53 protein-coding genes (2 of these 53 running past the window's edge) are annotated in these 55,907 nt (G+C 70.4%); 14 read left to right on the top strand and 39 right to left on the bottom strand.

Annotation, left to right across the window (positions count from 1 at the left end; all coding sequences use genetic code 11):
- Positions 1-190 carry the end of a fumarylacetoacetate hydrolase family protein gene (locus tag ASG48_RS00935; protein ID WP_055843938.1) on the top strand. It extends 653 nt beyond the left edge of the window, so the window shows 190 of its 843 coding nt (coding positions 654-843); its start codon lies beyond the left edge, outside the window; it ends in the stop codon at positions 188-190.
- 132 nt (positions 191-322) lie between these two features.
- Here ASG48_RS00935 and ASG48_RS00930 read toward each other — a convergent pair whose 3' ends face one another.
- The 4 genes from ASG48_RS00930 to purD form a co-directional block, all read right to left on the bottom strand.
- Positions 323-2,425, bottom strand: a complete 2,103-nt coding sequence (locus ASG48_RS00930) for a 3-hydroxyacyl-CoA dehydrogenase NAD-binding domain-containing protein (protein WP_055843933.1) — start codon at positions 2,423-2,425, stop codon at positions 323-325.
- Positions 2,426-2,463: 38 nt separating this feature from the next.
- Positions 2,464-3,747 carry an acetyl-CoA C-acetyltransferase gene (locus tag ASG48_RS00925; protein WP_055843931.1) on the bottom strand — a complete coding sequence of 428 codons (1,284 nt, stop codon included), beginning with the start codon at positions 3,745-3,747 and terminating at the stop codon, positions 2,464-2,466.
- A 28-nt stretch (positions 3,748-3,775) separates the two neighbouring features.
- Positions 3,776-6,070 (bottom strand): acyl-CoA dehydrogenase, encoded by a 2,295-nt coding sequence (locus tag ASG48_RS00920; RefSeq protein WP_055843929.1) that lies wholly within the window; start codon positions 6,068-6,070, stop codon positions 3,776-3,778.
- Positions 6,071-6,345: 275 nt separating this feature from the next.
- Positions 6,346-7,614, bottom strand: a complete 1,269-nt coding sequence (gene purD, locus ASG48_RS00915; RefSeq protein WP_055843927.1) for a phosphoribosylamine--glycine ligase — start codon at positions 7,612-7,614, stop codon at positions 6,346-6,348.
- A gap of 164 nt (positions 7,615-7,778) precedes the next feature.
- Here purD and ubiA point away from each other — a divergent pair, with 164 nt between their 5' ends.
- Complete coding sequence (gene ubiA / locus ASG48_RS00910) at positions 7,779-8,786, top strand: 4-hydroxybenzoate octaprenyltransferase (RefSeq protein ID WP_055843925.1); 1,008 nt, start codon at positions 7,779-7,781, stop codon at positions 8,784-8,786.
- 33 nt (positions 8,787-8,819) lie between these two features.
- On the opposite strand, the gene ASG48_RS00905 is transcribed toward ubiA, so the two are convergent.
- The 5 genes from ASG48_RS00905 to glyS form a co-directional block, all read right to left on the bottom strand.
- Positions 8,820-9,392, bottom strand: coding sequence for a DUF6101 family protein (locus ASG48_RS00905; protein WP_055843924.1), 573 nt, complete (start codon positions 9,390-9,392; stop codon positions 8,820-8,822).
- Between the two features lie 173 nt (positions 9,393-9,565).
- Positions 9,566-10,999, bottom strand: a complete 1,434-nt coding sequence (locus tag ASG48_RS00900; RefSeq protein ID WP_055843922.1) for an FAD-binding oxidoreductase — start codon at positions 10,997-10,999, stop codon at positions 9,566-9,568.
- Positions 11,000-11,073: 74 nt separating this feature from the next.
- Entirely contained in the window at positions 11,074-12,039 is a 966-nt protein-coding gene (locus ASG48_RS00895; RefSeq protein WP_055845304.1) for an L-threonylcarbamoyladenylate synthase, read from the bottom strand.
- 247 nt (positions 12,040-12,286) lie between these two features.
- A complete protein-coding gene (locus ASG48_RS18635; protein WP_244486677.1) occupies positions 12,287-13,774 on the bottom strand; it encodes a glycoside hydrolase family 25 protein in 1,488 nt (495 codons plus the stop codon).
- A 462-nt stretch (positions 13,775-14,236) separates the two neighbouring features.
- Complete coding sequence (gene glyS / locus ASG48_RS00885; RefSeq protein ID WP_055843918.1) at positions 14,237-16,360, bottom strand: glycine--tRNA ligase subunit beta; 2,124 nt, start codon at positions 16,358-16,360, stop codon at positions 14,237-14,239.
- A 206-nt stretch (positions 16,361-16,566) separates the two neighbouring features.
- Here glyS and ASG48_RS00880 point away from each other — a divergent pair, with 206 nt between their 5' ends.
- Positions 16,567-17,235, top strand: coding sequence for a hypothetical protein (locus tag ASG48_RS00880; protein ID WP_055843916.1), 669 nt, complete (start codon positions 16,567-16,569; stop codon positions 17,233-17,235).
- Positions 17,236-17,312: 77 nt separating this feature from the next.
- Here ASG48_RS00880 and ASG48_RS00875 read toward each other — a convergent pair whose 3' ends face one another.
- Together ASG48_RS00875 and ASG48_RS00870 are read right to left on the bottom strand one after the other, a co-directional pair.
- On the bottom strand, positions 17,313-17,633 hold the full coding sequence (locus ASG48_RS00875; RefSeq protein ID WP_055843915.1) for a hypothetical protein: 321 nt from the start codon (positions 17,631-17,633) through the stop codon (positions 17,313-17,315).
- A gap of 168 nt (positions 17,634-17,801) precedes the next feature.
- Entirely contained in the window at positions 17,802-18,689 is an 888-nt protein-coding gene (locus ASG48_RS00870) for a neutral zinc metallopeptidase (RefSeq protein ID WP_055843913.1), read from the bottom strand.
- 143 nt (positions 18,690-18,832) lie between these two features.
- Here ASG48_RS00870 and ASG48_RS00865 point away from each other — a divergent pair, with 143 nt between their 5' ends.
- Positions 18,833-19,090, top strand: coding sequence for a DUF433 domain-containing protein (locus ASG48_RS00865; RefSeq protein ID WP_055843911.1), 258 nt, complete (start codon positions 18,833-18,835; stop codon positions 19,088-19,090).
- A 324-nt stretch (positions 19,091-19,414) separates the two neighbouring features.
- On the opposite strand, the gene ASG48_RS00860 is transcribed toward ASG48_RS00865, so the two are convergent.
- From ASG48_RS00860 to ASG48_RS00840, 6 genes are all read right to left on the bottom strand, one after another.
- Entirely contained in the window at positions 19,415-20,365 is a 951-nt protein-coding gene (locus tag ASG48_RS00860; protein WP_082529151.1) for a glycine--tRNA ligase subunit alpha, read from the bottom strand.
- 115 nt (positions 20,366-20,480) lie between these two features.
- Complete coding sequence (locus tag ASG48_RS00855; protein ID WP_055843906.1) at positions 20,481-20,675, bottom strand: hypothetical protein; 195 nt, start codon at positions 20,673-20,675, stop codon at positions 20,481-20,483.
- A 79-nt stretch (positions 20,676-20,754) separates the two neighbouring features.
- Positions 20,755-21,627 carry a S49 family peptidase gene (locus tag ASG48_RS00850; RefSeq protein ID WP_055843905.1) on the bottom strand — a complete coding sequence of 291 codons (873 nt, stop codon included), beginning with the start codon at positions 21,625-21,627 and terminating at the stop codon, positions 20,755-20,757.
- Between the two features lie 95 nt (positions 21,628-21,722).
- Positions 21,723-21,917, bottom strand: a complete 195-nt coding sequence (locus ASG48_RS17765) for a hypothetical protein (RefSeq protein WP_156381389.1) — start codon at positions 21,915-21,917, stop codon at positions 21,723-21,725.
- A gap of 197 nt (positions 21,918-22,114) precedes the next feature.
- Positions 22,115-22,936: a methyltransferase gene (locus tag ASG48_RS00845; RefSeq protein WP_055843902.1), complete on the bottom strand. Its 822-nt coding sequence runs from the start codon at positions 22,934-22,936 to the stop codon at positions 22,115-22,117.
- Complete coding sequence (locus ASG48_RS00840) at positions 22,923-23,141, bottom strand: DUF2007 domain-containing protein (RefSeq protein ID WP_055843901.1); 219 nt, start codon at positions 23,139-23,141, stop codon at positions 22,923-22,925. Before ASG48_RS00840 ends, ASG48_RS00845 begins: the two co-directional genes overlap by 14 nt.
- Positions 23,142-23,381: 240 nt before the next feature.
- Here ASG48_RS00840 and ASG48_RS00835 point away from each other — a divergent pair, with 240 nt between their 5' ends.
- The 5 genes from ASG48_RS00835 (at position 23,382) to ASG48_RS00815 (ending at position 28,968) form a co-directional block, all read left to right on the top strand.
- The gene (locus ASG48_RS00835) at positions 23,382-24,398 is read left to right on the top strand and encodes a polyprenyl synthetase family protein (protein ID WP_055843899.1); all 1,017 of its coding nucleotides are present in this window, start codon (positions 23,382-23,384) and stop codon (positions 24,396-24,398) included.
- 206 nt (positions 24,399-24,604) lie between these two features.
- Positions 24,605-26,452, top strand: a complete 1,848-nt coding sequence (locus tag ASG48_RS00830) for a tetratricopeptide repeat protein (RefSeq protein ID WP_244486676.1) — start codon at positions 24,605-24,607, stop codon at positions 26,450-26,452.
- Positions 26,453-26,459: 7 nt separating this feature from the next.
- Positions 26,460-27,374, top strand: a complete 915-nt coding sequence (locus tag ASG48_RS00825; RefSeq protein WP_055843897.1) for a 4-(cytidine 5'-diphospho)-2-C-methyl-D-erythritol kinase — start codon at positions 26,460-26,462, stop codon at positions 27,372-27,374.
- A complete protein-coding gene (moaB, locus tag ASG48_RS00820; RefSeq protein ID WP_055843895.1) occupies positions 27,371-27,916 on the top strand; it encodes a molybdenum cofactor biosynthesis protein B in 546 nt (181 codons plus the stop codon). Before ASG48_RS00825 ends, moaB begins: the two co-directional genes overlap by 4 nt.
- Positions 27,917-27,942: 26 nt before the next feature.
- Positions 27,943-28,968 carry a hypothetical protein gene (locus ASG48_RS00815; RefSeq protein ID WP_055843894.1) on the top strand — a complete coding sequence of 342 codons (1,026 nt, stop codon included), beginning with the start codon at positions 27,943-27,945 and terminating at the stop codon, positions 28,966-28,968.
- Positions 28,969-29,034: 66 nt separating this feature from the next.
- Here the strand turns inward: ASG48_RS00815 and ASG48_RS00810 are convergent, their stop codons facing one another.
- The gene (locus ASG48_RS00810) at positions 29,035-29,556 is read right to left on the bottom strand and encodes a hypothetical protein (RefSeq protein WP_055843892.1); all 522 of its coding nucleotides are present in this window, start codon (positions 29,554-29,556) and stop codon (positions 29,035-29,037) included.
- Between the two features lie 132 nt (positions 29,557-29,688).
- On the opposite strand from ASG48_RS00810, the gene ASG48_RS00805 reads away from it, so the two are divergent.
- Together ASG48_RS00805 and ASG48_RS00800 are read left to right on the top strand one after the other, a co-directional pair.
- A complete protein-coding gene (locus tag ASG48_RS00805) occupies positions 29,689-30,846 on the top strand; it encodes a PA0069 family radical SAM protein (protein ID WP_055843891.1) in 1,158 nt (385 codons plus the stop codon).
- Positions 30,847-31,068: 222 nt separating this feature from the next.
- Positions 31,069-31,761 carry a ribonuclease HII gene (locus tag ASG48_RS00800; protein WP_244486675.1) on the top strand — a complete coding sequence of 231 codons (693 nt, stop codon included), beginning with the start codon at positions 31,069-31,071 and terminating at the stop codon, positions 31,759-31,761.
- Positions 31,762-31,909: 148 nt separating this feature from the next.
- Here ASG48_RS00800 and ASG48_RS00795 read toward each other — a convergent pair whose 3' ends face one another.
- The 17 genes from ASG48_RS00795 to ASG48_RS00715 form a co-directional block, all read right to left on the bottom strand.
- The gene (locus tag ASG48_RS00795) at positions 31,910-32,389 is read right to left on the bottom strand and encodes a F0F1 ATP synthase subunit B (RefSeq protein WP_055843889.1); all 480 of its coding nucleotides are present in this window, start codon (positions 32,387-32,389) and stop codon (positions 31,910-31,912) included.
- A 10-nt stretch (positions 32,390-32,399) separates the two neighbouring features.
- On the bottom strand, positions 32,400-33,014 hold the full coding sequence (locus ASG48_RS00790) for a F0F1 ATP synthase subunit B (protein ID WP_244486673.1): 615 nt from the start codon (positions 33,012-33,014) through the stop codon (positions 32,400-32,402).
- Between the two features lie 77 nt (positions 33,015-33,091).
- On the bottom strand, positions 33,092-33,316 hold the full coding sequence (locus tag ASG48_RS00785; RefSeq protein WP_055843887.1) for a F0F1 ATP synthase subunit C: 225 nt from the start codon (positions 33,314-33,316) through the stop codon (positions 33,092-33,094).
- 70 nt (positions 33,317-33,386) lie between these two features.
- Positions 33,387-34,145, bottom strand: a complete 759-nt coding sequence (locus ASG48_RS00780; protein ID WP_055843885.1) for a F0F1 ATP synthase subunit A — start codon at positions 34,143-34,145, stop codon at positions 33,387-33,389.
- Between the two features lie 119 nt (positions 34,146-34,264).
- Complete coding sequence (locus tag ASG48_RS00775; protein WP_055843882.1) at positions 34,265-34,651, bottom strand: AtpZ/AtpI family protein; 387 nt, start codon at positions 34,649-34,651, stop codon at positions 34,265-34,267.
- Between the two features lie 31 nt (positions 34,652-34,682).
- A complete protein-coding gene (locus ASG48_RS00770) occupies positions 34,683-35,750 on the bottom strand; it encodes a TerC family protein (RefSeq protein ID WP_244486672.1) in 1,068 nt (355 codons plus the stop codon).
- 523 nt (positions 35,751-36,273) lie between these two features.
- Positions 36,274-37,134, bottom strand: a complete 861-nt coding sequence (gene mmsB / locus ASG48_RS00765) for a 3-hydroxyisobutyrate dehydrogenase (protein ID WP_055843880.1) — start codon at positions 37,132-37,134, stop codon at positions 36,274-36,276.
- Positions 37,131-38,177 (bottom strand): enoyl-CoA hydratase/isomerase family protein, encoded by a 1,047-nt coding sequence (locus tag ASG48_RS00760; protein ID WP_055843879.1) that lies wholly within the window; start codon positions 38,175-38,177, stop codon positions 37,131-37,133. Before ASG48_RS00760 ends, mmsB begins: the two co-directional genes overlap by 4 nt.
- Before the next feature lie 344 nt (positions 38,178-38,521).
- Positions 38,522-39,208: a ribulose-phosphate 3-epimerase gene (gene rpe / locus ASG48_RS00755; RefSeq protein WP_055843877.1), complete on the bottom strand. Its 687-nt coding sequence runs from the start codon at positions 39,206-39,208 to the stop codon at positions 38,522-38,524.
- Positions 39,209-39,216: 8 nt separating this feature from the next.
- Positions 39,217-40,152, bottom strand: coding sequence for a CbbX protein (gene cbbX / locus ASG48_RS00750; protein ID WP_055843875.1), 936 nt, complete (start codon positions 40,150-40,152; stop codon positions 39,217-39,219).
- Between the two features lie 163 nt (positions 40,153-40,315).
- Complete coding sequence (locus tag ASG48_RS00745; protein ID WP_055843873.1) at positions 40,316-40,738, bottom strand: ribulose bisphosphate carboxylase small subunit; 423 nt, start codon at positions 40,736-40,738, stop codon at positions 40,316-40,318.
- Between the two features lie 101 nt (positions 40,739-40,839).
- On the bottom strand, positions 40,840-42,300 hold the full coding sequence (locus tag ASG48_RS00740; RefSeq protein ID WP_055843871.1) for a form I ribulose bisphosphate carboxylase large subunit: 1,461 nt from the start codon (positions 42,298-42,300) through the stop codon (positions 40,840-40,842).
- 47 nt (positions 42,301-42,347) lie between these two features.
- Positions 42,348-43,430 carry a class II fructose-bisphosphate aldolase gene (fba, locus tag ASG48_RS00735; protein WP_055843869.1) on the bottom strand — a complete coding sequence of 361 codons (1,083 nt, stop codon included), beginning with the start codon at positions 43,428-43,430 and terminating at the stop codon, positions 42,348-42,350.
- Between the two features lie 47 nt (positions 43,431-43,477).
- Positions 43,478-44,683: a phosphoglycerate kinase gene (locus tag ASG48_RS00730; protein ID WP_055843867.1), complete on the bottom strand. Its 1,206-nt coding sequence runs from the start codon at positions 44,681-44,683 to the stop codon at positions 43,478-43,480.
- A gap of 1 nt (position 44,684) precedes the next feature.
- Positions 44,685-46,634, bottom strand: coding sequence for a transketolase (gene tkt, locus ASG48_RS00725; RefSeq protein WP_244486719.1), 1,950 nt, complete (start codon positions 46,632-46,634; stop codon positions 44,685-44,687).
- Between the two features lie 106 nt (positions 46,635-46,740).
- Positions 46,741-47,616 carry a phosphoribulokinase gene (locus tag ASG48_RS00720; RefSeq protein WP_055843865.1) on the bottom strand — a complete coding sequence of 292 codons (876 nt, stop codon included), beginning with the start codon at positions 47,614-47,616 and terminating at the stop codon, positions 46,741-46,743.
- Between the two features lie 86 nt (positions 47,617-47,702).
- Entirely contained in the window at positions 47,703-48,746 is a 1,044-nt protein-coding gene (locus ASG48_RS00715; protein ID WP_055843863.1) for a class 1 fructose-bisphosphatase, read from the bottom strand.
- A 133-nt stretch (positions 48,747-48,879) separates the two neighbouring features.
- Between ASG48_RS00715 and ASG48_RS00710 the strand changes: the two genes are divergently transcribed.
- Positions 48,880-49,815: a LysR family transcriptional regulator gene (locus ASG48_RS00710; RefSeq protein ID WP_055843861.1), complete on the top strand. Its 936-nt coding sequence runs from the start codon at positions 48,880-48,882 to the stop codon at positions 49,813-49,815.
- Positions 49,816-49,838: 23 nt separating this feature from the next.
- Here the strand turns inward: ASG48_RS00710 and fni are convergent, their stop codons facing one another.
- Positions 49,839-50,888, bottom strand: a complete 1,050-nt coding sequence (gene fni, locus ASG48_RS00705) for a type 2 isopentenyl-diphosphate Delta-isomerase (RefSeq protein ID WP_200939551.1) — start codon at positions 50,886-50,888, stop codon at positions 49,839-49,841.
- A 151-nt stretch (positions 50,889-51,039) separates the two neighbouring features.
- On the opposite strand from fni, the gene ASG48_RS00700 reads away from it, so the two are divergent.
- Together ASG48_RS00700 and ASG48_RS00695 are read left to right on the top strand one after the other, a co-directional pair.
- Positions 51,040-51,981: a polyprenyl synthetase family protein gene (locus ASG48_RS00700; RefSeq protein ID WP_244486671.1), complete on the top strand. Its 942-nt coding sequence runs from the start codon at positions 51,040-51,042 to the stop codon at positions 51,979-51,981.
- Positions 51,978-52,502 (top strand): sterol desaturase family protein, encoded by a 525-nt coding sequence (locus tag ASG48_RS00695; RefSeq protein ID WP_055843859.1) that lies wholly within the window; start codon positions 51,978-51,980, stop codon positions 52,500-52,502. The genes ASG48_RS00700 and ASG48_RS00695 overlap by 4 nt, the downstream gene beginning before the upstream one ends.
- A 43-nt stretch (positions 52,503-52,545) precedes the next feature.
- On the opposite strand, the gene ASG48_RS00690 is transcribed toward ASG48_RS00695, so the two are convergent.
- The 3 genes in view from ASG48_RS00690 to crtY are tightly spaced (each overlapping or abutting the next) and all read right to left on the bottom strand, a layout consistent with a single transcriptional unit that may run on beyond the window.
- Positions 52,546-53,532: a phytoene/squalene synthase family protein gene (locus ASG48_RS00690; protein ID WP_244486669.1), complete on the bottom strand. Its 987-nt coding sequence runs from the start codon at positions 53,530-53,532 to the stop codon at positions 52,546-52,548.
- The gene (locus ASG48_RS00685) at positions 53,529-55,040 is read right to left on the bottom strand and encodes a phytoene desaturase (RefSeq protein ID WP_200939550.1); all 1,512 of its coding nucleotides are present in this window, start codon (positions 55,038-55,040) and stop codon (positions 53,529-53,531) included. The genes ASG48_RS00690 and ASG48_RS00685 overlap by 4 nt, the downstream gene beginning before the upstream one ends.
- Positions 55,037-55,907 carry the 3' portion of a lycopene beta-cyclase CrtY gene (gene crtY / locus ASG48_RS00680; RefSeq protein ID WP_055843855.1) on the bottom strand. 302 nt of this gene lie beyond the right edge of the window, so only the last 871 of its 1,173 coding nucleotides appear in the window; its start codon lies beyond the right edge, outside the window — the gene reads right to left on this strand; it ends in the stop codon at positions 55,037-55,039. Before crtY ends, ASG48_RS00685 begins: the two co-directional genes overlap by 4 nt.

The following is a 55,907-nucleotide window of genomic DNA, read 5'->3' as shown; positions in this document are numbered from 1 at the left end:
CAAGATCCCCTATCTCATCTCCTACATCTCGCGCTTCGCACGGCTGGAGCCCGGCGACGTCGTCATGACCGGCACCGTCCCGGGCGTCGGCCTCTCCTACGACCCGCCGCGCTTCCTCAAGCCCGGCGACCGGGTGACGCTCGGCGCGGACGGGCTCGGGACGCAGGACTGCACCTGCGTGGGCCTGTAGGGACGGCGTCGCAACAGTCAGATCCGGCTTCCGGGGCCGACGCGTTGCGCGCCATCGCCGGGTGGCCCTTCCCTCGAAGGAGAGAAGAATGAGACCCGGAGACGGCAACCTCGCGCCAAAGAGAAACTGCCGTCAGGGCCGGGACAGAGCGGCCCAGCCGGCGTCGGGGTGGAATCGGGTTCCGAGGCGGGATTCGAGGCGCGTCATGGCGGCGGTGACGGTCTCGATGCCGCGGGCCCTCGCATAGGCGAGCGGGCCGCCGCGGAAGGGGGCGAAGCCCGTGCCGAAGATCATGGCGCCGTCGGCGATCTCCTCGCTCTCCACCACGCCCTCGCGCAGGCAGGCGACGACGGCGTCGAGCATCGGCAGGATCAGGCGGTCGGTGAGGTCGGCGTCGCCGGGCGCGCCGTCCGGCAGGGCGTCGAGCTTGCGCTTCGCGGGCTTGCCGTCCCCGTCATAGTCGTAGAGACCCTTGCCGGCCTTGGCGCCGAGCCGGCCGGCGGCGACCATCTCGGTCAGCCAGGCGGGGCTTTCCGGGTACTTGTCGGCGCCGAGCGCGCGACGCAGCGAGGCGCCGACCTCGACGGCGATGTCGAGGCCGACCCGGTCGGCGAGTTCCACCGGGCCCATCGGCATGCCGAAGGCTTCGGCCGCCGCGTCGATGCGCTCCTTCGGGATGCCCTCCCCCACCATGATGAGCGCCTCGGCCATGTAGGGCGTCAGCGCACGGTTCACGAGGAAGCCCGGCGCCGATTTCACGGGCGCCGGCAGACGGCCGATCTCGACGGCGAACGCCGTGGCGCGGCGCAGCGTCTCGTCGGACGCGCGCGCGTGGCGCACGATCTCGACGAGCTGCATGCGCGAGACGGGGTTGAAGAAATGCAGGCCGACGAAGCGCGCGGGATCGGCGAGCCCTTCGGCGAGGGTCTCCAGCGGCAGGGCGGAGGTGTTGGTGGCGAGGATCGCCCCGGCCTTCAGGCGCGGCTCGATCTCGGCATAGAGCCGGCGCTTCAGCTCCAGCCGCTCGGGCGCCGCCTCGATGACGAGGTCGGCGGCCGCGATGCCGAGACCGCCGGGATCGGGCACGAGACGGTCGAGCGCGTCGCGGACCTTGAGCGGGTCCTTCAGCGTGGCGCGCAGCATCCTGGTCGCCGCCTTCATCGCCCGGCCGATCGAGGGCAGCGCGACGTCGCTGACCGTGACGCGCAGGCCCTCCCGCGCGCACCAGGCGGCGATGTCGCCGCCCATGGCGCCCGCCCCGACGACATGCACATGCGAGATGCCGGAGGCGCCCTTTCGCAGGCCGCGCATCGCCTCGCGCAGGAAGAAGACCCGCACGAGGTTCTGCGCCGTCTCGCCGGCGACGAGGGCGGAGAAGCTCTCCAGTTCGGCGGCCTGCATGGCGCGTGCATCGCCGCCATGGACCTCCCAGAGATCGATCAGACGGTAGGGCGCGGGATAATGCGCCTCGCTCGCCCGTGCCGCCACGCTCTTTCGCATCTGCGCCGCGGCGAGGCGGCGCGCCGGACGGAGGCGGAGCGCGGCGCCCTTCAGGCCGCCTTCGCGCGGGCGGAACTCGCCATGCAGCGCCGCCTCGACGGCAGCGGCCACGTGCCGCTCCTCGACGACGGCGTCGACGAGGCCGACGGCCTTGGCCTTGCGCGCCGGCATGGCCTTGCCGGTCAGCATCATCGTCATCGCTTCCAGGGGATCGGCGACGGCCGTCGAGCGATAGGTGCCGCCGAGGCCCGGATGCAGACCGAGCATCACTTCGGGAAAGCCGAGGCTGGCGCCCGACACCGCGATACGGTGGCGGCAGGCGAGCGCCAGTTCCAGTCCCGCGCCGAGGCAATGGCCGTGAACGACGGCGACGGTATGGGCGGAGAGCCCGGCCAGACGGTCGAGGACGCCGTGCGCGGCCCCGAGCATTCCGGCGATCTCCTCCTTGGAGGCGCCGGTGAACTGGGCGATGTCGGCGCCGGCGGCAAAACCCGCGGGCTTGGCCGAGCGGATGACGAGGGCGACCGGGCGCTGCGCCTCCACCCAGTCGAGATGGGTCGCCAGTTCCTCGATGACCGAGCGGTCGATCGTGTTGACCGACTTTCCCGGCCGGTCGAGCACCAGCCAGACGACATGGTCCGCGGTCCTGGCGCGGCGCCAGTTGCCGGAGGGCTCTGCCTCGCGCGCGGGCCCCAGTTCCAACGTCCGGTCCGAAAGGGCGCCGAGCAGGCTCATGGGACGATCCTCGATGCTGTTCGATGCGGGCGAAGCGCTCATGCCGCTTCCAGGAGCATGGCGCCGCCCAGTCCGCCGCCGACGCATTGCGTGGCGATGCCGCGCCGGGCCCCGCGGCGCTTCAGCGCGTTGGCCAGATGCAGCGTGATGCGCGCGCCGCTGGTGCCCACGGGATGGCCGAGCGAGATGGCGCCGCCGTCGACATTGAGCCGCGCGCGGTCGATCCGCCCGCCGCGGCCCTCGAGGCCGAGGACGCGGTCGGCGAGGTCGCGGTCCGCCAGCGCCTCGACGCAGGACAGGACCTGCGCGGCGAAGGCCTCGTTCAGCTCCCACAGGTCGATGTCGGCAACGCTCATGTCGTGACGGTTGAGAAGGGGCGCGGCGGAGACGACAGGGCCGAGCCCCATGATGGAGGGATCGAGCCCGCCCCATTGCGAATCGAGAATGCGCGCCAGCGGCGTCAGCCCGTGCTTCTCCACCGCCTCCTCGGAGGCGAGGAGGACGAGGCTCGCGCCGTCGGTGATCTGCGAGGAGTTGCCGGCCGTCACCTTGCCGTAGGGCCGCTCGAAGACGGGCCGCAGCTTGCCGAGCGACTGGGCCGTCGAGCCCGGCCGCACGCCGTCGTCGCGCTCGAAGACGGCGCCCTCGCGCGAGAAGGCCGGCAGCATCTCGCCCTCGAGCCACCCTTCGTTGGTCGCGTGGTCGAGCCGCGCGTGGCTTTCGGCGGCATAGGCGTCGGCGTCGTGGCGGGTGATGCCGAAGAAATGGGCGAGGATCTCCGCCGTCTGGCCCATGCCGAGATCGGTGATCGGGTCGGTGAGGCCGCGTTCGAGGCCCACGACCGGCTTCAGCGAGGCGGGTTTCAGGCTGGCGAAGGCCTTGGCGCGGGCGCCGAGCGTGCGCGCGCCGTTCAGCCGGGCGAACCAGTCGACCGCGCCGCGCTGCAGGATGAGCGGCGAATGCGACAGGGCCTCGGTGCCGCCGGCCAGCGCGATCTCGGCCTTGCCGTTCTCGATCGTGCGGAAGGCGCAATCGATCGCCTGCATGCCCGAGCCGCAATTGATCTGCACCGTGTAGGCCGGCACCGTGTCGGGCAGGCCGAGGCGCAGGCCGGCGACGCGCGCCGGGTTCATCTCCTCGGCCACCACGTTGACGCAGCCGAGGACGAGGAGGTCGATCGCCTGCGGCCCGAAGGCCTGGCGCATCAGGAGCGGGCGGCCGCACTGGACGGCGAGGTCCACCGGCGAGAAGGGCCCGGGCTTGCCGCGCGCCTTCAGGAACGGCGTGCGGGCACCGTCGACGAGATAGACCGGACGGCTCATCGGCCCCTCCCCCTCATTGCGCCGCCTGTCACTCCGCCGCCTCGCGCCGTGCGGGCTCGTCGGCATGGTCGCCCTCCGCCCGGGCGCGTCGGTCGTGCTGGGCCGCGAGCGGCGAGACGTCGGCCATGGCGAAGGAATCCACCGCCACGACGCGTGCCGTCGCCTCGGCCGCCGCCTCGAGGCGCGCGACCTCGTCGGCGGTGACGATGCCGGCCTTCAGCGCGGCCTCGGCATCGCGGATCTTGGCCTCGCGCATGCGCTTCTGGATCGGCGCCACCTCGCAGACCAGCGCGAAGGCCTCTTCCAGGTCGTTCAGCGGATGGTCCGGGCGCCCTTTGCCGAGATAGAGGTCGGGCGTCAGCCGGTCGCGCTGCGAGGAGGGCCGCATCAGGATGTCGGCGACCTCGGCGGTCAGCTCGTCCGACGGCTCCTCGAAGGGCACGCCGAGCGGGAAGGCCAGCGCGCGCACGGTGCCGGCCGCCACCCGCGAGGGCAGGTTGGCGAGAACGCCGTCGAAGGCGAGGCCGATGCGGGCGTAGCCCTTGGCCATCACATATTCCACGAGCGGCCGGTCGGCCTCGGGGCGGCCCTCCGTCTCGAAGCGCTTCAGCGCCGCGCCGAGGAGATAGAGTTCGGCGAGGATGTCGCCGAGGCGGGCCGAGAGCATCTCCTTGCGCTTCAGCGCGCCGCCGAGCGTGAGCAGCGCCATGTCGGCGAGGAGCGCGAAAGCCGAGGAGAAGCGCGAGAGCTGGCGCCAGTGGCTGGTGAAACTCGTGTGCCTGGGCGCGTGGGCCGCCAGACCGCCCGTCCAGCCATGCAGCATGGCGCGGCCGGCATTGACCGCGGAGTGGCGCACATGCGCCCAGAAGTGCCTGTCGAACTCGGCGAGGCCCGTCTCCCGGTCCTCCTCCGAGAGGGCCAGGAGCTCCTTCAGCATGTAGGGATGGGCGCGGATGGCGCCCTGGCCGAAGATCATCAGGTTGCGCGTGAGGATGTTGGCGCCCTCGACGGTGATGCCGATGGGAACCGAGCGCCAGGAGGGGCCGAGATAGTTCTTCGGCCCGTCGATGATGCCCTTGCCGCCATGCACGTCCATCGCCAGCACGATCGACTCGCGCATGCGCTCGGTGGCATGCGCCTTCATGATGGCCGAGACGACCGAGGGCTTGTGGCCCTCGTCGAGGGCGGCGACCGTCAGGCGGCGCGCGGCGTCGATCTGGTAGGCGTTGGCGGCGAGATCGGCGAGCGGCTTCTGGATGCCCTCGAAGAGACCGATGGGCGTCTTGAACTGCGTGCGCACGCGGGCATAGGCGCCGGTGAAGCGGGCGCAGGAGGCGGCGGCCGCCGCCGACTGGGAGGGCAGCGAGATGCCGCGCCCGGCGGCGAGCGCCGTCATCAGCATGCGCCAGCCCTGGCCGATCTGCGCTTCGCCGCCGAGGATCCAGTCCATCGGGATGAAGACGTCCTTGCCGTAGAGCGGACCGTTCTGGAAGAAGGTGAACTGCGGGAGGTGACGGTCGCCGGTGCGCACGCCCGGCGTGTCGGTCGGGATCAGCGCCACGGTGATGCCGAGCGAGGGGCCGCGGCCGAGGTGGTTCTCGGGATCGTAGAGCTTGAAGGCCAAGCCCATCACGGTGGCGACGGGGCCGAGCGTGATGTAGCGCTTCTCGAAGTTCAGGCGGATGCCGAGCACCCGCTCGCCTTCGTGCTCGCCATATTCGATGATGCCCGAATCGGTCATCGAGGCGGCGTCGGAGCCGGCCTCCGGCGAGGTCAGGCCGAAGCAGGGAATCTCGCGGCCGTCGGCGAGGCGCGGCATCCAGTGGTCGCGCTGGGCCTGCGTGCCGAAATGCAGCATGAGCTCGCCGGGTCCGAGCGAGTTCGGCACCATGACGGTGACGCCGGCCACGACGCTGGCCGAGGACACCTTGCGCACGACTTCCGAATGGGCCGTGTTGGAGAAGCCGAGGCCGCCATATTCCTTCGGGATGATCATGCCGAAGAACTTGCGGCTCTTCAGGAAGTCCCAGACCTCAGGCGGCAGGTCGCGGTCCTCCCAGGCGATCTTCCAGTCGTCGATCATGGCGCAGAGCTCGTTCACCGGCCCGTCCATGAAGGCCTGCTCCTCGGCGGTGAGCTTGGCGGGCGCCATGGCGACCAGCCGATCCCAGTCGGGATTGCCGGAGAAGAGCTCGCCGTCCCACCAGACCGTGCCGGCGTCGATCGCCTCGCGCTCGGTCTTGGAGATCGGCGGCATCACGGTCTTGGCCCATTTGAAGATCGGGCGGGTGAGTTTCTCCTTGCGGAATTCTGCGATGCCCATGGCTGGTGCCTCCTCCTGCCGGTCCTGTGGCCGCGCCTCGGACGGCGGCCGGTTTCGGCGCGTCCGCGATCAGCGACCCTGAGAGTCTGCCTGGCGGCCCGCAGGAACAAGTGCCTTAGGGCCTCCACCGTTCCAATGAACCATACGTCTTACGTAAACGTCAATCGCCGGATCCGCAACTTGGCGTGAGGCGGCGCGGGAAACGCGCGGCCCGTGGGTCTCCTGGGTCTCCCGGCTTCCGTCGGCCGCATCCCGTGCCGGACGCGGGCGCGGCGCTAGCGCGCCTTGCCCTCGGCGGCGATGGCGCGATGGCCGATATCGGTGCGGTTGAATCCGTCGGCCCAGTCGACCTGGGCCACGAGCCCGTAGGCGCGCGCGGCCGCCTCGCGGACGGTCGAGCCGAGCGCCGTGACGTTCAGCACCCGCCCCCCGTCGGCCACCAGCGCGTCGCCGCGCCGCGCCGTGCCGGCGTGGAAGATCTTGGTGCCCTCGGGCTCGGCCGGCAGGGCGATGGCGCCGCCGCGCGCCGGCGTGCCGGGATAGCCCTTCGCCGCCATGACGACGGTCAGCGCCGGCTCGCGCGTCCAGGTCGGGGCCACCTGCGAGACATCGCCGCGGGCGCAGGCGAGGAGGATGGGCAGGAGGTCGTCCGTCAGCCGCATCATCAGGACCTGGCATTCGGGATCGCCGAAGCGGACATTGTACTCGATGAGCTTGGGGCCGTCTCTCGTCAGCATCAGGCCGGCATAGAGGACGCCGGAAAAGGGCGTGCCGGCCTCGGCCATGCCGGCGAGGGTCGGCACCACGATCTCGCGCATGGCGCGGGCCGTCGTCTCCTCGTCCATCGGCACGGCGGGGGAATAGGCGCCCATGCCGCCGGTATTGGGGCCCTCGTCGCCGTCGAAGACGCGCTTGTGGTCCTGCGCCGTGCCGAAGACGACGGCGCCCTCCCCGTCGCAGAGGCAGAAGAGGCTGGCCTCCTCGCCTTCGAGAAACTCCTCCACCACGATCTCCGCGCCGGCCGGCGCGCCCTCGAAGATCGCGTCGACCGCCTCGAGCGCCTCCTCCAGCGTCGCGGCGACGGTCACGCCCTTGCCGGCGGCCAGCCCGTCGGCCTTCACGACGATCGGCGCGCCCATGCGCTCGACATAGTCGCGTGCGGCCTCCCGCTCGGCGAAACGCCCGTAGCCGGCCGTCGGGATGTCCTTCAGCGTGCACAGGTCCTTGGTGAAGCCCTTGGAGCCTTCGAGCCGGGCGGCCGCGGCCGAGGGGCCGAAGACGAGGAGCCCCGCCGCGCGCAGGTCGTCGGCGAGACCCGCCACGAGCGGGACCTCGGGGCCGACGACGACGAGCGACACCTCGTTCCGCCGGCAGAAGGCGGCGACCGCCTCGTGGTCGGACACGTCCAGCGCGACGCATTCGGCGTGTTCGGCGATTCCCGGGTTGCCGGGCGCGGCGAAGAGACGGCCGAGCTCCGGCGACTGCGAGAGCTTCCAGGCGAGGGCGTGCTCGCGCCCGCCCGATCCGATGAGAAGGATGTTCAAGGTCCAGCTACCCCGAAGGCCGCGGGAAGGCTTCCGGCGGCGGTCGAAGCCGATTACGGTCGCGCGGGCCGCAAGGTCAACCCGGCGTGCTTCGCGCATCGGGCAGAAAGTCGCGCCGCGCGCCCGCCGCGCCGGCCACAGACGGGATGAGAGAGCGTCCGCGCATGTCGAACTTGAGGGATAGCGTCGGCGCCGGGTCCGACCGCGTCGCGGACGCCCCGTCGAACACCTTCGTCTATCGCGCCCTGCCGCGCGCCGCCTGGCCCTATGCGCAGCTGGCGCGCTGGGACCGGCCGATCGGCTGGCAGCTTCTCCTGTGGCCCTGCTGGTGGTCGGCCGCGCTCGCCCCGCAGGCCATCGCGCCGACCGCCGTGCATACGGGCCTGCCCAATCCCTGGCACCTCGTCCTGTTCCTGATCGGCGCGATCGCCATGCGGGGCGCGGGCTGCACCTACAACGACCTCGTGGACGAGGAGATCGACGCCAGGGTCGCGCGCACGCGCTCGCGCCCGCTGCCCTCGGGGCGCGTCACGCGGCGCAGCGCCAAGGTCTTCCTCGTCGCGCAGGCCCTTGTCGGCCTCGCGGTACTCGTGCAGTTCAATCTCTTCGCCATCCTCCTCGGCATGGCCTCGCTCGGCGTCGTGGCCGTCTATCCGTTCCTGAAACGGGTGACGGACTGGCCGCAGCTCGGCCTCGGCTTCGCCTTCTCCTGGGGCGCCCTGATGGGATGGGCGGCGTTCTGGGGAGAGCTTTCGGGGAGCGCGCTCGCGCTCTATGCCGGGTCGATCCTCTGGACAGTCGGCTACGACACGATCTACGCCCACCAGGACAAGGAGGACGACGCGCTGGTCGGCGTGCGCTCCACGGCGCGGCTGTTCGGGTCGCGCACGCGCGGGGCGCTCGTCCTGCTCTACGGGGCGACGCTCGCCCTCTTCGCCCTCGCCTTCCTCGTCGCCGGGAGCGGGGCCGCCAATGCCGGGCCGTCCTGGCCGGCCTATGCGGGGCTGCTCGTCGGCGCCGCGCAGATGGGGTGGCAGATCCGCAAGCTCTCGATCGACGATCCGGACCAGTGCCTGAAGCTCTTCAAGTCGAACGGCGTCTTCGGCTGGATCGTCTTTCTCGGCCTCGTCTTCTCCGCGCTCTGGTCGCTGTCCTTTCCCGTCAGGCCCTGAGGCGGACGAGCGGACGGGCGCGGAAGGGTCGCGTCAGTCGCGGGCGATGATCTCCTCGCCCTCGATGACCATGCGCATGCCGAGGCCCGGCTTGCGGCGGGCGAGGAATCGCGGGCGGCGGCTGCGCGAGACCGAGCGGCGGCGGGGCGCCGGGCTCGAGGCGCGGATGCGGCCGAGCGTGTCCTCCAGCGCGTGCAGCGAGCCGTCGGCCTCCACCATCAGCATCGGCAGGGAGAAGAGGTCGGCCCAGCCGCGCCAGTCGGCCGCCACGTCGAAGAGGTCGGTGGCGACGAGGAGCGGCACGGTGAAGCGCGGGTCGTCGTGGTGGAGTTCGAGCGTCACCGTCACGCGGCCCTCGCCGTCCTCCATGGCGCGGGCGGCCACGCCCTTGAAGGCGCGCGGCGAGAGCGCGATCGAGACCGGCAGGCCGGAGCGCTCCAGGCGCCGGTTGATGACCGCGCCGCGCTTGTCGACGCGATAGAGGACCGTTTCGCCGTCCTCGACCATTTCCACGCTCTGACGCCGGTCGGCGGCCTGGGGATCGAGACGGACGGGGACGGAGGCCCATTCGGGACGGATCGACTTGGTGCTCGGAGCGATGCTCATGCGTCTTCTCGCCTTCTGCCTCTCGCGGCGGACCGGAAGACCGGCCCATCCGTTCGGCCGATGTGTCCCGGCCTTCGATGAGTGAAAGCTACGGCACTCGCCTTGCACTCAGGCTAAGAAAGGCAGTTAAACGAAGATGATCTCAAGCAACACCTTTGGTTCAATTGTTTGAATCAAACCTGAACGAGCTTGCCGGGATTTAGGATGTTGTAAGGATCGAACAGCGCCTTGATGCCGCGCATGAGTTCCATCTCAACACCTTGTTTAGCCTGTGCCAGCTCGTCTCGCTTCAACTGGCCGATGCCGTGCTCGGCCGAGAAGCTGCCGTCCATCGAGGCGACGATGCCGTGCACGATGGCGTTCATCTCGCGCCAGCGCGCCAGGAAGGCCGCCTTGTCCGCCCCGACCGGCTGGGAGAGATTGTAGTGGATGTTGCCGTCGCCCAGATGCCCGAAGGCGACGACGCGCACGCCCGGCATGGCGGCCTCGACCGCCGCGTCGGCCTTTGCCAGGAAGTCCGGCACGCGCGAGACCGGCACCGAGACATCGTGCTTGATCGAGCCGCCCTCCGGCTTCTGCGCCCAGCTCATCTCCTCGCGCATCTTCCAGAAGAGGGTGGCGTCGGCGATGGAATTGGCGATGGCCGCGTCCGCCACCAGCCCGGCCTCGAAGCCCTGCTCCAGGATCGATTCCAGCGTCTGGCGCGCGTCCTCGGCCGAGCGGGCCGAGGAGATCTCGATCAGGACGTACCAGGGATGGGGCTCGCCCAGCGGGTCGCGGGCGCCCGGCGTGTGGCGCAGGGTGAACTCGATGCCGATGCGCGGCATCAGCTCGAAGGCGGTGAGGCCGGAGGCCGCCGCCCGCTCGGCGCGTTTCAGGAGTTCGAGCGCGTCGCCGGGCGAGCCGAGGCCGACATAGGCGACCTCGCGGCCCGCCGGCCGCGGAAAGAGCTTCAGCACCGCCGCGGTGATGACGGCGAGCGTGCCCTCCGATCCCACGACGAGATTGCGCAGGTCGTAGCCACGATTGTCCTTCTTCAGGCGCCGCAGGCCGCGATAGACCTCGCCCGAGGGCAGGACGGCCTCGATGCCGAGGCACAGTTCGCGCGCGTTGCCATAGGCGAGCACGCCCGTGCCGCCGGCATTGGAGGCGAGGTTGCCGCCGATCTGGCAGGAGCCCTGCGAGCCGAGCGACAGGGGAAAGAACAGCCCGGCCTCCTCGGCCGCCGCCTGCAGGCGCTCCAGCACGACGCCGGCCTCCGCCGTCACGGTGCGCCCGGCGACGTCCATCTCGCGGATGCGGTCGAGTCGCGAGAGCGAGAGGAGGATTTCGGCCCGCGAGCGGGGCGCCTGCCCGCCGACGAGGCCCGTATTGCCGCCCTGCGGCACGACGGGCGTGCGCGTCTCGCTCGCCAGCGTCAGGATGGCCGAGACCTCCTCGACGCTGCCCGGCCGCAGCACCAGCGCGGTCTCGCCGGCATAGAGGTCGCGCGGCTCGTGCAGATAGGGGTCGATGAGGTCCGGGTCGGTCAGCGCGTGGCGCGGATCGACGAGGGCGGCGAAACGGTCCCGAAGGTCCGGCGAGAGGCTGGGGGCGAGCGTGTCCATGACGACTGGAATAGGCCCGGCGGGGCGCCCCTGTCGAGCCGGCGGGCGCCCTGCCCGCCGGCCGAAGCCCTCGTCTAGCGCGGCGCGGCGGCGCGGCGCAGCCGGTCGTTGATCGCCTCGCCGAGACCCTCGTGCGGGATGGGCGCGACGGCGATGGCGGCGATGGCCGGATCGTCGAAGGCCTTCAGCGCCGCGAAGAGATTGGCGGCCGCCTCGCGAAGGTCGCCGGAGGGGCTGAGCGACAGGGCCGCGCAGGCGCCGTCGAGGCCCGGAACCTCGCCCGGTCCGAAGCCGATATAGGCCTCGCCCGCCCGCACGCTCGTCGCCTCCAGCCGCACATGGCCCTGCGGCGCATAATGCGAGGCGAGCTGGCCGGGCGCGGTGACGGCGGCGCCCGCCGCGCGGTCGAGGACGGGGACGCCCGTGGCGGCCGAGAGTTCGGCGCGCGAGATGCCGCCGGCCCGCAGCAGAACGAGGGCCTCGTCGCCCCGCGGCGCGACGATGGTCGATTCCACCCCGACGCCGCAGGGCCCGCCGTCGAGGACGAGGGCGAGGCGCCCGGCAAGGCCCGAGGCCACATGGGCCGCCGTGGTGGGGCTGACGCGGCCGGACGGATTGGCGCTCGGGGCCGCGAGCGGGCGGCCGAGCGCGCTGGCGAGGCGCGCGCCGACCCCTTGCGGGCAGCGCAGCGCCACGGTGGCAAGGCCCGCCGTCGCCAGCGGATGGACGGGCGCCCCCTCGCGCCGAGGCACGACGATGGTCAGCGGCCCCGGCCAGAACGCCTGCGCCAGACGGCGGGCGAGAGGCCCAAGCGGCGACAGCTCTTCGGCCATGGCGAGATCGGCGACGTGGCAGATGAGCGGGTTGAAGCGCGGCCGCCCCTTGGCCTCGAAGATGCGCGCGACCGCCTCGCCCGAGGATGCGTCGCCCGCGAGTCCGTAGACCGTCTCGGTGGGAATGGCGACGAGCTGACCGGCGCGCAGGAGGTCCAGCGCCTCGGCCTCGGCATGCGGGTCGTCCGCCGGCCTCACCTTCGTCATCGACATCCCTCGGTCCTGTCCGGGCCGGGCTTCAAGGGCCGGCCGTCGCGGCCCGGCGGTATCAAAGAGAGCCGGAAAACGAAAGGGCAGCGACGGGAGGGGGACCGTCGCTGCCTGTCGGGAGGTCGAGCCGGGGGAGGAGACCGGCTCTCATGACCGCGATTGAAACGGGCGGCGGGTCCGTGCGTTGCAGCATGAAGCTGCGACAGGCTGTCGCAGAGAGAGGCGCCGGCGTTGCGGCGCCGGTTCAGCGCGTGGCGGCGAAGGCCTCGGCGAGACGGCGTTCGGGCGCCAGCGGGCCGTTCGCGGTCTGCGCCAGCACGACGCGCCCCCCGCGGCTGCCGCCGGCGAGGATGGCGCGGGCGAGGACGTCGGGCGTCATCGCCGGGCCGAACGCGGTCGGCGCGCCGCGGGCCTCGCGCAGGAGATCGAGGAAGCGCGAGCGCGCCGCGCCTTCGAGCGGCAGGATGGAGGTCTGGGCGCCGATGGCGGGCGCGGGCCCCTGCGGCGGGATCGCGGCCTCCGCCGGGGCGACGAGGAAGCGGCCGATGCCGGACTTGGCGCTTTCGATCGCCTGCGCGAAGCTCGACCATCGGGAGGCGAACTGTTCCATCGCCTCGGGTGCCAGCGCCGTGGGCGCGAGAGCCGCGCCGGCGCCGGGCGCGACGGCGGCCGGGCGATGCTCCTCGCGCGCCACGTCCGTCAGAAGCTTCAGCGGGTCGACCGGGTGGCGCCCGGCCGGGCCGTAGGCGGCCAGAAGCGCCTCGTCGTGGTTCTGGGCCGGTGCCGCCTTGGTCGCGGCCTTGGCGGGTTCGGCGATCTGCGCGACGGCGGCCTTGGTCTCCGCGCCGAGCGAGGCGACGAGCGCGTTCGGGTCCTCGGCGGGACGCTCGATCAGCTTGTCGAAGGGCCAGGCGGCCTTGAGGCCGGCCGCGTCCAGCGAGGCGACGTTGACGTCGATATCGGCCTGCGCGCCCTTCACGCGGTAGGGGCAGCTTGAGCGCGAGCAATTGTGCATGGAGGAGAACTGCCAGAGCGCGTAGGTCGGCCAGGTCTCGGTCGGGAACTTGCCGGAAATGTCCTCGCGATAGCGCGCGTACCAGAGCGGCAGGCGCGAGAGGAGCGGATAGGCCTCGCGGCGCTCCGAGATGTATTTGGCGGTGGAGCCGTTGGTGTAGAGGACGGGATAGCGGCCGGTGCGGATCTTCACCTGGTCGGCGAAGATCTCGGCATCCGAAAGGCTCATCCACTCGGACGTGTTGTCCTCGATGTCCAGCGCGATGAGATCGTCCGGGCCGGGCTCGGCGAAATCGACGAAATGATCGGCCTGTTCGCGCGGATTGCCGGGACGGCCGAGATGATAGGCACCCCAGAGCAGGCCCTTCATCTTCGCCATCTCGCGGCGCGTCATGAAGAGTTCCTTGGTGACGGAGTATTTCCACCACCGGTTCTTGCAGAGCTTGAAATCGGACGCGGATTCGGGCCCGCAATTCCACTCGGGCGGCAGCCCGTCGGAGGCCTTGTTGATGAAGCCGGAGATGCGCTTGTCGGAGGTGAGATCCGTCCAGTTGATCGGATTGAACTCGTAGGCGTCGATCACGAGCGCCTTGTCCTCGCCCTTCCAGGGCGCGTTCCATTCCGCCCTTGCGGGGGCGGCCTGCGCGAGAACCGACAGGGCGGCCATGGCGCAGGCAAACTTGACGGCAGCCGCGAGCGCGGCGCTCAACTTCGTCATGCGGTGCATTCCCCCTCGACATCGGGACGCCGGCCTTCCCTCCGTCGCCTCCTTTCGGATGCGCCGGGCTGCGGCGGCGTTTCTCTATGGGGCGGGTCGCGGGGCTCGAGGCCCGTCGCGGTCCGCTCCTGTCAGGCCGGTTGCCGTCCCCGGGCGTAACCCTTTGACAACCGAGCGCTTCACGCTGATGTCTTGAGGTCACATTCCGGCAGGTTCCGGGCGCTTGCGATCACAAAATATTTCAATCACGGCGCAAGGCAAGGGTCTGCAATCGCAGATCGATCCTACCGGACAAACGTTTCGCCAAGCTTGCAAGATCGCGGACAGCGCCCCCGCGCGGCAAGCGGCCCGCGCCGCGGCTCTTCGCCGGCCGAGCGGCCCGAGCTGGCGCATCGCGGCCTCCCCCGCGCCACACGCGGGAGAGGCACGGGCCGCGCGGAACACGGCTCGCGGCGGATTTGGTTAGCCGGCGATGCGGCTGAAATCGGCGACGGAACGCGTGGCGCGGCGGATGCGCGCGAGGAGCGCGAGGCGGTTGGCGCGCAGCGCCGGGTCCTCGGCATTGACGAGCACCGTCTCGAAGAAGGCGTCGACCGGCGCCCGCAGCTGCGCCAGCGCCCCCATGGCGCCGGCATAGTCGCGCGCGGCCACGCAGGCGCCCGCCTCGGTCTCGGCCGTCTCCACGGCCTGCGCGAGCGCGGCCTCCTCGGGCGAGGCGAAGAGCGCGGGATCGACGCCCTCCCCCATGGCGCCGCCCTTCTTCTCCTCGGCGGCGAGGATGTTCTCGGCGCGGCGCGTGCCGGCCAGGAGATTGCGGCCGTCCTCGCTCGAGAGGAACGCCCCGAGCGCCTCGACGCGGCGCGTGACGTCGAGAAGGTCGTCGTCGGCACCCGCCGCGCCCGAAAGCACGGCGTCCACGAGATCGTGGCGGGCGCCGGCCTCGCGCAGCAGCACCTTCAGCCGGTCGTGGAAGAAGGCCATGAGGTCGCCGGCCGGCACGAAGCGGCCGAGCGGGAGCGAAATGGCGTTCTCCGACAGGATGCGGATGAGGCCGAGCGCGGCGCGGCGCAGGGCGTAAGGATCCTTGGAGCCCGTCGGCTTCTCGTCGATGGAGAAGAATCCGACCAGCGTGTCGAGCTTGTCGGCGAGCGCGACGGCGATGGCGACGGGGTCGCTGGGCACGGCGTCCGAGGAGCCCTGCGGCTTCCAATGGTCCTCGATCGCGGCCTGCACGCTCGGGTCCTCGCCCTGCAGCGCGGCGTAGCGCCGGCCCATCAGGCCCTGCAGCTCCGGAAACTCGCCGACCGCCTCGGTCGTCAGGTCCGCCTTCGCCAGCACGGCGGCGCGGCGCGACAGGGCGGGGTCGGCGCCGACGAGCGGGGCGAGGGTCTCGGCGAGATCGGCGATGCGCGCCACGCGCTCGCCCTGGCTGCCCAGTCTCGCATGGAAGGTCACGCCCAGCGCGTCGAGCTTGGCCATGCGCTGGTCGAGCGGCCTTGCGAGATCGAGGCCGAACCTCGCGGCGCTGCCCTTCAGGGCGTCGAGGTCCGGCAGGTCGGCCTGGTCGGTCTGCCAGAAGTAGAGCGCGTCCGAGAGGCGGGCGCGCACCACCTTGCCGTTGCCGCGCGCGATCTCCGCCCCGCCGTCGCTCGCCTCGATATTGGAGACGAGCAGGAAGCGGTTCGACAGGGCCTCGCCGCCGGCCCGGCGCGTGACGAAGCATTTCTGGTTGGCGCGGATGGTGAGCTGGACGACTTCGGGCGGGATGGCGAGGAACGCCTCGTCGAAGGCGCCCATGAGCACGACCGGCCATTCCACGAGGCCGGCCACTTCCTCCAGCAGCCCCTCGTCCGGCACGAGTTCCAGCCCGTTCGCGAAGGCGAGGTTCTGGGCGTCGTGGCGTATGATCTCCTTGCGCCGCTCGGCGTCGAGGACGACGCGGGCCTTTTCGAGGCTGGCCGCGTAGTCGTCGAAACGGCGCACGCGGATGGCGTCCGGCGCGTGGAAGCGGTGGCCGTAGGTGAGATTGCCCGAGGCGATGCCGGCGAACTCGAAGGCGACGACGACCGGCTCCTCGGTCTCCGGCCCGAAGGTGCACAGGATCGACTGGAGCGGGCGCACCCAGCGCGGCGCGCCCGCCTGCGCCGAGACCGGACCCCAGCGCATCGACTTCGGCCAGGGAAACTCCCGCAGGATCGCCGGCATGAAGCCGGCGACGATCTCCTCCGTCGGCCGGCCCGGCTTCTCGACGGTCGCGACGTAGAAGTCGCCCTTCTTCGGGTCTGAGCGCGTCTCGGCCTCGTCGAGGCTCGCAAGCCCCGCGGCCTTCAGGAAGCCTTCGATGGCCTTCTGGGGCGCGTCGGTGCGCGGGCCCTTCTTCTCCTCGCGCAGGGTGCGCGAGCGCGCCTCGAGGCCCCGGATGTCGAGCGTCAGGCGCCGCGGCGTCCAGTATTCGCGCGCGCCCTCGTAGGTCAGGCCCGCCTCGACGAGGGCCTCCGTCACCAGCCGGCGCAGATCGCCCGCCGCCTTGCGCTGCATGCGGGCGGGGATTTCCTCGGAGCGGAGTTCGAGCAGGAGGTCGGGCATCGATGTCCTTCGGCGCGGGCGGCGTGTCGTTGGCCGCGTTCGTAGGCGCTCGGGCGGAAGGCGTAAAGATGGCAAGCGGCGCGGCGCGGGCGGGATCGGCCGGTCCCTCGTCGGGCTGCGCGACATGCGTGCCGCCGGGTCTGTACGGGGCGCGCGCCCCGTGCGCAGGATGGCCGGTCTCTCGCCGCGTCGACGGAGCCAAGCGCATGGACCTGATGAACCTTCTGAAGTCCGTGGAGGAACTCCTCTACGAACTCGTCTCCTGGCTCCTGTTCTATCCGCTGACCTTCTGGAGAATCGTCCGCCATCCCATCCGCATGATGGCCTATGCGGAGGCCGAGCTCGCGGCCGACCCGAAGTCGCGCTACGGCGCGGCCCTCAGCCCGCCGATCTTCCTGTTCCTGACCCTTCTCATCGCCCATCTCTTCGAACTGCGCTTCGGCCTGCCGACGCGCGAGCTCACCGGCGCCATGGCCGACCAGCGCAACCTGCTTCTCTTCCGTGCCGTCGTCTTCAGCCTGTTTCCGCTGATGATGGCCGTCCAGCGCGTGCGGCGGCTCGATCAGAAACTGACGCGCGAGACGCTGCGCCCGGCCTTCTACAGCCAATGCTACGCGGCGGGGCCCTTCGCCCTCTCGTTCGATCTCGCCATGACGAGCGTCCGATACGCGACGCCGGAGGCCGTGATGGCGACCGTCGCCATCCTCGGCGCCGGGTTCGTCTGGTATGTCGCGGTCGAGACGCGCTGGTTCGCGCTGCATGCGAGCGTCGGCCACGGAACCGCGTTCCTGCGGGTGCTGGCGACCGTCCTCGTCGGGGCGTTGCTCTTCATCCTGATCGCCCTGGCGATGGCGTCCTTCGTCGCCCCGCTCTGACGCGCCGCGTCGCACCGGGCACGAGACCCCAGGGGCTCTGCAGGCTGCCGCGGGCGTCGGGGCCGCGGTCGGCCCTTTCAGGTCCCGCCTGCCGGCGCGGCCTTGATCCGGCACACGCCGTTCGCCCGCCCCTTGCCCGTGTAGGACACGTCGGGGCTTCCGTCCGGACGGATGGTGAGAGAGATGGTCACCTCGCCCGAGCGCGCCTCGTAATAGTTGTCGTTGAAGCGCCTGAGACGGGCTTCCCGACCGTTGACGAAGATCGGCCCGCCCTCGTCGGCATGAACCTCGATCGCGCCGGGGCAGGTGGCGTTGAAGAAGGGAATGGCGGCCTGTGCACCGCCCGCCGGCAGCACGGCCGCGAAGGCCAGACAGGCGGTCTCGATCGAGCGTCTCATGCCCTCACCTCGCGATCGAAGGACGGTCCCGGGCCGCCATCCTGCTCCCGTTCGACGGGGCCCGCAGGCAAGGCCGGGCAATGCTCGGCGGACCGCGGCGACCCGCCTCCGGCAGGCGGGCCGCCGGAGCGTTTGCGCCGGACGCCCCGCCCGAATGATCCGCGCGCCTCAGATCGGGCCGCTGAACGTGTCGCAGGCCTGGATGTCGCCGCCCTCGAAGCCGCGGCGGAACCAGGCCTGGCGCTGCTGCGAGGAGCCGTGGGTGAAGCTGTCGGGCACGACCGAGCCCTGGCTGCGCTCCTGCAGCGTGTCGTCGCCGATCTGTTCTGCGGCGTTCATGGCCTCGTCGATATCGCCGTCCTCGATATAGCCGGCGGCCTGCGTGTCGTGGGCCCAGATGCCGGCATAGCAGTCGGCCTGCAGCTCGACGCGCACCGACATGGCGTTGGCCTCGCTCTCGCTCATGCGCTGGCGCTGTTCGGCGAAGCGCGGCAGGACGCCGGTGAGGTTCTGCACGTGGTGGCCGACCTCGTGGGCGACGACATAGGCCTGCGCGAAGTCGCCCGGCGAGTTCAGCTGCTCGCGCAGCTGCCGGAAGAAGGACAGGTCGATATAGAGCTTGCGGTCGCCCGGGCAGTAGAAGGGGCCGCTCGCCGCGCCCGCGATGCCGCAGGCGGACTGGACGCGGTTCTCGAAGAGGACGAGCGTCGGGTCGCTATAGGTGGCGCCGGCCGCCTGGAAGCGCTTCGACCAGACGTCCTCGGTATCGGCGAGGACGGTCGCCACGAAATCGTCGGTCTCGTCGGCCGTGCCCTGGACGCCGGGGCCGCTGCGCTGCGCCGTCGTCTGCTGCGCCGGCTCCTCGCCGCCGCCGAGCAGCACCATCGGGTTGATGCCGAAGGCGAACCAGAGGACGAGCGCGACGATGATGAGGCCGATGCCCCCGCCGCCCGCGCGGATGGGAATGCGGAAGCCCCCGCCCCCGCCCCCGATGTCGCCGCCCTGCCCGCGCCGATCCTCGACATTGCTGCTCTGCCTGCGCCCGCGCCAATCCATGACCGCTCTCCGCCCTTCGCATGTCCCTGCAACGGGATATGGCGGGGTTCACGCAAAAGGGAACGGCAGGACGATCCCGCGCGGCGTTGACCGGTCCGGTCCGGTCCGTATGCTGAGAGCGCTTCTCGAGGAGGTCCCTCGCAATGCCAGATCATCCGTCCGAACGCCCATCCCTCGCCGCCCTCGCTGCACGCATCGTCAGCGATCCCGCCATCTGCGGCGGCCGCCCTGTCGTCCGGGGCACGCGGATGCGGGTCGTGGATATCCTCGATCTGCTCTCGGCAGGCGCCACGCGGGCCGAGATCCTCGACGATTTCGACTATCTCAGCGACGAGGATATCAGCGCCGCGCTCGTCTTCGCCGCCGATGCCGTGAATGACGGCACCGTGAAAGCGGCCTGACCGGCACATGTCGTCATCGAAGCGCAACTGCCGCCCAAGCTCGTCCTGCATCTGCGCGCGGTCGGGCATCGCGCCGAACACGTGAACCGTCTCGGCCTCGGCTCGACGTCGGACGTCGCGATCTGGACCTATGCCTGCGAGGCGAAGGCGATCCTGATGCGAAGGATGCCGACTTTCCAGCCCTCGCACGATCGGACGCGTTCGCTGTCCCGGTGGTCTGGGTGCGCATCGGCAACATGCGAAGCGCCGCCCTGCGCGAAGCGATCCTGCGCGCCCTGCCGGATGTGGTGGCGGCAGTGGCGCGGGGCGAGACGGTCGTCGAGATCAGACCGACGCCATTAGCGCCGCCCCGCCCGCATCCGTCAGGAGAAACGCCTCGCCGCAGGCCTTGGCGAGGGTGCGCACGCGCAGGATGTAGCTCTGGCGGTCGATGACCGAAAGGACGCCGCGCGCGTCGAGGAGGTTGAAGACGTGGCTCGCCTTGATCGCCTGGTCGTAGGCGGGCAGCACGCAGCGATGCAGGGCGTTGGCATCGTCGCCCGGCGCGCCGGCGGCGAGCAGCGCGCGGCACTCGCCCTCGGCATCCTCGAAATGGCGGCGCAGCTTGGAGACGTCGGCATATTCGAAATTGTGCCGCGAATATTCCTGCTCGGCCTGCAGGAACACGTCGCCATAGGTCACCTTCTCGGCGCCCTCGCGGCCGTTGAAGTTGAGGTCGTAGACGTTGTCGACATTCTGCACATACATGGCGAGGCGCTCGAGCCCGTAGGTGAGTTCGCCCGCGACCGGCGCGCATTCAATGCCGCAGACCTGCTGGAAATAGGTGAACTGCGAGACCTCCATCCCGTCGCACCAGCACTCCCAGCCGAGGCCCCAGGCGCCGAGCGTCGGGCTTTCCCAGTCGTCCTCCACGAAGCGGATGTCGTGCAGCGCCATGTCGATGCCGATGGCCTTCAGGGAGCCGAGATAGAGCTCCTGCAGGTTCGACGGGTTGGGCTTCAGGATGACCTGATACTGGTAGTAGTGCTGCAGCCGGTTCGGGTTCTCGCCGTAGCGCCCGTCCTTGGGGCGGCGCGAGGGCTGCACATAGGCCGCGTTCCACGGTTTGGGGCCCAGAGCGCGCAGGGTCGTGGCGGGATGGAACGTGCCGGCGCCCACTTCCATGTCGTAGGGCTGCAGCACGACGCAGCCATAGTCGGCCCAGTAGCGGTGCAGCGTCAGGATCAGCGCCTGGAAGGACCGGCGGGGATCCATGTGGGGCTTTGGCTCGGTCATCGCGGCGTCCGTCTCGAGGGGCGAGGCGCCCCGTCCGTCTGTCGTTGCGGGCGAGGTGCCACGCGGCCTTGCCACGGGTCAAGCAGGGCGGAAGCGGAAGGGGCCGCGAGGACCGCTATTCCCTTTCGAGCCGGTAGACGCCGTCCTTGCCGCGCACGAGCGTGCCCTGCGCGCCGCTTCGCGCTTCGGCCTCGGAGCGTCGGTTGCGCTCGACGACGCGCGCCGCGTCGCGCCGCAGCTGCTTGAGGCCGAAGAGCGCGGCGGCGCCCACGAGGCTGAAGAGGAAGAGTTGCGGCATGAGATCGGCCATCGTTGCGTGTCGTCCCCTCACTATAGCGGGGCGCGGGCCCCCGCGTCAGCCCCGCCGGCAGGCCGGGGCGTCGAATGCGTCACAGGCCGTAGCGCGCCCAGACGGCCCGCTCCTCCAGCGTGGCCACGATCTCGCGCGCGGCGCCCGCACCGAGGGACGCCGGATCGAGGCCCGTGAAGGCGCCGGCCCCGCCCCGGCCGCGAAAGCCGAAGAGGCCGCGCGGGGCCCCGATCAGATGCGCCTTGGCCTGCGGCCCGAAGCGGGCCCTGAGATCGCTGCGCAGATCGCCGATCCGGTCGACGAGCCCGAGATCGAGCCCGCGCGCGCCCGACCAAAAGAGGCCGCTGAAGAGCTCGTCGGTCTCGGCGAGCCGGGCGCCGCGCCGCGCCTTCACGAGGTCGATGAAGGTGGCGTGCACGTCGAGCTGCAGCGTCTTCAGGTGCTCCACGTCCTCCGCGCGCTCGGGCAGGAAGGGGTCGAGCGTCGCCTTGTTGCGCCCGGCCGTGTGCAGCCGGCGCTCGATGCCGAGCTTGCCGATGGCCTCCACGAAGCCGAAGGACCCGGAGACGACGCCGATCGAGCCGACGATGGACGAGGGGTCGGCGACGATCTCGTCGCCCGCGCAGGCGATCATGTAGCCGCCCGAGGCCGCCACGTCCTCGACATAGACGATGACCGGCCGGCCGTGCTCCTCGGCGAGATCGCGGATGCGGCGATGGATGAGGCGGGACTGCACGGGCGATCCGCCCGGCGAGTTGACGATGATGGCGACCGCCGGCGCGCCCTTGACGGCGAAGGCCTTCTCCAGCGGCCCGGCGACGCTCGACAGCGAGAGCGTGGAGCGCAGGGGGCCGCCGGTGGCGAGAATCGCCCCCGTCATGCGCACGGTCGGGATGCGCAGCTCGGTCTTGCGGAAGCGCTTGGGAAGGAGGCGGCGCAGGCGGTTGGACAAGATCGGAGGCCTTCGAGTTCGAGCGGGATGTCGCGCCTTCGCATGTAAGCGCGGCGCTCCGCTTCGCAACGGCCGGCGGCCATCGGCCACGGAGCTCAGCGCGCGCAGCCGATCTCGGCCATGATCGCCCGCACCTCGTCGAGCGAGCCGCAGACGATCTCGCAGGGGATGCCGTCCCCGTCGCGGTCGGCGCCGGGAAGGCGCCCGGCGCACCAAGCGATCACCGCCTCGCGGCAGTCCGCGTAGTCCTTGCAGGCGGCCATGGCCGGGGAAACGGCGGCTGCGAGCAAGAATGCAATCATAGGTAGCGGTAAAAGGCGCATGAGATTTCGACCACCGGATGTATAGGACTGAGATGCCACTACGATCCGGAGAACTGTCAGACAAGCGCCGCGTCGCGGGTGCGACAAGCGATCACGGGCGCACCTTCCGCTCAAGAGAAGCTCTCTACCGAGACTTGCGTTCTTCGTCGTCGTTCTGGCCTTCGTCACGCCGTCAGCGTGCCGATCCCGACCGTCCCCGCCGCGATGCCGTCGGCGAAAACGCTCGGCCGGCCGGCCTCGCCTGCGAGGAAGCGCGGCCTCTCCACGCTCGAGGGCGCGCGCGAGCCGCGCCGCGCGGTGAGGACGAGGCGGATCGCCGGCCGTTCGGGCGCGGGGTGGACGGGCGTCAGCGCCAAGGCGCCGAACCGGCCCTCGCAAGCGGAAAGAACCGTGCCGAGGACGGCCGGCGGCAGGATCGCGGCAAGCCCGCCGCCATGGCGCAGGAGCGCGGCGGCGACCGCGAACCAGCGCGCGAGCGCCTGCGGGTCGGGAGAGGCGAGCGCGGCGGCGCGCAAGGGGTCGGGCGAGCGGCGATGCGCGGCGCCGTAGAAGGGCGGATTCGTCGCGGCGAGATCGAAGCCGCCGTCCGACAGGCCGGCTGCCTCGCGGGCGGGCCTTGGCAGCGTCAGGTCCGCCTCCACGACGTCGATCCGCCCGGCAAGCGCGGCGTTGGCGGAAAGGGCGAGGGTGAAGCGCGCGCAGGCGGCCATTTCGGGCTCGCGCTCGACCAGCGTCACGCGCAGGGCCGGAGCCCGCGCGGCGGCGGCAAGGCCGACGGCGCCCGCGCCCGCGCCCAGATCGACGAGCCGCCCCGTCGCGGCCCTCGGGATCGCGGCGGCGAGGAGAAGCGCGTCGAGCCCCGATCGGTAGCCATGTCCGCGCGGCTGCACGAGATGGAACCGCCCGCCGTAGAAGGAGTCCTCGCTCGTCGCCCCGCCGGGGCCGACCGGAGCCTCCGGCCGCGCCTCGCCCTCAGACGAGCTCATGGCCGAGTTCGGCGTCGCGCAGGAGGCGGCGGGCCTGCTCCAGATGGTCGCCGTCCACGAGGACGCGCCGCGGCAGGGCGCCGATCGAGCCGTCCAGGATGCTCATGTGGACATCGGCGACGAAATGGGGGATCTGCGCGTCGTTGAGCAGCGCGTCCACGAAGGATATGAGGACGGCGTCGTTGGAGCGCGTGAGTTCGAGCATCGCGTCTTCGTCTCCAAGGATCCCGCGAGGCCGGCACGCGAGAGGTCGCCACCCTCGTTCGGCGGGCTCGGCGAGCATAGGGCTTGCGGGCGGCGCCGTGCAGCCATAGGCAGCGGAAAAGATGCGTCGGGGCCGCGACGCGGGGCCGCGCGGGCTTCCACTCCCGGTGCCGGGCGCCATGTTGGTGTCGGGACGGCCGCAGGGCGGGCGCCAGCCCAGGGAAAACACAGGGATGCAAGGATGGTGAGCGTAGCCAGCCCGGTCAGGCAGAGCGAATCGCGGGGCTCGATCGAGCCGATCCTCGCGGTGACCGCACCCGACATGAAGCGGGTGAACGACCTGATTCTGGCCATGGCCGGCTCCAATGTCGCGCTGATCCCGGAGATCGCCGAGCATCTCATCGCCTCGGGCGGCAAGCGCCTGCGGCCGATGCTGACGATCGCCTCGGCCATCGCCTGCGGCTACACGGGCGAGGCGCATGTGAAGCTCGCCGCGAGCGTCGAGTTCATGCACACGGCGACCCTCCTCCATGACGACGTGGTGGACGAGAGCGACCTGCGCCGCGGCTCCAAGACCGCGCGCACCATCTGGGGCAACCAGGCGAGCGTCCTCGTCGGCGATTTCCTGCTCGGCCAGGCCTTCAAGATGATGGTGGAGGTCGGCTCGCTGACGGCGCTCGCCATCCTCTCCTCGGCCTCCGCGGTGATCGCCGAGGGCGAGGTGTGGCAGCTCTCCGCCGCCAAGCGCATGACGACGAGCGAGGCGGACTATCTCGCCGTCATCGACGCCAAGACCGCCGCGCTCTTCGCGGCCGCCGCCGAAGTCGGCCCGGTCGTCGCCGGCTCGCCCGAACCGGTGCGCGCGGCGATGCGCGACTACGGCCGCAGCCTCGGCCTCGCCTTCCAGCTCGTGGACGACGCGCTCGACTACGGCGGCTCGGCCGCCGATCTGGGCAAGAACACCGGCGACGACTTCCGGGAGGGCAAGCTCACGCTTCCCGTCATCCTGGCCTATCAGGCCGGCAACGACGAGGAGCGCGCCTTCTGGCAGGGCGCCATGGAGGGCGGGCGCAACGACGATGCCGCGCTCCTGCGCGCCACCGCGCTGATGCGCCGCCACGGCACGCTGGAGGCCACGATCGAGCGCGCGCGCCATTACGGCGAGAAGGCGCGCGAGGCGGCCGCCAGCCTGCCGCGCTCGCCGAGCCGCGAGGCGCTTCTCTCGGTCGTCGATTTCTGCATCGATCGCGTCTCCTGACCACGCCCGTCGGGCCGGTCGGCGCTTGAGCGGGCCCGGACGCCTTGTCGCGGGCGCCACGCCAGGCCGCAAAACCGTCACGGTGACGGTCCATCGGGTTGACGATGGGACATTTTAGGGGCCCCCTCCCCGCCAGGACGGGTCTGCCGGCGCAGGGCGCGGACAGGCCTTCGCCCGCACCGGGTTCCGCCAGGAGACAACAGATCGTGACGACCTCGACGCTCAGCCGCCTTCTTGCCGGGATCGCGCTCATGGCCCTCGCCTCCGGCCCGGCCTTCGCGGCGGCCGGCGCGGCGGCGCAGACCTCCAAGCCGGCGGACCCCACGCTCCAGACGCGTTCGCTCGCCGGCGCCTATCTGGCGGCGAAATCCGCCCAGCTCGGCGGCGACACGCAGGAGGCCACCGCCTTCTTCAGCCAGGCGCTGACGCTCGACCCGACCTCGCAGGTGCTGCAGCAGGACGCGATGTTCGCTTTCCTCGCCGACGGGCGCTTCAAGGAGGGCGCCGAACTCGCCGCCAAGCTGCGCGACGACAGCGAGGCCGGCAAGGTGGCGCGCATGACGCTCGGCGTCGACGCGCTCGCGCGCGGCGACCACTCCGCCGCCATCGCCCAGCTCGATATTCCGAACCCGAGCGATCTCGACCGCCTCCTCGTCTCGCATCTCATGTCCTGGGCCGATCTCGGCGACAAGCGGCCGGACGAGGCGCTCTCGCGCATCGACGAGCTGGACGGCGTCGCCTGGTATCCGATCTTCAACCAGTATCAGAAGGGCCTCCTCGCCGAGGTCGCGGGCCGGCCGGAGGTCGCCAAGACGGCCTATGCCGCCGTCGTCGCCGACCGGCAGGGCGCGCAGACCTCGCCCGACGCCTATCTCGCCGCCATCGAGGGTCTGGCGCGGATCGAGGCGCGCGCCGACGACAAGACGGCCGCGCTGAAGACGCTCGCCACCGGCCTCGAACTCGCCCCGCGCTACGACCCGCTGCTCGCGCTGAAGGCCGACATCGAGGCCGGCCGGCCCGTGGAGCCGACGCTGACCAGCGTGAAGGAGGGCGCGGCCGAGACGCTCTACATCCTCGGCCAGGCGATCAATCGCGGCGACGGCCAGCAGGTGGCGCTGCTCTACTTCCAGCTCGCCCGCGCCCTCGACCCCGCCTCCCCCGCGCTCCTGACCGCGCTCGCCGGCATCGCCGAGCGCGGCGAGCGGCTGGACGTCGCCATCGCCTACTATGCGCAGATCCCGGAGACCTCGCCCTATCACCGCACGGCCGAGCTGCAGACCGGGCTCGACCTCTGGTATGCCGAGCGCAAGGACGAGGCGAAGGCGCATCTGAACAAGGCCGTCGCCGACTATCCCGACGACATCCAGGCCCATACCGCGCTCGCCGACGTGCTCGCCGCCGACAAGGACTACAAGGGCGCGTCCGTCGCGCTGGACCGGGCCATCGCGCTTTCCGAGCCGGTCGACCCGACCGACTGGAACCTCTATTACCAGCGCGGCATCGCCTTCGAGCGGCAGAAGATGTGGCCGAAGGCGGAAGCGGACCTGAAGAAGGCGCTGGAACTCTCGCCCGACCAGCCCTCGGTGCTGAACTATCTCGGCTATTCCTGGGTCGACATGGGGATGAATCTCGACGAGGGGCTGAACATGATCCGCAAGGCCGTGGATCTGCGTCCGAACGACGGCTACATCATCGATTCGCTCGGCTGGGCCTATTACCGCCTCGCCCGCTTCGACGACGCCGTCTCCGAGCTCGAGCGCGCCGTCCTCATCAATCCCGTCGACCCGACCATCAACGACCACCTGGGCGACGCCTACTGGCAGGTCGGGCGCAAGCGCGAGGCCCGCTTCCAGTGGAACCGCGCGCTCGTCGGCGACCCGAAGCCCGAGGCCGAGGCGATCATGAAGATCCAGGCCAAGCTGAAGGACGGGCTGACGCCCGACGCCGCCGGCGAGGCCAAGGCGGCGCCGGCCCCGGCCGACAAGCGCGCGGACGGCGGCGCCGCCGCACCCGCCGAGACCGTCCCGGCCAAGCCCGCCTCGACGCTGCAATAGGCCGGCCATGGACGCGCTCCCGCCGGCCCGGCGCCTGCGGGCGCCCGCCAAGGTCAATCTCGCGCTGCACGTCACCGGAAGGCGCGGGGACGGCTACCATCTCCTCGACAGTCTCGTCGTCTTCGCGAAGGCCGGCGACGAGCTCGCGATCCGCCCCGGCACCGGGACGGACGACCGCGTGAGCGTCCGCGGCCCCTTCGCCGCGCAGGTGCCGGAGGGCCGGGACAATATCGTGGCGCGGGCGGTCGACGCGGCGCGCCGCGTGCTGCGCGCGGCCGGACGCGACCTGCCCCCGCTCGACGTCACCCTCGACAAGCGCCTGCCGGTCGCCTCCGGCATCGGCGGCGGCTCGGCGGATGCGGCCGCCGTCCTCGCCTATGCCGGCGACCATGCGCCCGCGTGCCGCGCGGCGCTGGCCGAGGCCGGCCTGGCGCTCGGTGCCGACGTGCCGATGTGCCTTGCCGGCCGCCCCTGCCGCGTGCGCGGCATCGGCGAGATCGTCGAGCCGCTGGCGGCGATGCCGCAGCTTCCGCTCCTCCTCGCCAATCCCGGCATCGCCGTCTCGACGCCCGCCGTGTTCCGGGGGCTCGCGCAGCGCGAGAATCCGCCGCTGCCGGACCTGCCGGCCGCGGGCTTCTCAAGCCCGGCCGAACTCGCCGCCTATCTCCGGGCCACGCGCAACGACCTCGAAGCCGCAGCCCTCGCGCTCGCGCCCGACATCGCCCGCGTGACGGACGCGCTCCTCGGCGAGGGGGCGCTCTTCGCCCGCATGTCCGGCTCGGGCGCGAGCGTCGCCGCACTGTTCGGGACGGCGCAGGCCGCGTCCGCCGCGCGCGCCGCGCTCGCCGCGCGCCATCCCGGCTGGTGGCTCTGCGAGAGCGAACCGGCCCTTTCGCCCTCCCGCATCGGAGCGACGGCATGACCGCGGACCGCCCCTTCATCCCCCTTTCCATCGCCATCCTCACCGTGTCCGACACGCGCCGGCCGGAGGACGACCGCTCGGGCGACACGCTGGTGGAGCGCCTCGGCGAAGCCGGCCATCGCCTCGCCGACCGCGCGATCGTGCCCGACGACGTCGAGGCGATCCGCGCGCGGGTGACGGCCTGGACGCTGACCCCGCAGATCGACGTCGTCATCACCACCGGCGGCACCGGCTTCACCGGGCGCGACGTGACGCCCGAGGCGCTCGAGCCGCTCTTCGAGAAGCGCATGGACGGGTTCTCCGCCATCTTCCACCGCATCTCCTTCGAGAAGATCGGCGTCTCCACCATCCAGTCGCGCGCGACGGGCGGCGTGATGAACGCGACCTTCGTCTTCGTGCTGCCGGGCTCGCCCGGCGCCTGCCGCGACGGCTGGGACCTCATCCTGAAAGCCCAGCTCGACTATCGCCACCGGCCCTGCAATTTCGTCGAGATCATGCCGCGCCTCGACGAGCACCTGCGGCGCGGCGGCCTCTCGGCCTGAGCTTCGGCCATAAGGAGGCGGCCCTCATGCGACCCGACCGCCGGCGCGCCGCCGGCCTTGCCGCCCTCGCCGCCCTCGGCCTCGCGCTGACGGTCTCCAATCCGATCGCCACCAGCGCGGCGCGCTACAATGGCGAGATCGCCGCCAGCGCTTCCGCGCTCTACGGCTCGCTGCGCGTCGCCAATTCGATGATGAGCATCGTCAAGGACGCCGATATCGGCGGGTCCGCCCTCGTCGCCAATCTCAGCGCCAGCCCCGGCCAGGCGCTGGAGCCGGTGACGGACACGATCGAGCGCATGGCCGACTTTCTCTTCGCGATGGTCGTCGTCGCCGGCCTCCTCACCGTGCTCCTGAAACCCGCCGCAACGCTCGGCGCGGCGCTGATGGCCCTGTGTGCCGGCGCCCTCGCGCTTCTCGCGCTCGCCGGGCGCGAGAGGGAGGGCGCGCCTCGCCGGGCCCTGCGCGCCGGCCTCTCGCTCGGCCTTCTCGCCGGCCTCCTCGTTCCCGCCGCCTATGGCGCGGCCTTCGCGGCCGGAGACGCGATGACCGCGCAGGCCTGGGGACGGGCGACGGCCGTCTTCGAGCGCCTGTCGGGAGACTATGGCGGAGCGATCGAGGAAAGCGTCGCGCCGCCCGTCGCCGCGCCACCCGTGCCGAGCGCGCCGGCCGAGGCCGAGGACGGCGCGCTCGGCACGATCGCCTCCGGCCTTGCCTCCGCCTATCGGCGGTCCAGCGAGGCGCTGAGCGGCACGGCGGCGGCGGCGCGCGACTTCGCGACCTCCATCCCCGACCGGATTGCCCGAAACGCGCTCGCCGTGCGCGACGGGCTGGAGATCGCCGCCGATCTCTTTCAGGCCTGCATCGCCATCGCCACCGCGACGCTGGTAAAACTCGTCGTGCTGCCGCTGGCGATCATCCTCTCCGTCCTGTGGATCGCCCGCCGGGCGATGACGGCGCCGCTCGTCGTGACGCCGCGTCTCGGGGATGCGGATGCCGGGCGAGAACACGCAATCGACGCGCCGCCGAGCCCGAGACGCCTGCCGCCGGATTAGGGCGGGGCGGGACGATCCGTTCCGCCCGCGAGGCTCGAACGCGACCTATCGCGCGCGGGGGCGGATCTATCTCGCGCGGGGGCGGATCTCGGCGCCGAGCCGTTCGGCGGCCACGCCGCGGGCGGCGGTCTCAAGGTCGCGGGCCGTGCGCGCGAGGCCGATCGCCTGCGCCTTGGGCAGGAGAAGGCCGTCGCCCAGCGCCCGCCGACCGCCGACGAGGCGTTTGAGAAAGCCGGGCCGGTCGCCGCGCGCGGGCGAGAAGCGCGCGGCCGGCACGCGGCCCCGGCCGAGGCCGACCCGCTCGACATGCTCCACCACGGCCTCGATCCAGCCGGTCTTCAGCCGTGCGCCCGGCTCCAGGAAGAGCAGCCACTCGCCACGGCTCCCCTCGATGCTGGCCCGGAAGGCCGCCCCGTCGGCCACGCGGCAGCCGGCATGATCGGCCACCCTGCGCGCGCCCGCCTCCATGCCGCGATCGAACAGAACGACCTCGCGAACGAGCCCGTCCACCGCGCCGGGCACGAGCGCGGCAAGGCTCAGCGCCAGTGCTTCGTCTTCGGGCCCGCAGTCCAGGAATACGCTGAGCATCCCGCCGCTCTAGCCGATGGCGCAGGGCTTGACCAGCGCGGCGCGAACCCCCACGTTTGTTCTTGTCTTGTTCTCTTTCGTGCTTTAGGACTTTGGTCACGAGTTTCCGAAGCACTCTGCGAAAGGTGTCCCATGCAGGACGTCCAACTGGCAGATCGGGCCGCTTTCGCGGCCGGCGGCGGCGTCGACGTCGCCAATCACATCTTGAACGAGGCGGGCCTGCGGGTCGGGCTGTCGCGGGCGCGCGGCCGGGGCGCGGGTCTCAACCCGAGCGGACGCTTCGAGCCCTTCGGCCGGCGCAGCTTCGACGACGGCTGGGAGACGCTGGAGGACCTGCCCCCCTTCAAGACGGAGGTGCAGGTCGAGAAGCCCAAGACCATCGTCACCCGCAACGCTTCGCCGGACATTTCCTTCGATCGGTCCGTGAACCCCTATCGCGGCTGCGAGCACGGCTGCGTCTACTGTTTCGCGCGGCCGACCCACGCCTATATGGGCCTCTCCGCCGGGGTCGATTTCGAGGCCAAGCTCTTCGCCAAGCCGAACGCGGCCGAACTGCTGGAGCGCGAGATCTCCAAGCCCGGCTATGTCGTGCGCTCCATCGCCATCGGCACCAACACCGATCCGTACCAGCCGATCGAGAAGAACTGGCGCATCATGCGCGAGGTCTTGGAAGTGCTGGAGGCGGCGAACCATCCGGTCGGCATCGTGACGAAATCCGCGCTCGTCACGCGCGACATCGACATCCTGTCGCGCATGGCGGCCAAGGGGCTGGCGAAGGTCGCGCTCTCGGTGACGACGCTCGACCGGCGCCTCGCCCGCGCCATGGAGCCGCGCGCCGCCACGCCCTCGCGCCGCCTCGACGCGGTGAAGACGCTGACCGAGGCGGGCATCCCGACCATGGTGATGACGGCGCCCATCATTCCGGGCCTCACCGATTCGGAGATTGAGCGCCTGCTCGATGCGGCCAAGGTCGCCGGCGCGCGCGAGGTCGGCTACGTGCTCCTTCGCCTGCCGCTGGAGGTCTCGCCGCTCTTCAAGGACTGGCTGCTGCGCCACTATCCCGACCGCTACCGCCACGTCCTGTCGCTCCTGCGCTCCATGCGCGGCGGCAAGGACTACGACGCCGAATGGGGCAAGCGCATGCGCGGCACGGGGCCTTACGCAATGCAGATCCACCGCCGTTTCGAACTCGCGGCCAAGCGCCTCGAACTGAATCTCGAGCGCACCAAGCTGCGCACCGACCTGTTCCGCGCACCGAAGGGCGCCGGCGTGCAGCTCTCACTGCTCTGAGGGGCTCGGACAGGGTGTCCTCGCCCGCGGGGTCTGTCGGGGCAGGCCGGCGCGGCGCGGCCCATGGTTCGGCTCGGCCGCGGCCATCGACAGTCGCATTCCTGTCCGCGTCCCCGTGGCAGGACGGGCCGTCCGGCGCTCCCGTGCGCCGGACGGCTTGAGGAGGATCGGAGAATGCGCGAGTCTCGCCGCACGATGGCTCGCCGTTCCTCCGATTCTCCCGTGTCCCTCTCCGCCCCTGCGCCCGGCGCTTCGCGGGCTGCGCCGAGGCGCCGCCCCGATGCGCGCGCAGCCAGAGCGGGGCCGGATTTCAGCCGCGAGGCGGCGCTGCTGGCGGCCGGCGCGCGCGCCGTCGCCGGGATCGACGAGGCGGGGCGCGGGCCGCTGGCCGGTCCCGTCGTCGCCGCGGCCGTGGTGCTCCAGGAGGATGCGGTTCCCGCAGGGCTCGACGATTCCAAGGCGTTGACGGCGCCCGAGCGCGAGCGGCTCTTCGCCGAGATCCTCGCGCGGGGCCGCGTGTCCTTCTCGGCGGCAAGTCCGGCGGAGATCGATCGCCTCAATATCCGCGGCGCGACGCTCCTCGCCATGCGCCGCGCACTGGCAGGCCTTGCCGAGACGCCCTGCCATGCGATCATCGACGGGCGCGACGTGCCGGCCGGGCTTGCCTGCCGCGGGCAGGCTCTGGTCTCCGGCGACGCGCTTTCCCTCTCCGTCGCCGCGGCCTCGATCGTGGCCAAGGTGATGCGCGACCGCATGATGCGGCGCGCCTGTCTCACCTATGCCGGCTACGGATTCTCGCGCCATATGGGCTACGGCACGCCCGAGCATCTCGACGCGCTGCGCCGTCTCGGCCCCTGCCCCATCCATCGCCGCAGCTTCGCGCCGCTTCGCCTGGATCTCCTGTCGGGGCTCTGAGCGCGCTGGCCGTAACTGGCTCTGCCGACCCGGCGAACGGGGCTCGTGCGCTCACGACGGCCGTGGTTGACGGCCTTGGAATACCCATCCCAAACGCAAGACGGGCCGCATGGCGGCCCGTGAAGCATGTAGAACGGAGCGCGCGGCCTCAGTTGAGGCGGCTGCGCACTTCCTGGATGGAACGCTCGACCATCTGGGCGCCCATGTCGCCCGAGCCGCGCTCGGCGATGATCCGGCCGGCCGCGGCGACGGCGATGTCGACGGCGGAGGAGCGGACCTCGGCGATGGCGTCGCTCTCGGCCTGGGCGATCTTGGTCTCGGCCATGGCGGTGCGGCGGGCGACGTAGTCCTCGGTCTTCTGCCGGGCTTCCACCAGCATCATCTCGGCCTCGCGGCGTGCGCCCTCGACGATCTGGCGCGCCTCGTCCTCGGCGGCCTTGCGGCGACGCTGGAACTCGGCGAGCTGACGCTTGGACTCCTCCTTCGCCTCGCGGGCCTCCTCGAGGTCGCGGCGGATGGTGGAGGAACGCTGGTCGAGCGCCTTCGCCATGATCTTCGGCGCGCGGAAATAGACCACGATGGCGAAGAAGGCGAGGAGGCCGATGAAGGCCCAATCGGAATTGGTCATGGGATCCCCCTCAGCTGCGGACGGACTGGACGGCGGCGGCGACGTCCTGGCGCGAGACGTCGAGGCCGGCGACGGCCTTCAGGATCGTCTCGGCCGCCTCTTCGGCGATGGTGCCGACATCGGCGAGCGCGCGGGTCTTGATCTCGGCGACGCGCGCCTGCGCCTCGTCGAGACGGGTGTTGAGCTCGCCCTCCAGGCGGGCGCGTTCGGCCTCGCTCGTGGCGCGAATCTCGTCGCGGGTCTGGAGAACGGTCTTGTGCGAACGGTCGCGGGCCTCGGCGAGCTCCTGCTCGTAGGCGGCCTGCGCGGCGTCGGCCTCGGCCCTCATCTGCTCGGCGGCATTGAGGTCGAGCGCGATGCGGTCGCGGCGGTTCTCGATCGTGCCACCGATACGGGGCAGGACGAGGCGCTTCATGACGAGGTAGAAGATGCCGAAGGTGATGGCGAGCCAGAGGAGCTGCGACGGGAAGAACTCCGTCGACATGGGCGGGAAGCCGCCCTCGCCGTGCTCGACCTGGACGGTCTCGCCGTGCAGGCCTGCCGCGCCCGATTCCACCGGGGGCACGTTCGGGTCGGCGACAGGCGCGTGATCCTGTGCGGAAGCGGTGGTCACGAGGAAGGACAAGCCCGGTATCTCCATTCAGCTGATCCGGCCGCCCGCGAGGGCGACCGGATCGACAATCCAATCAGCGGATGCGGCTCTTAGACGAAGAGCAGCAGCAGCGCGATGAGGAGCGAGAAGATGCCGAGCGCTTCCGTCACGGCGAAGCCGAAGATGAGGCGGCCGAACTGGCCGTCGGCAGCCGACGGGTTGCGCAGGGCGCCCGACAGGTAAGAGGCGAACATGTTGCCGAGGCCGAGGGCCGTGCCGGCCATGCCGAAACAAGCGAGACCTGCGCCGATGTAGCGTGCGGCTTCTGCGTCCATGGGGAAACTCCTTGAGATGGGCTGGATCGTGCGTCTTTGGATTCGCGACGGCGGCCGCGAAGGCGAAGGCTCAATGGTGCGGATGGACCGCATCGTTGAGGTACATGCAGGTCAGGATCGCGAAGACATAGGCCTGCAGGAAGGCGACGAGGAACTCGAGCGCCGTGATCGCCACCGTCATGATCAACGGCAGGATCGCGCCAACGACGCCGGCGATGCCGAGCGAGCTCAGCGTCACGACGAAGCCCGCGAAGACCTTCAGCGTGATGTGGCCCGCCAGCATGTTGGCGAAGAGACGAACGGAGAGGGAGACGGGGCGCGAGATGAAGGAGATGATCTCGATCAGCACCACGAAGGGCAGGATCACGCCCGGCACGCCCGAGGGCACGAAGAGCTTGAACCAGGAGAGCCCGTGCTTGGCGATACCGTAGATGACGACGGTGAGGATGACCGTCATCGCCAGCGCGAAGGTGACGATGATGTGGCTCGTCACCGTGAAGAAGTAGGGCACCATGCCAAGGAGATTGGCGGTGAGGATGAACATGAAGAGCGAGAAGACGAGCGGGAAGAACTTCATTCCCGAAGAGCCCGCCGAATCCCGGAGCATGTTGGCGATGAACTCGTAGGAGATCTCGCCCACCGACTGCAGGCGCGACGGCACGAGGGCGCGCGCTCCGGTCGAGTAGTAGAGGAAGGCCGTGGCGACGGCGACGGTCGCCACCATGAACAGGGCCGAATTGGTGAAGGAGAAGTCGAGACCGCCGATTTCGATCGGGACGATCCGGGAAATCTGGAACTGGTGAATCGGATCGGTGGGATCGGTAGCCAAGCTGTCGGGTCCTTCGCTGCGAATTCTAGCACCCCCGGCGAGCGCCACGCTGGCAATAGCGTCATGATCGGAGGATCGCAACACCCGGCGGCGCTCTTTTGGCCGCAGTCAGGGCGCTTTTATGCGTCGGTCCCCGGCGCGGGCGGCGGGCCCTTCTTCCCGCCCGGCCGAACGCTGCGCATGACGTTGAGCACGCCCGCGGCGAAGCCGAACATGAGAAGCACGATGAGCCCGAAGGGCGCGGTGCCCGCCACATAGTCGATGGCGTAGCCGATGCCGGCGCCCACGAGGACGCCGGCGATGAACTCGCTGGCGAGCTTCAGCCCCTCGGCCATGCCGCGCATGCTGCCGCCGGGCTGCCCGGCGCCGGGCGGCACGGGCTGGCGGCGGCGCTGCTCGGCGATCTTGCGCGCCAGCGCCTCGCGGCGCGCGGCAAGTTCCGAATCGGACAGCGGCCCGCCCTCTTCGGGCGCGCCGCTGTCGTCTGTCGGGGGTCCGGCGCTCATCGCGCCGGACCGGTGTGTCGTCGGGATGGGATCACGTGTCGTTCCGCTCCGCCTTCGCCAGGCTGCGGCTCTTCAGGAGGCTGGCCACCGTGGTGACGACCAGGATACCGACGATGACCATCAGCGACTGCTCGATCTCGATATGCATCCAACCGGGCACCTCGATCGGCTGGCCGCCGTTGAGGAAGGGCAACGTGTTCGCCTCCACGGCATGGACGATCAGCTTGAGGCCGATGAAGGCGAGGATCAGCGACAGGCCGATGCCGAGATAGACGAGCCGGTCGAGGAGTCCGCCGATCAGGAAGTAGAGCTGCAGCAGACCCAGAAGCGCGAAGGCGTTGGCCGTGAAGACGATGTAGGGCGCATCGGTCAGACCGTAGATCGCGGGGATGGAATCCAGCGCGAAGAGCAGGTCCGTCATGCCGAGGGCGATGATGACGATGAACATCGGCGTGAAGAAGCGCTTGCCGTTCTCGACGACCGTCAGCGCGTTGCCGCGGAAGTCGCTCGTCGTGGGCAGATGCCGCTGGAAATATTTCACCAGCGCGTTGGGCTCGTATTCCTCGTCGGTCGACTTGCCGTGCTTGAGGCTTTCCACGACCAGCTTCCAGGCCGTCCACAGAAGGAAGAGGCCGAAGAGGTAGAAGACCCAGGAGAAGCGCTCGATGGCGGCCGCGCCGAGGGCGATGAAGATGCCGCGCATGACGAGCGCGATGACGATGCCGATCAGCAGCGCCTTCTGCTGATAGGCCCTCGGCACCATGAAGCTCTTCATGATGATGACGAAGACGAAGAGATTGTCGACCGAAAGGCTTTTCTCGGTGATGAAACCGGCAATATATTCGACGCCGTGATCGCGATCCCAGAAATACCAGACTCCCACGCCGAAGAGCATGGCGAGCGTCATGTAGAATGTGGACCAGATCGCAGCTTCCTTGAAGCTCGGCTCATGTGGCTTGCGGACATGCGTCAGGAAGTCGAAGACGAAGAGGGCCGCGATGGCGCCGATCGTCGCCAGCCAGACCCATGTCGGCACGACATCCGGCGATATGCCCGTGACGGCGGTCTGCGCCGTGGCTTCCGATAGCGTTTGGTCCAACAATGCCTCCTTCGCGCGGGATCGCCCGATCCCTGTCTCTTCGATTGGACGCCCGGCCTTCCTGCGGTCCCGAAACGTCGTTTTCTCCGCCTCGAACCTTCGGGTCGTAGCGCCCCCGGCGGCCCGGCGGGGCGGCGCTTAAATGTGGATGCCCCGTAATGTTTGAAAGAGCCGCGCCGCGCCGTTCGCGCGGGATCGGCGCGTCATCGTCCGTGGTCGGCGCTGCCCGTGCGGCGACGGCCACGAGGCGGACTCGCCTTTAACCCCGTATTTCCAGTCGGTTGACCGTAATTGCTTCGCGAGGCTTGGCGTCGGGCAGTGCCAACGCCAAGCCATCGCCCCAATTGCCGGAATGGACCTTCGACAGGGGCCCAAGTCGCTGCATTCAAACACGTTTTCTCGCAGGCCGCCGATCGCGCGCCTGCACCATTCCGCGCTTCGCCACGCGCGTCTATCACGACTACGTGATGGCGCGAGGGTGGGGCCTCGCCACACCGCCCCGGCCGGCGAGGCGTCCAGTTCTTCAGGCCTTCGACAGGGTTTCCAGAAGGGCGGAGAAGTCCCGCCCCCTGCCCCCGGCCTCGACGAAGCGGGCGTAGACGTCGCGCGCATGGGCCCCGAGCTCGGTCGAAGCGCCGGCGGACGCGGACGCCTCCTGCGAGAGCGTCAGGTCCTTCAGCATCAGTTCGGCGGCAAAGCCCGGCTTGTAGCCGTTGTCGGCCGGCGACTGCGGCCCGACGCCCGGTGCCGGGCAATAGGTGTTGAGCGACCAGCAGGCGCCGGACGAGGTGGAGGCCACGTCGAACAGCGCCTGACGGTCGAGGCCCAGCCGGTCGGCGAGGTGGAAGCCTTCGCAGACCGCCACCATCGAAATGCCGAGGATCATGTTGTTGCAGATCTTCGCCGCCTGCCCCGCGCCCGCCGCGCCGCAATGGACGATGCGCTTGCCCATCGCCTCCAGGATCGGCCGCCCGGCCTCGAAATCCGCCGCCTCGCCGCCGACCATGAAGGTGAGCGTTCCGGCCGCCGCCCCGCCCGTGCCGCCGGAGACCGGCGCGTCGAGCGGGCGAAGGCCGGCCGCGCGGGCCGCCTCCTGCACGTGGCGCGCGCTCTCCACGTCGATGGTCGAGCAGTCGATCAGGAGCGTTCCGGGCGCGGCGGCGGCGAGGACGCGCGCATGGACGTCGCGCACGATGGCGCCGTTCGGCAGCATGGTAACGACGGCCTCGGCGCCCGCCACCGCCTCTTCCGGGCCGGCGCGCGTCGGCACCCCCTCGATCGTCGCCGCAGCGGCGTCGAAGCCCCGGACGTCGTGGCCGGCGGCGATCAGGTTTCGCGCCATCGGCGCGCCCATGTTGCCAAGGCCGATGAAGGCGATCCTCATGGCGTATCCTCCCATTGCAGTTCGTCCGCCCCCAGCGGGCGCAGCATGGCCGCGCCCTTCGTCTCGTCGAACCCGTCCAGCGCGTCGGCCCAGCGGGGCTTGCGGTCCTTGTCGATGACGACCGCGCGGATGCCCTCCTGCAGGTCGCCCTCGGACTGGCTGCGATGGGTGAAGCGGTACTCGGTCCCGAGCGCGGCCTCGATCGTCGGCGTCTCGCGCACCGTGCGCACCAGCGCGAGCGTCGCGGCCAGGGAAAGCGGCGAGGCGGCGCGGATCGCGGACAGCGCCTCGGCGGCGAAGGGCTCGGCGCTCGCCTCCACTCCCGCGACGATCTCGCGGAGCGTCGGGGCGCGGAAGATCGCGTCGATCCGCGACCGCAAGGGCGCCAGCCGGTCGGGTCCGGGCGGAACGGCGAAGGATGCGATGCGGGCGGGGTCGCCCGTCTCGCAGAGCGTGCGCTTGAGCGCCTCGAGCCGCTCGGCCGGCACCTCGACATCGGCAAAGCCCGTGGCGATCGCTTCCGCCGCCTTCATGCGCCAGCCGGTGAGGCCGAGGAACTCGCCGAGGCGCCCGGGCGCGGTCGCCAGAATCAGCGAGCCGCCGACATCCGGCACGAGGCCGATGGCGCATTCGGGCATGGCGAGCGTCGAGCGTTCGGTAACGATGCGGTGGCTGCCATGCGCCGAGAGGCCGACGCCCCCGCCCATGGTGATGCCGTCCATCACCGCGACATAGGGCTTGGGATAGCGGGCGATGGCCCGGTTCAGGCGATATTCCTCGACCCAGAAGCGGCGGGCCGGCTCGAAGCCCGCGGTCGCCGTCGATTCGTAGACCTGCCGCAGGTCGCCGCCGGCGCAGAAGGCGCGTTCCCCAGAAGCGTCGATGAGGACGAGATCCACCCCCGCGTCGTCGCGCCAGTCGTCGAGCGCGCGCATGATCGGGCCGACCATCGCAGCGTTCAGCGCGTTGAGGGCCTTCGGGCGGTTCAGCGTGATTCGTCCCGCGCGGCCCTCGACGCGGACGAGAACGTCCGGCTCGCTCATGCCGGGACTCCCGAAGAGCCGATGGAGAGAGAGACCGCTGCCGACTGCCGGGCGAGGCCCGGCGGCGCGGCCGGCGGGTCCGAACGCTCGGGCGTCGGCCGACGCTCGGGTTTCAGCATGTCCTGCAAGGGCGCCTCCCGGTCGCGGTTCCAGCCGCCCGGCCGGCCTCCCCCGGCCGACCGTGCCTGCAAGGCTTAAGAGGGCGCGGCGGCGCCATCAAGCCCGGCGCGCTGCGACCATGGGCGGAGGACGCCGGTGAAGCGAGGCGGCGTCCGGACGAAAAAGGCCGCGCGAGACCGTCCTTCGGTCGCGCGCGGCAGGAGACGGGCCCGAGCGGGAAGACCTCAGGCCGCCTGGGAGACAAGACCTTCGCAGGAGCGGCGGATGGCGCGCATGTTGGCCTCGTAATGCTCGGGCGTGCCGCCCTTGAAGATCGCCGAGCCCGCCACGAGGACGTCGGCGCCGGCCTCCACCACGAGGGGCGCGGTCTCGGGCGTCACGCCGCCGTCGATCTCGATCCGGATGTCGCGCGCGCCGATCATCGCCTTCACGCGCCGCACCTTCTCGACCACCGCGGGGATGAAGGCCTGGCCGCCGAAGCCCGGATTGACCGTCATCAGGAGGACGAGGTCGAGGCGGTCGAGCACGTATGCGATGACGCTTTCGGGCGTCGAGGGGTTGAGGGAGACGCCGGCCTTCTTGCCGAGCGCGCGGATGGCCTGGAGCGAGCGGTCGAGATGTTTCGTCGCCTCGGCATGGACGGTGATGTAGTCGCAGCCCGCATCCGCGAAGGCCTCGAGATAGGCGTCGCAGGGCTCGATCATCAGGTGGCAGTCGAAGACCTTCTTCGAGGCGCCGCGGATCGCCTTCACGATCGGCGGGCCGAAGGTGATGTTGGGCACGAAATGGCCGTCCATCACGTCGAGATGGATCCAGTCGGCGCCGGCGCGGTCGACGGCCGAGACCTCCTCGCCGAGCCGGGCGAAATCGGCCGAGAGGATGGAGGGGGCGATGATGAGGTTCTGTGCCATGGCGGAACTCAACGCTTCTCTGCGGAGGGGGCCGGCTTCTGCTGGAAGACGCGGCTGACGGAGATGTCTGAAGCCTCGATCCGCGACAGGCCGGCCGCGTCCAGCGGTCCGAGATCGGCCTCGAACAGGCGGTTGGCCTGGCGCAGCCGCGCGCGGTCGAGCGCGTTGCGGATGGAGCGGGCATTGGCGAAATGGGGCTGCGTGCGCCGCTCGGCGATATAGCGCGAGAGCACCTCGCGCGCCTCCGGGCTCAGCGTGTAGTTCTGCCGCTCCAGCATCGTGTCGCAGATGCGCAGCAGCTCGCCGTCCGAATAGTCGGGGAAGTCGATATGGTGGGCGATGCGCGAGCGGAAGCCCGGATTGCTCTCGAAGAACTTGTCCATGCGGTCGGCATAGCCGGCGAGGATGACGACGAGGTCATCGCGCTGGTTCTCCATGATCTGGAGAAGGATCTCGATCGCCTCCTGCCCGTAGTCGCGCTCGTTCTCGGGCCGGTAGAGATAGTAGGCCTCGTCGATGAAGAGGACGCCGCCCATCGCCTTCTTCAGGATCTCCTTCGTCTTGGGCGCGGTGTGACCGATATACTGGCCGACGAGGTCGTCGCGGGTGACCGAGACGAGATGGCCCTTGCGCACGTAGCCGAGCCGGTGGAGGAGATTGGCCATCTTCATGGCCACCGTCGTCTTGCCGGTGCCGGGATTGCCGGTGAAGCTCATGTGCAGCGTCGGCGTCTCGTGGGCGAGGCCGAGGCGCTTGCGGGCCCGCTCGACGAGGAGGAGCGCCGCCGTCTCGCGGATGCGCTTCTTGACGGGGGCGAGGCCGATGAGCTCGCGGTCGAGCTCCTCCAGCACCTCGCGCACGCCCGCCTCCTCGTATTCGCGCTTCAGGTCCACGGTCGTCGGCGCGGCGGCGGGCGGCGAGGGAAGATCGGCGGTCTGGCTCATGGCGGTCGGGTCCTGTTCGGGCCGGGTCCCTTGCGGGCCGGGCGGGCCTGTCTCGGCGATGCGGACGGGCGTCGGGCAACGCCCGCCCCGCGGGGCAATGGCCGGCCGGCCGGGCATGGAGGGGCGCCCGGCCGGCCGATCCCGTTCCCGGTGCGGGAGGGGATCAGCGCGTGTAGCGTTCGCCCTCGGGCCGGTCGTTGGAATAGCCCTCGGTGGAATAGCGGATGGTGCGCCCCTCGGTCTCCTGGCGGCGCAGGCGGAAGCCGGGCTCGCTGGCCGGGCGGTTCACGATGAAGGACAGTTTCACCGACTCCCAACCGCTGGTGGAATCGAAGGCCGAGAGGCGGATATAGAGGTCGCCATGCGCCTTCCGGCAGGCGTTCAGCTCCATCATGATGCCGGCCGCGTCCGCGATGTCGAACATCGGGTGGCCCCACATCTCCCAGTAGGTGTTCCGGGGATGGGGATCGTCGGTATATTCGATGTTCACCGCCCAGCCGTTGTCGATGCAGTACTGGACCTGCTTGGTGATCTGTTCGTCGGTGAGGTCGGGCAGGAAGGAGAAGGCGCCCTGGGTGATTCTCATGGCTGTCGTCCTTGGAAAGCGCGGCGCCGCGCGTTCGGGCGGCCGTCGGGGTCCTTGTGGCGGCGGGGCACGATGCCCCGCCTGTCGCATCACGTCGTCGGTCAGGCGGCGGTGGCGCTGACGGCGTAGTCCGGCGTGTCCGTCGAGGTGTAGTTGAAGGTGACGTCCTTCCAGGTGTCGAGCGCCTGGCGCAGCGGGGCGCAGGTCTTGGCGGCCTCGACGAGGATCTCCGGCCCTTCGTTGACGATGTCGCGGCCCTCGTTGCGGGCAAGGACCATGCATTCCAGCGCGACGCGGTTGGCCGTGGCGCCGGCCGCGATGCCCATGGGATGGCCGATCGTGCCGCCGCCGAACTGCAGCACCGTGTCCTCGCCCAGAAGGTCGAGAAGCTGGTGCATCTGCCCGCAATGGATGCCGCCGGAGGCGACGGGCATCATCTTGTTGAGGGAGGCCCAGGGCTGGTCGAAGAAGATGCCGTTCTCGAGCTTCTGCGGCGTGAACTCGTCGCGGCACAGATCGTAGTAGCCCTTGGTCGTCGCCGGATCGCCCTCGAGCTTGCCGACGACCGTGCCGGCATGGATGTGGTCGACGCCCGCCAGCCGCGACCACTTGGTGATGACGCGGAAGGAGACGCCGTGGGTCTTCTGGCGCGTGTAGGTGGAGTGGCCGGCGCGGTGCAGGTGCAGGATCATGTTGTTGCGCCGCGCCCACTTGGCCATGGACTGGATCGCCGTCCAGCCGATGACGAGGTCGATCATGACGATGTTCGACCCGAGATCCTTGGCGAACTCGGCGCGCTCGTACATGTCCTCCATCGTGGCGGCGGTGACGTTGAGATAGGTGCCCTTGATCTCGCCTGTGGCGGCCTGCGCCTTGTTGACGGCCTCCATGCAGTAGAGGAAGCGCTCGCGCCAATCCATGAAGGCCTGGCTGTTGATGTTCTCGTCGTCCTTGGTGAAATCGAGCCCGCCCTTCAGCGCCTCGTAGACGACGCGGCCGTAATTGCGCCCCGAGAGCCCGAGCTTGGGCTTGACGGTGGCGCCGAGCAGCGGGCGGCCGAACTTGTCGAGCCGCTCGCGCTCCACGACGATGCCGGTGGCCGGGCCCTGGAAGGTCTTGATGTAGGCGGTGGGCAGGCGCATGTCCTCCAGCCGCAGGCCCTTCAGCGGCTTGAAGCCGAAGACGTTGCCGATGATGGAGGCGGTGAGGTTGGCGATCGAGCCGTTCTCGAAGAGGTCGATGTCGTAGGCGATGTAGGCGAAGTACTGGTCGTCCGTGTTGGGCACGGGATCGACGCGGTAGGCCTTGGCGCGGTACTTCTCGGCCGCCGTCAGGCGGTCGGTCCACACGACGGTCCAGGTGGCCGTGGAGCTTTCGCCGGCGACCGCCGCGGCCGCCTCGATCGGATCGACGCCGTCCTGCGGAGTGATGCGGAAGCAGGCGATGACGTCCGTGTCCTTCGGCTCGTAGTCGGGCTCCCAGTAGCCCATCTTCTTGTATTCCATGACGCCGGACTTGTAGCGGTCCTTGCCGGTGACGGTCTGCGAGGCGGGCTGTTTCATTTCGATCTCCCAATCTTCAGAAAAAAGCGCGGTGGTCTCGGGGTGGTCTATTCGGCGGCCTGCCGCAGCTCGATGCGCGGATCGAGCTCTCCCTTGGCGTAGCGGCGGGCCATCTCGTCGAGCGGGACGACGTCGATCCTGCCGGCCATGCCGGCGCAGCCGAACTGCTCGTAGCGGTCGAGGCAGAGCCGGCGCAGGGCGTCCATGGCCGGCACGAGGAACTTGCGCGGGTCGAACTCGTCGGGCCGCTCCATCGCCACCTTCCGGAACTGGCCGGTCATGGCCATGCGGCAGTCGGTGTCGATATTGACCTTGCGCACGCCGTGCCGGATGCCGCGCACGATCTCCTCCACCGGCACGCCGTAGGTCTCGCGCATCTCGCCGCCATAGCGGTTGATGATCTCCTGCAGCTCCTGCGGCACCGAGGAGGATCCGTGCATCACGAGATGGGTGTTGGGCAGCTTGGCGTGGATCTCCTCGATGACGTTCATCGCCAGGATGTCGCCGTCGGGCTTGCGGGTGAACTTGTAGGCGCCGTGGCTGGTGCCCATGGCGATGGCCAGCGCGTCGACGCCGGTGGCGCGCACGAACTCGACCGCCTGGTCGGGATCGGTGAGGAGCTGGTCGTGGCTGAGCTCGCCTTCCGCCCCGTGGCCGTCCTCGGCCTCGCCCTGGCCCGTCTCCAGCGATCCCAGGACCCCGAGCTCGCCCTCGACGGAGGCGCCGACCCAATGGGCCATGCGCGTGACGCGCTCGGTGATGGCGACGTTGTAGTCGAAATCGGCGGGCGTCTTGGCGTCGGCCTTGAGCGAGCCGTCCATCATCACGGAGGTGAAGCCGTAGCGGATGGCCGACAGGCAGGTGGATTCCTCGTTGCCATGGTCGAGATGGATGCAGATCGGGATCTGCGGATACATCTCGACGAGCGCGTCCATCATCTTGGACAGCATGATGTCCTTGGCGTAGGATCGCGCGCCGCGGGAGGCCTGCATGATGACGGGCGAGTCGCACCGGGCCGCCGCTTCGACGATGGCCAGACCCTGCTCCATGTTGTTGATGTTGAAGGCCGGGACGCCGTAATCGTTCTCGGCGGCATGGTCCAGCAACTGGCGGAGAGTGATCTTTGCCATTGTCGGTTTCCTCTAGGGATCTGCGATCAGGTCCGGATTCAAGACTGTCAGGTCCGGATGGTCGTCTTCAAAACTTCGATGCCGGGCAGGTCGCGCCCCTCGAGCCATTCGAGGAAGGCCCCGCCCGCCGTGGACAGGTAGGTGAACTCGTCCGCGACGCCGGCCGCGTTCAGCGCCGCCGCCGTGTCGCCGCCGCCGGCGACCGTCACGAGGCGGCCGGCCTTGGTCAGGGCGGCCGCGGCTCTCGCCACCGCCACCGTCGCCTCGTCGAAGGGCCGCATCTCGAAGGCGCCGAGCGGGCCGTTCCAGAGAAGCGTGCGGCACTCACCGAGCGCGTCCTCGATCGCCGCGACCGTGCGCGGGCCGACGTCCAGCGCCATGGCGTCCGCGGGGATCGCGTCGACGCCGACGATCTCGCTCGGCGCGTCCGCCCTGAACTCGCGGGCGACGACGAGGTCGACCGGCAGATGCAGGCGGCAGCCGGCCGTCTCGGCCAGCGCCATGATCCGCGAGGCGGTGGGCAGCGCGTCCTTCTCGTAGAGCGACCTGCCGACATCGTGGCCGAGCGCGGCCAGGAAGGTGTTGGCCATGCCGCCGCCGATGACGAGATGGTCCATCTTCGGCACCAGGAATTCCAGGACGCCGATCTTGGAGGAGACCTTGGCGCCGCCCACGAGGGCGGCGACCGGGCGCTCGGGATGGTCGAGCGCGGATTTGAGGGCCTCGACCTCGGCGAGGAGCGAGGGCCCGGCATAGGCCGGCAGGATGGTCGCCAGCCGGTGCGTGGAGGCATGGGCGCGGTGGGCGCAGGAGAAGGCGTCGTCGACATAGAGGTCGCCCAGCACCGAGAGGCGCAGCGCGAAGGTCTTGTCGTCGGCCTCCTCCCCCTTGTGGAAGCGCACGTTCTCGAGGAGCACGATCTCCCCGAACCCGGCCTCGCCCACCGTCGCCTCCGCCGCCGAGCCGACGCAGTCGTCGGCAAAGCGCACGGGAAGCCCCGTCAGACGCTGCAGCTCGGGTGCGACCGAGCGCAGCGAGTAGTGCGGGTTGCGCTCCCCCCTGGGACGACCGAGATGGCTCATGACGACCACCTTGGCGCCGCGTTCGGCGAGCGCCCTGGCGGTGGGCGCGAAACGCTCGATGCGCGTCGCGTCCGTCACCTTGCCGTCCTTCATGGGCACGTTGATATCGGCCCGGATCAGGACGGTCAGGCCATCGACCTCGGCCGTCTCGATGGAGGGGAGCGCAGCCATGTCAGCGCACCAGGTCCTTGGCCGCCGCGACGACCGCCGCGGAGGTGATGCCGAAATGCTCGTAGAGCTTGGGCGCGGGGCCGGAGGCGCCGAAGGAGGTCATGCCGATGAAGCGGCCGCCCTCCCCGATCCAGCGATCCCAGCCGAAGCGGGCCGCCGCCTCCACCGCGATGCGCGGGGCACGCCCCAGAACCGAGGTGCGATAGGCCTTGTCCTGCTCCTCGAAGAGCTCCCAGCAGGGCATCGAGACGACGGCCGCCGCGATCCCCTCGCCCTTCAGGGCGTCGGCGGCGGCGAGCGCGAGCTCGACCTCCGACCCCGTGGCGAGGATCGTCACCTGGCGCTCGCCCTCGGCCTCGCGCAGGACGTAGGCGCCCTTGGCGCTGCGGTTCTGGGCGACGTCGCCGACGCGCACCGTCGGCAGGTTCTGGCGCGACAGCGACAGGACGGAGGGGCGATGGGTCTCGGTGAGCGCGATCTCCCAGGCTTCCGCCGTCTCGATCGCGTCCGCCGGGCGGAAGACGAGGATGTTGGGCGTGGCGCGCAGCATCGCCAGATGCTCGATCGGCTGGTGCGTCGGCCCGTCCTCGCCCAGGCCGATGGAGTCGTGCGTCATCACGTAGACGACGCGCAGGCCCATCAGCGCCGAGAGGCGGATACCGCCGCGGGCATAGTCGGTGAAGACCATGAACGTGCCGCCGTAGGGGATGAAGCCGCCATAGAGGGCGAGACCGTTCATCACCGCCGCCATCGCATGTTCGCGGATGCCGTAGTGGATGTAGCGGCCGGCATAGTTGTCGGCCTGGACCGAGCTCATGCCCTTGGTGAGGGTGAAGACCGAGTGGGTGAGGTCGGCCGAGCCGCCGATGGTGAGATCGGTCGCCGCGTTGATGATGCCGAGCGTCGCCTCGGAGGACTTGCGGGTGGCAAGCTTGGGCGCCTCGTCGGAGAGCGTCTGGCGGTAGTCGGCCATGGTCTTGGCGAAGTCGGCCGGGAGCTTGCCGGCGACGGCGGCGTCGAAGGCGTCACGCCTGGGCGAAGCGGCGTGCTTCTTCTCCCAGGCCTCGCGCGCCTTGGCGCCGCGCTCGGCGATCTCGCGCCAGCCCTTCACCACGGCCTCGGGCAGGACGAAGGGCTCGGACTCCCAGATGAGGGCCTTGCGCGTCGCCGCGATCTCCTCGTCGCCGAGCGGCGCGCCGTGGCTCTTCTCCGAGCCCGCGAGCTTGGGCGAGCCGAAGCCGATGATCGTCTTGCAGGCGATCATGGTCGGCTTGTCCGACCGGTGCGCCTGTTCGAGCGCGGCGCGGATCTCGTCCGGGTCGTGCCCGTCGACCGAGAGCGCGGTCCAGCCGGCGGCCTCGAAGCGCTTGATCTGGTCCATCGAGGTGGCGAGCGAGGTCTTGCCGTCGATCGAGATGCCGTTGTCGTCGAAGAGGACGATCAGGCGGTTGAGCTTGAGATGGCCGGCAAGGTCGATCGCCTCGTGGCTGATTCCCTCCATCAGGCAGCCGTCGCCGGTGAGGACGTAGGTGTAGTGATCGACGAGGTCGTCGCCGAAGCGGGCGTTCTGCATGCGCTCGGCGAGCGCCATGCCGACGGCGGTGGTGATGCCCTGGCCGAGCGGACCGGTCGTCGTCTCGATGCCGAGCGCGTGGCCGTATTCGGGATGGCCGGCGGTGCGCGCGCCGATCTGGCGGAAGTTCTTCAGGTCGTCGATCGTCATGTCCTCGTAGCCGAGGAGATGATGGATGGCGTAGAGCAGCATGGAGCCGTGGCCGTTCGACAGGACGAAACGGTCGCGGTTGGGCCAGGAGGGATTCTTCGGGTCGAGCGTGACGAAGTCCTTGAACAGGACGGTCGCGACGTCGGCCATGCCCATGGGCATGCCGGGATGGCCGGAATTGGCCTTCTGGACGGCGTCCATCGCGAGGGCGCGGATGGCGTTGGCCATGTCGCGGGGGTTGCGGTCGGTCGTGCCCGACGACGGCTTCTCGTCGCTCGAGGCTTTGGCGGCTGTCATCGACATTTGCGGTGTCTCCTTGTCCTGCGATCTCGCATCACGACGCGCGACGCTTCTTTTCCATGAGCTGCAGGATAAGCGGGGTTAGAATGAGCTGCATGGCGATGTCGAGCTTATTGCCCGGTGCGACGATCGAATTGGCCCGCGACATGAAACTGCCGGGGATCATCGACAGGAGATAGGGGAAATCGATGCCGCGCGGATTGGCGAAGCGGATGACGATCATGGATTCGTCGGGCGTCGGGATCCAACGGGCGATGAACGGGTCGGACGTGTCGACGATGGGCACGCGCTGGAAGTTGATGTTGGTGCGGGCGAATTGCGGGCAGATATACTTCACGTAGTCGGGCATGCGCCGCAGGATGACGTCCATGACGGCTTCGGTGGAATAGCCGCGCGAAGCGCGGTCGCGATGGATCTTCTGGATCCATTCGAGGTTGATGACCGGCACGACGCCGATCTTGAGGTCGACGAGCTGGGCGAGGTCCACCGTGTCGGTCTTCACGCAGCCGTGCAGGCCCTCGTAGAAGAGGAGGTCCGACGCCTCGTCGAGCGGGACCCAGTCGGAGAAGGTGCCGGGCTCGGCGCCGTAGAGCCTGGCCTCGCCCTCGTCGTGGATGTAGTGCCGCGTGCGCCCGCGCCCCTTGCGGCCGTAGTCGCCGAAGACCTCCTGCAGCTCCTCCAGGAGATTGGCCTCGGGGCTGAAATGGGAGAAGTTGCGGTTTCCGGCGGCCTCCTCGGAGGCCATCTTGTCCTTCATGGCCTGGCGGTCGAAGCGGTGGAAGGCGTCGCCCTCGATGAAGTCGGCCCGCACGCTCTCGCGGCGGAAGATCTGCTCGAAGATCTTCTTCACCGAGGTGGTGCCGGCGCCGGACGAGCCGGTGATCGCGATGATCGGATGCTTGGCGGACATTCGGGCGCACTCCTCCCCCAGGCCCCGGCCGGCTCCCACGGCCGGGGTCCCCATTCAATCGTCTGTTCGTGTCGTCCTGAGTGGCGTCAGGCCCTGAAGAGGCTGCGCTTGCCGAAGAGCGGCGAGCGTTCGCTCAGGGAAGCGGGATCGGCCATGTAGCGGGCGACCCGCTCCACCTCGCGCTTGCCGCCGAAGACCAGCGGCGTGCGGGCGTGCAGCCCGTCCGGCACGATCTCCAGGATGCGCGTCACCCCATCCGTCGCCGCCCCCCCGGCATGCTCGACGCAGAAGGCGATCGGATTGGCCTCGTAGAGAAGCCGCAGGCGGCCCTTGGCGTAGCCCTTGCGCGCATCGCCCGGATAGAGGAAGACGCCGCCGCGCACGAGGATGCGGTAGCAGTCGGCGACCAGCGAGCCGATCCAGCGCATGTTGAAGTCGCGCTCGCGCGGACCTTCGACGCCGGCCAGGCAATCGTCGATATAGGAGCGCATCTGCGGCTCCCAGTGGCGATAGTTCGAGGCGTTGATCGCGAATTCCTTGGCCCGCGGATCGATGTCGACGGAGGCGCGCATCTCGACGAAGCCGCCGAAGGCCGGCGAGAAGATGAAGACATGCGTGCCGTTGCCGACCGAAAGCACCAGAAGGAGCTGCGGGCCGTAGATGAAGAAGCCGGCCGCCAGCTGGCTCGTGCCGGGCTGGAGGAAGGCGGCGTGCGGGTTCGCCCGGCCCTCCTCGCCGACGGGGAAGAGCGAGAAGATCGTGCCGATCGACACGTTCGTGTCGATGTTGGAAGATCCGTCGAGCGGGTCGATGGCGATGGCGAGCGTGCCCGTCGGGTTCGCCGCGACCGGCTCCTCCTGCTCCTCGGAGCCGTACCAGACGACGGGAGATGCCTTGGCGGCCTCCTCGAAGACGCGGTCGGCGAGGACGTCGAGCTCCTTCTGGATGTCGCCGCCGGCATTGGTCGCCTCGCGCGAGGCGGCCAGCGTGTCGCCGGTGCCGCCCGACAGGATGGTGTTGCGGACCTTGATGGCGGCGAGGCAAAGCTGACGGACCGTTTCGGCGACGTCCGCCCGCAGCGGGTCGGACCCGGCCTGGGACTGCAGATAGGCGTCGAGCGACGATGACATGGGGCACTTCCTCCTCGGGATACGGTGCTCTGCGGCCCCTTGCCCGTTCGTTGAAGGCACCTTAGGGGACGCCGACGGCGTAAGTAAAATTTATTCTCTTTACCAGACTGGTAAGATAATTTAATCGTCTCGCATGCGCACCCTCACCCTTCGCCAGCTGCGATCCATCCAGGCCGTCAACCAGCACGGGACGGTGGCCGCGGCCGCGCGCAGCCTCGGGCTGACGGCACCGGCCGTCACCTTACAGATAAAGCAGCTGGAGGACGACTTCGGTCTCTCGCTTTTCGACCGCACCAGCGAGGGCATGCGGCTGACCGCCGCCGGCTCGGCGACGCTGCGCGCGGCCAACGCGATCGAGACGACGCTGCGCGCCCTCGGCGACGAAGTGGACGCGATCAAGGGCATCCGGTTCGGCAATATCAAGCTCGGCGTCGTCTCGACCGCCAAGTACTTCGCCCCGCGCCTCATCGCCGCCTTCAAGGCCGATCATCCGGACATCGAGATCAAGCTCCTCGTCGGCAACCGCTCCGACATCATCGCCGACCTGAAGTCCTACAAGCTCGACATCGCGCTGATGGGGCGCCCGCCGACCGAGTTCCCGGTGGACGCGACCTTCTTCGGCGATCATCCGCTGGTGATGATCGCCGCGCCCGACCATCCGCTGGCCGGCCGGCGCGACATCTGCAAGGAGGCGCTCCTGAAGGAGACGATCATCATCCGCGAGCCGGGCTCGGGCACGCGCATGTCGCTGGAGAGCTTCTTCGTCGAGTTCGACGACGCGCTGTCGCGGCGCGCGGTGGAGATGGGCTCGAACGAGACGATCAAGCAGGCGGTGATGGCGGGGCTCGGCATCGCCTTCATCTCCGCCCACACGATCGCCTTCGAGGTGGAGATGAAGCGCCTCGCCATTCTCGACGTGAAGAACATGCCCATCCGCCGGCAATGGTTCGCCGTCAGCCGCCAGGAGCGCATGGCCGCGCCCGCCGAGGTCGCCTTCCGCGCCTTCCTCGACCGGAAGGGGGCGATGCATCTGCCCCATCTCGACCGGCTCTATCCGGCGCAGGCGTGAGCTCCGCGCCGGCCGACCGCTCGTCAGTCCATGAGCCTGGCGCGCCGCAGCGCCGCCAGGTCCTTGGAGCCCGTGCAGAAGCAGGCGATGCGCAGCTCCTCCACCACGGAGGCGAAATGCAGGATGCAGTCCTCGGCCGAGCGTTCGGCGCTCGGCAGCGCGCCGGCGGCCTGCCCTGCCAGATCGGCGCCGAGCCGCAGCGCACGGGCGACGTCGAGCCCGTGGCGAACGCCGCCCGAGCCGATCAGGACGGCGTCCGGGCAGGCGGCGCGGACGCTGCGGATCGCCTGCGCCGTCGGAATACCCCAGTCGGAGAAGAGGAGCGCGCGGGCCCGCGCCCGCTCGTCGCCCGCCCGCTCGGCCTCCACGGCCGCCCAGCTCGTGCCCCCTGCCCCGGCGACGTCGATGGCGGAGACGCCCGCCTCCACGAGGCGGCGGGCGAGCGCGGCCGAGATGCCCGCCCCGACCTCCTTGACCACGACCGGCGCGCCGAGGCATTTCGCCAGCCCCTCGATGGCGCAGAGGAGGCCCGACCAGTTGCGGTCGCCGCCCGGCTGCACCGCCTCCTGCAGCGGGTTGAGATGGACGATCAGCGCGTCCGCCTCGATCATGTCGAGCGCGCGACGCGCTTCCGTCGGCCCGTAGCCGAGCCCGAGCTGCGCCGCGCCGATATTGGCCAGGATCGGAATGTCGGGCGCGAGGCGCCGCAGCGAGGCGTCGAGCCCGCCGGCAGGGCCACCCTCCAGCGCCACGCGCTGCGAGCCGACGGCGAGGGCGATGCCGAGCGCCTGGGCGGCGCGCGCCAGATTGCGGTTGATGGCACCCGCCCGCGCCGGGCCGCCGGTCATGGAGGAGATGAGGAGCGGGGCCTTGAGCGGCCGGCCGAGGAAGCGCGTGCCGAGGTCGATCGCGTCGAGATCGAGTTCGGGCAGCGCGCAATGCTCGAATCGCACCGCGTCGAAGCCGCTGTCGGCCTTCCGGGTGGCCAGACCGGGCGACAGGACGATGTCGAGGTGGTCACTCTTGCGTGCGCCGATGCCCGACGCCGCCTCGAGGATGTCGCTCTTGCCCAAGGTTTCTCGATGTCCTTTCGTCGCAGGGCTCGGGAATTCTTCGCTCGATCGCGGCCTCGCCCTTGGCCGGGACCATGTTACGCGCCACAATCGGCGGGATGAAACATATGGACGTCATGACACGGTTCTTTTCAACGACGGCGGCGTCGCAGTGACGCAGATCGACATGGCAGGAATCGTCTCCACGCGCCGCGCGGAGATCGACGCGAGACTGGCCGTTCTGCTGCCGCGCGCGGTGGACGGGCAGGACGGGCTCGATCTGGCCATCCGGGACGCGGTGCTCGCCCCCGGCAAGCGGCTGCGCCCGCTCCTGTGCGCCTTCGTCGCCGAGGATCTCGGCGGCGCGCCGGCGCCCGCGATCGATGCGGGCTGCGCGGTGGAGATGGTGCACGCGGCCTCCCTCATTCTCGACGACCTGCCCTGCATGGACGACGCGAGCCTTCGGCGCGGGCGGCCGGCGACCCATGTCGGCCACGGCGAGGACGTCGCCATGCTCGCGGCCATCGCCATCCTGTCCGGCTCCTTCGAGGTGCTGGCGGGGATCGGCGCGGCGAGCGCCGAGGCGCGGCTGCGCAGCGTCGCCATCCTGTCGCGCGCGGTCGGGACGGCCGGGCTCGTCGGCGGCCAGTTCGCCGACCTCAAGGGCGGGGCGCGCGCCCGGCCCGTCGCCGAGATCGCCCGCGCCAACGCGCTGAAGACCGCCTCCCTCTTCCTCGCCGCCGTCGACATGGGCGCGGTGATGGCGGGGGCCGACGAAATGGCGCGCGAGCGCCTGACGGCCTTCGCCGCCGAACTCGGCGAGGCGTTCCAGCTTCTCGACGATCTTCTCGACGGCACCGAGAGCGCCTTCCTGATCGGCAAGGACGTCGGCAAGGACCGGGAGAAGTCGACCATCGTCTCGATGATCGGGCATGCCGGCGTCGAGCGGCGCATCGAGCGCCATCGCGACAGCGCGCTGCGCATCCTCGAGGAGCTTCTCGGGCCTCGCAGCCGCCTGTCCCTCCTCGTCGCCTCGATCTTCGAAAGACGTCCTGCCGCCGTCGACGCCTCCGGCGCCGACGAACGCCTCGAACAGGGAGCGGGCGCACGATGACCCTCACCTCCTGGCCCGGCCTGACGGCCATCGCCATCGGCGTCTTCCTCCTGATGGAGATCTTCGCCTGGGCCGCGCACAAATACATCATGCACGGCTTCGGCTGGGGCTGGCACCAGTCCCACCACGAGGAGCGCGAGGGCCTGTTCGAGAAGAACGACCTCTATGCCGTCGTCTTCGCCGTGGTCGCCATCGGCCTCTTCGCGATCTCGGCCTTCGGCCACCCGATCGTCGGGGCGGTCGCCGCGGGCATCACGCTCTACGGCCTGTTCTACTTCATCGTGCATGACGGGCTGGTGCACCAGCGCTGGCCGTTCCGACACATCCCGCACAAGGGCTACGCCAAGCGCCTCGTGCAGGCCCATCGCCTGCACCATGCCGTGCAGGGCAAGGACGGCGCGGTCTCCTTCGGCTTCCTCTACGCCCCGCCGGTCGACAAGCTGCAGGCGCAGCTGAAGGCCTCCGGCACGGTGAAGCGCGAGCGCGGCCGGCCGGCGCCCGAAGAGCGGCCGCAGGCCTAGCCACCCGCCACAAGTCCTTCCTTCGATCCTCGGCGCGGCGCCCTCAGGCGCCGCCGCGCCAGGGCGTCGTGCCCTCGTGCGTCCAGAGCGTCGCGGGGCGCGGCGGCGCGTCTTTCCGGCGCGGCCCGAAGGCGACCGCTGCTGCCCGCGCGACCGCGCCGATCTTGTCGGCTTTCGACGTCGAGACCCGCGTTTCGAGCGCGCCCTCGCCGCGTTCGACGACGCGCAGGCCGATCTCGCGATAGACGCGCCGGGCCGTCTCGACCGCCCAGGCCGAGCGGCGCGGCAGCGCGTCGACGCCGATCCGCGCCGAGGCGTAATAGGGCTCGGCCCGCTCCACCAGGCGTTGCGCGAGCCGCGAGAGGCCGGCGCGGTGTCGCGGCTGCGTCATCTCGGCGGCTTCGATCCCCGCCTCGGCGAGCCAGCGCGCCGGCAGGTAGACGCGTCCGACCTCGGCATCGGGAAGGATGTCGCGCGCGATGTTGGAGAGCTGGAAGGCGAGACCGAGATCGGCGGCGCGCGCGAGCGTCGGCCGGTCGCGCACGCCCATGATCCGCGCCATCATCAGCCCGACGACGCCGGCCACGTGGTGGCAATAGTCGAGCGTGTCCTCGATCGTCTCGTAGCGACGACCGGCGACGTCCATGCGGAAACCCTCGATATGGTCGAGGAGGAGATCGACCGGCAGGTCGTGCCGGCGCACGACGCTGGCGAGCGCGCGGAAGGCGGGTTCGGGCCCCGGCCGCCCCTCGGCCGCGCGCAGGGTCTGGCGCGTCAGGCGTTCGAGCCGTCCGGCGGGATCCTCGGCCGCGGGCGCCGGACCGTCCGGCCTGTGGCCGAGCTCCTGTCCGTCGATCACGTCGTCGCAGTGCCGGCACCAGGCGTAGAGCATCACCGCGTCGCGGCGCGTGTCCGGCGAGAAGAGGCGCGCGGCGGCGGCGAAGCTCTTGGAGCCCTGGGCGATCGCCTCTTCGGCGATGGCCTCCAGATCCTCGCCCGCGCCGCTCGCTCGCGTCGAAACCCCGCTCACGCCGGCAGGAGCGCGGCGTCGGCGATCATCAGGCCGGCCGTCGCCTTGGCCGAGCCGACGACGCCCGGAACGCCGGCGCCCGGATGCGTGCCCGCGCCCACGATGTAGAGATTGCCGATCCTGTCGTCGCGGTTGTGCGGCCGGAACCAGGCGCTCTGCGTCAGCACCGGATCGAGCGAGAAGGCCGAGCCGACATGGGCGTTGAGCTCGTCGCGGAAGTCGAAGGGCGTGAAGATTCGGTGCGTCACGAGGTTCTCGCGAAGGCCCGGCATGTAGCGCGCCTCGAGATAGTCGAAGATCTTCTCGGCATATCGCGGCCCCTCCACCGCCCAGTCGAGCGGCGTGTTGCCGAGATGGGGCACGGGCGCCAGGACATAGTAGCTGCCGGCGCCTTCGGGCGCGAGCGAGGGGTCGGTCGCGCAGGGGCTGTGCAGGTAGAGCGAGAAGTCGGCCGGCAGGCCGCCGCCCTTGAAGATCTCGGCGATCAGCGGCTTGTAGCGCGCGCCGAAGAGCACGGTGTGATGCTGCAGCTGCGGCTGGTGCTTCTTCAGGCCGAAATAGAGGACGAAGAGCGACATGGAGAAGCGCCGCTTCTTGAGGCTCTTGCCGTGGGCCTCGCCGCGCGCGGTGCCCGCCAGAAGCTTGGCATAGGTGTGGACGACGTCGGCATTGGAAGCCACGAGATCGGCTTCGAAGCGCCGCCCGTCCTTCAGCACGACGCCCTTCGCCCGCTCGCCGTCGAGCTCGATGCGCTCGACCTCCGCCGAGAGTTCGATCCGCCCGCCGATATCGGTGAAGCAGCGCACCATGCCCTGGATCAGCGCGCCCGTGCCCCCGCGCGGGAACCAGACGCCCCACTTGCGCTCCAGCGCGTGGATGAGCGCGTAGATGGAGGAGGTGGCGAAGGGATTGCCGCCGACGAGGAGCGAATGGAAGGAGAAGGCCTGCCTGAGATGCTCCTCCTTGATGAAGCTCGCGACCATGGAGTGGACGCTGCGCCAGGCCTGGAGCCGCGCCAGCTGCGGTCCGGCCTTCATCATGTCCGTGAAATGCAGGAAGGGCACGGTGCCGAGCTTCTCGTAGCCCTCGCGGAAGACGTCGCGCGAATAGGCCAGGAACCGCCGGTAGCCCTCGACATCGGCCGGGTTCAGCGCCCGGATCTGCCGGTCGAGCTCCTCCTGGTCGTTGGCATAGTCGAAGACCGTGCCGTCCTCCCAGCACAGCCGGTAGAAGGGCGCGACGGGCAGGAGCTCGACATAGTCGGACAGCTTGGCGCCGGCCGCCTCGAACACCTCTTCCAGCGCGGTCGGGTCGGTGATGACGGTCGGACCGGCGTCGAAGGTGAAGCCCTGGTCCTCGTAGACATAGGCGCGCCCGCCCGGCTTGTCGCGCTTCTCCAGAAGGGTCGTGGCGATGCCGGCCCCCTGCAGGCGGATGGCGAGGGCGAGGCCGCCGAAGCCGGCTCCGATGACGACGGCGCGGCGCGGGCCTTCCATGGGGCGGGTCATGCGGGAACTCCCTGGCCGGGGCGAGACAGGAGGGCGCGCAGCGCCGCGCCCACCGGCACGGGCGGCCGGCCGGACAGGATGCGCAGCTTGTCGGCCGGCGTCAGACGGGCGGCGTAGAAGCGGGCGATCAGCGGATCGGACAGGCGGTGGAAGTGCTGGAGCACCTCGAAGCGCCGGGCCGGGTCGCCGGCGAGAAAGAGCATCTTGTTCAGCATGCGGAAGAAGCGTCTGGCCTCGAAGGTTTCGATGGAATGGTCGCGCGTCGTCGAGAAGACCGCGCCGGCGGAAAGATCGGGAAGGGCCGCAAGGCGCGTGGCGAGACGCGCGGCGTCGGGCAGGGAATAGCCGGTCGTGGGGTGGAAGAGCCCGGCCGCGAGGCCGCTCGCCGGCACTCCGTTCCGCGCCGCCCAGAAGGCCGCCATGTCGCCGCCGAGCGCGATGGGCAGGACGCCCTGCTCCTCGCGCACCATCGCCCCGCCGCCCCAGCCGGCCGCCTCGCGATAGGCGTCGACGCGGGCGCGCAGGATGGACGGGTCGAGCGCCGGCCCGTCGGCATAGTAGGTGTCCTCCACCAGGAGGCGCGTCGGCGTCAGCGGCAGGACATAGACGAAGCGGTAGCCGTCGGCCTGCGCGACGGTCGCGTCCATCACGATGGGATGGGCGAGCCCGTGCGGGCGCTCCAGCTCGAACTCGCGGCCGAGGAACTTCTGGTGGCGCAGCGCCATATGCGCCGTCGCGCCCGGGCCGCGACCGTCGATCACGCAGGACGCGCGGACCGTTTCGCCATTCGCGAAGGCCACGCTCGTCGGCGTCAGTTCCGTCGCCCGCCACCCCGTCTCCACGCGCCCGGGCAGGCGGGCGGCCAGG

The organism is Aurantimonas sp. Leaf443, from assembly GCF_001425575.1.
GTDB lineage: Bacteria > Pseudomonadota > Alphaproteobacteria > Rhizobiales > Rhizobiaceae > Leaf443.
This window is presented reverse-complemented; position numbering and strand designations above follow the sequence as displayed.

Bases quoted from the DNA above. Each gene is read 5' to 3' on its own strand.
- ASG48_RS00930 (WP_055843933.1), bottom strand. From the start codon at position 2,425: ATGAGCCTGCTCGGCGCCCTTTCGGACCGGACGTTGGAACTGGGGCCC.
- ASG48_RS00925 (WP_055843931.1), bottom strand. From the start codon at position 3,747: ATGAGCCGTCCGGTCTATCTCGTCGACGGTGCCCGCACGCCGTTCCTG.
- ASG48_RS00920 (WP_055843929.1), bottom strand. From the start codon at position 6,070: ATGGGCATCGCAGAATTCCGCAAGGAGAAACTCACCCGCCCGATCTTC.
- ubiA (WP_055843925.1), top strand. From the start codon at position 7,779: ATGTCGAACTTGAGGGATAGCGTCGGCGCCGGGTCCGACCGCGTCGCG.
- ASG48_RS00905 (WP_055843924.1), bottom strand. From the start codon at position 9,392: ATGAGCATCGCTCCGAGCACCAAGTCGATCCGTCCCGAATGGGCCTCC.
- ASG48_RS00900 (WP_055843922.1), bottom strand. From the start codon at position 10,999: ATGGACACGCTCGCCCCCAGCCTCTCGCCGGACCTTCGGGACCGTTTC.
- ASG48_RS00895 (WP_055845304.1), bottom strand. From the start codon at position 12,039: ATGACGAAGGTGAGGCCGGCGGACGACCCGCATGCCGAGGCCGAGGCG.
- ASG48_RS18635 (WP_244486677.1), bottom strand. From the start codon at position 13,774: ATGACGAAGTTGAGCGCCGCGCTCGCGGCTGCCGTCAAGTTTGCCTGC.
- glyS (WP_055843918.1), bottom strand. From the start codon at position 16,360: ATGCCCGACCTCCTGCTCGAACTCCGCTCCGAGGAAATCCCCGCCCGC.
- ASG48_RS00880 (WP_055843916.1), top strand. From the start codon at position 16,567: ATGGACCTGATGAACCTTCTGAAGTCCGTGGAGGAACTCCTCTACGAA.
- ASG48_RS00875 (WP_055843915.1), bottom strand. From the start codon at position 17,633: ATGAGACGCTCGATCGAGACCGCCTGTCTGGCCTTCGCGGCCGTGCTG.
- ASG48_RS00870 (WP_055843913.1), bottom strand. From the start codon at position 18,689: ATGGATTGGCGCGGGCGCAGGCAGAGCAGCAATGTCGAGGATCGGCGC.
- ASG48_RS00865 (WP_055843911.1), top strand. From the start codon at position 18,833: ATGCCAGATCATCCGTCCGAACGCCCATCCCTCGCCGCCCTCGCTGCA.
- ASG48_RS00860 (WP_082529151.1), bottom strand. From the start codon at position 20,365: ATGACCGAGCCAAAGCCCCACATGGATCCCCGCCGGTCCTTCCAGGCG.
- ASG48_RS00855 (WP_055843906.1), bottom strand. From the start codon at position 20,675: ATGGCCGATCTCATGCCGCAACTCTTCCTCTTCAGCCTCGTGGGCGCC.
- ASG48_RS00845 (WP_055843902.1), bottom strand. From the start codon at position 22,936: ATGAGCTCGTCTGAGGGCGAGGCGCGGCCGGAGGCTCCGGTCGGCCCC.
- ASG48_RS00840 (WP_055843901.1), bottom strand. From the start codon at position 23,141: ATGCTCGAACTCACGCGCTCCAACGACGCCGTCCTCATATCCTTCGTG.
- ASG48_RS00835 (WP_055843899.1), top strand. From the start codon at position 23,382: ATGGTGAGCGTAGCCAGCCCGGTCAGGCAGAGCGAATCGCGGGGCTCG.
- ASG48_RS00825 (WP_055843897.1), top strand. From the start codon at position 26,460: ATGGACGCGCTCCCGCCGGCCCGGCGCCTGCGGGCGCCCGCCAAGGTC.
- moaB (WP_055843895.1), top strand. From the start codon at position 27,371: ATGACCGCGGACCGCCCCTTCATCCCCCTTTCCATCGCCATCCTCACC.
- ASG48_RS00815 (WP_055843894.1), top strand. From the start codon at position 27,943: ATGCGACCCGACCGCCGGCGCGCCGCCGGCCTTGCCGCCCTCGCCGCC.
- ASG48_RS00810 (WP_055843892.1), bottom strand. From the start codon at position 29,556: ATGCTCAGCGTATTCCTGGACTGCGGGCCCGAAGACGAAGCACTGGCG.
- ASG48_RS00805 (WP_055843891.1), top strand. From the start codon at position 29,689: ATGCAGGACGTCCAACTGGCAGATCGGGCCGCTTTCGCGGCCGGCGGC.
- ASG48_RS00795 (WP_055843889.1), bottom strand. From the start codon at position 32,389: ATGACCAATTCCGATTGGGCCTTCATCGGCCTCCTCGCCTTCTTCGCC.
- ASG48_RS00785 (WP_055843887.1), bottom strand. From the start codon at position 33,316: ATGGACGCAGAAGCCGCACGCTACATCGGCGCAGGTCTCGCTTGTTTC.
- ASG48_RS00775 (WP_055843882.1), bottom strand. From the start codon at position 34,651: ATGAGCGCCGGACCCCCGACAGACGACAGCGGCGCGCCCGAAGAGGGC.
- mmsB (WP_055843880.1), bottom strand. From the start codon at position 37,134: ATGAGGATCGCCTTCATCGGCCTTGGCAACATGGGCGCGCCGATGGCG.
- ASG48_RS00760 (WP_055843879.1), bottom strand. From the start codon at position 38,177: ATGAGCGAGCCGGACGTTCTCGTCCGCGTCGAGGGCCGCGCGGGACGA.
- rpe (WP_055843877.1), bottom strand. From the start codon at position 39,208: ATGGCACAGAACCTCATCATCGCCCCCTCCATCCTCTCGGCCGATTTC.
- cbbX (WP_055843875.1), bottom strand. From the start codon at position 40,152: ATGAGCCAGACCGCCGATCTTCCCTCGCCGCCCGCCGCCGCGCCGACG.
- ASG48_RS00745 (WP_055843873.1), bottom strand. From the start codon at position 40,738: ATGAGAATCACCCAGGGCGCCTTCTCCTTCCTGCCCGACCTCACCGAC.
- ASG48_RS00740 (WP_055843871.1), bottom strand. From the start codon at position 42,300: ATGAAACAGCCCGCCTCGCAGACCGTCACCGGCAAGGACCGCTACAAG.
- fba (WP_055843869.1), bottom strand. From the start codon at position 43,430: ATGGCAAAGATCACTCTCCGCCAGTTGCTGGACCATGCCGCCGAGAAC.
- ASG48_RS00730 (WP_055843867.1), bottom strand. From the start codon at position 44,683: ATGGCTGCGCTCCCCTCCATCGAGACGGCCGAGGTCGATGGCCTGACC.
- tkt (WP_244486719.1), bottom strand. From the start codon at position 46,634: ATGGCCAACGCCATCCGCGCCCTCGCGATGGACGCCGTCCAGAAGGCC.
- ASG48_RS00720 (WP_055843865.1), bottom strand. From the start codon at position 47,616: ATGTCCGCCAAGCATCCGATCATCGCGATCACCGGCTCGTCCGGCGCC.
- ASG48_RS00715 (WP_055843863.1), bottom strand. From the start codon at position 48,746: ATGTCATCGTCGCTCGACGCCTATCTGCAGTCCCAGGCCGGGTCCGAC.
- ASG48_RS00710 (WP_055843861.1), top strand. From the start codon at position 48,880: ATGCGCACCCTCACCCTTCGCCAGCTGCGATCCATCCAGGCCGTCAAC.
- ASG48_RS00695 (WP_055843859.1), top strand. From the start codon at position 51,978: ATGACCCTCACCTCCTGGCCCGGCCTGACGGCCATCGCCATCGGCGTC.
- ASG48_RS00685 (WP_200939550.1), bottom strand. From the start codon at position 55,040: ATGACCCGCCCCATGGAAGGCCCGCGCCGCGCCGTCGTCATCGGAGCC.